This window comes from Kangiella spongicola (assembly GCF_003194565.2).
Classification (GTDB): domain Bacteria; phylum Pseudomonadota; class Gammaproteobacteria; order Enterobacterales; family Kangiellaceae; genus Kangiella; species Kangiella spongicola.
Map to the genome: position 1 here is coordinate 1 of NZ_QICH01000001.1, position 57,671 is coordinate 57,671.

39 protein-coding genes, 1 tRNA gene and 1 pseudogene (1 of these 41 running past the window's edge) are annotated in these 57,671 nt (G+C 43.9%); 14 read left to right on the forward strand and 27 right to left on the reverse strand.

All coding sequences use genetic code 11. The features are described from left to right. From DL796_RS00005 to thrS, 10 genes are all read right to left on the reverse strand, one after another. On the reverse strand, positions 1 to 12,941 hold a 12,941-nt coding region (locus DL796_RS00005), incomplete at its 3' end, for a Calx-beta domain-containing protein (protein WP_170114188.1). A gap of 761 nt (positions 12,942 to 13,702) precedes the next feature. Continuing rightward, positions 13,703 to 13,779 (reverse strand) — tRNA-Pro (locus tag DL796_RS00010). Between the two features lie 87 nt (positions 13,780 to 13,866). After that, complete coding sequence (locus DL796_RS00015) at positions 13,867 to 14,217, reverse strand: MerR family transcriptional regulator (RefSeq protein ID WP_110198849.1); 351 nt, start codon at positions 14,215 to 14,217, stop codon at positions 13,867 to 13,869. Then, positions 14,198 to 14,497 carry an integration host factor subunit alpha gene (locus DL796_RS00020; RefSeq protein ID WP_046560878.1) on the reverse strand — a complete coding sequence of 100 codons (300 nt, stop codon included), beginning with the start codon at positions 14,495 to 14,497 and terminating at the stop codon, positions 14,198 to 14,200. Before DL796_RS00020 ends, DL796_RS00015 begins: the two co-directional genes overlap by 20 nt. A gap of 54 nt (positions 14,498 to 14,551) precedes the next feature. After that, complete coding sequence (pheT, locus tag DL796_RS00025; RefSeq protein WP_110198850.1) at positions 14,552 to 16,930, reverse strand: phenylalanine--tRNA ligase subunit beta; 2,379 nt, start codon at positions 16,928 to 16,930, stop codon at positions 14,552 to 14,554. A 340-nt stretch (positions 16,931 to 17,270) separates the two neighbouring features. Further along, complete coding sequence (gene pheS / locus DL796_RS00030) at positions 17,271 to 18,287, reverse strand: phenylalanine--tRNA ligase subunit alpha (RefSeq protein WP_110198851.1); 1,017 nt, start codon at positions 18,285 to 18,287, stop codon at positions 17,271 to 17,273. A 212-nt stretch (positions 18,288 to 18,499) separates the two neighbouring features. Then, a complete protein-coding gene (gene rplT, locus DL796_RS00035) occupies positions 18,500 to 18,859 on the reverse strand; it encodes a 50S ribosomal protein L20 (protein ID WP_046560875.1) in 360 nt (119 codons plus the stop codon). A gap of 17 nt (positions 18,860 to 18,876) precedes the next feature. Continuing rightward, the gene (gene rpmI / locus DL796_RS00040; RefSeq protein WP_046560874.1) at positions 18,877 to 19,074 is read right to left on the reverse strand and encodes a 50S ribosomal protein L35; all 198 of its coding nucleotides are present in this window, start codon (positions 19,072 to 19,074) and stop codon (positions 18,877 to 18,879) included. 212 nt (positions 19,075 to 19,286) lie between these two features. Continuing rightward, positions 19,287 to 19,820 carry a translation initiation factor IF-3 gene (gene infC / locus DL796_RS00045; RefSeq protein WP_110198852.1) on the reverse strand — a complete coding sequence of 178 codons (534 nt, stop codon included), beginning with the start codon at positions 19,818 to 19,820 and terminating at the stop codon, positions 19,287 to 19,289. 36 nt (positions 19,821 to 19,856) lie between these two features. Continuing rightward, positions 19,857 to 21,788, reverse strand: a complete 1,932-nt coding sequence (gene thrS, locus DL796_RS00050; protein ID WP_110198853.1) for a threonine--tRNA ligase — start codon at positions 21,786 to 21,788, stop codon at positions 19,857 to 19,859. Positions 21,789 to 22,041: 253 nt separating this feature from the next. Between thrS and DL796_RS00055 the strand changes: the two genes are divergently transcribed. Further along, positions 22,042 to 22,464: a GFA family protein gene (locus tag DL796_RS00055; RefSeq protein WP_110200661.1), complete on the forward strand. Its 423-nt coding sequence runs from the start codon at positions 22,042 to 22,044 to the stop codon at positions 22,462 to 22,464. Positions 22,465 to 22,501: 37 nt separating this feature from the next. Here DL796_RS00055 and DL796_RS00060 read toward each other — a convergent pair whose 3' ends face one another. Both DL796_RS00060 and DL796_RS00065 read right to left on the reverse strand, forming a co-directional pair. Next, positions 22,502 to 23,077: a hypothetical protein gene (locus DL796_RS00060; protein WP_110198854.1), complete on the reverse strand. Its 576-nt coding sequence runs from the start codon at positions 23,075 to 23,077 to the stop codon at positions 22,502 to 22,504. 123 nt (positions 23,078 to 23,200) lie between these two features. After that, positions 23,201 to 23,386: a CPXCG motif-containing cysteine-rich protein gene (locus DL796_RS00065; protein ID WP_110198855.1), complete on the reverse strand. Its 186-nt coding sequence runs from the start codon at positions 23,384 to 23,386 to the stop codon at positions 23,201 to 23,203. 215 nt (positions 23,387 to 23,601) lie between these two features. On the opposite strand from DL796_RS00065, the gene DL796_RS00070 reads away from it, so the two are divergent. Continuing rightward, positions 23,602 to 26,463: a ligand-binding sensor domain-containing diguanylate cyclase gene (locus DL796_RS00070; RefSeq protein WP_110198856.1), complete on the forward strand. Its 2,862-nt coding sequence runs from the start codon at positions 23,602 to 23,604 to the stop codon at positions 26,461 to 26,463. Here DL796_RS00070 and DL796_RS00075 read toward each other — a convergent pair. From DL796_RS00075 to gloA, 5 genes are all read right to left on the reverse strand, one after another. Continuing rightward, complete coding sequence (locus DL796_RS00075; RefSeq protein WP_110198857.1) at positions 26,460 to 26,591, reverse strand: DUF2474 domain-containing protein; 132 nt, start codon at positions 26,589 to 26,591, stop codon at positions 26,460 to 26,462. The genes DL796_RS00070 and DL796_RS00075 overlap by 4 nt on opposite strands. Beyond that, positions 26,591 to 27,592: a cytochrome d ubiquinol oxidase subunit II gene (gene cydB / locus DL796_RS00080; protein WP_110198858.1), complete on the reverse strand. Its 1,002-nt coding sequence runs from the start codon at positions 27,590 to 27,592 to the stop codon at positions 26,591 to 26,593. The genes DL796_RS00075 and cydB overlap by 1 nt, the downstream gene beginning before the upstream one ends. 2 nt (positions 27,593 to 27,594) lie before the next feature. Then, positions 27,595 to 29,031 (reverse strand): cytochrome ubiquinol oxidase subunit I, encoded by a 1,437-nt coding sequence (locus DL796_RS00085; RefSeq protein ID WP_196597928.1) that lies wholly within the window; start codon positions 29,029 to 29,031, stop codon positions 27,595 to 27,597. A gap of 255 nt (positions 29,032 to 29,286) precedes the next feature. Next, positions 29,287 to 29,700: a hypothetical protein gene (locus DL796_RS00090; RefSeq protein ID WP_110198860.1), complete on the reverse strand. Its 414-nt coding sequence runs from the start codon at positions 29,698 to 29,700 to the stop codon at positions 29,287 to 29,289. 34 nt (positions 29,701 to 29,734) lie between these two features. Next, positions 29,735 to 30,127, reverse strand: a complete 393-nt coding sequence (gene gloA / locus DL796_RS00095) for a lactoylglutathione lyase (RefSeq protein ID WP_110198861.1) — start codon at positions 30,125 to 30,127, stop codon at positions 29,735 to 29,737. A 186-nt stretch (positions 30,128 to 30,313) separates the two neighbouring features. Between gloA and pyrC the strand changes: the two genes are divergently transcribed. Both pyrC and rnt read left to right on the forward strand, forming a co-directional pair. Next, positions 30,314 to 31,354: a dihydroorotase gene (gene pyrC / locus DL796_RS00100; RefSeq protein WP_110198862.1), complete on the forward strand. Its 1,041-nt coding sequence runs from the start codon at positions 30,314 to 30,316 to the stop codon at positions 31,352 to 31,354. A 14-nt stretch (positions 31,355 to 31,368) separates the two neighbouring features. Then, the gene (gene rnt, locus DL796_RS00105) at positions 31,369 to 32,016 is read left to right on the forward strand and encodes a ribonuclease T (protein WP_110198863.1); all 648 of its coding nucleotides are present in this window, start codon (positions 31,369 to 31,371) and stop codon (positions 32,014 to 32,016) included. Between the two features lie 25 nt (positions 32,017 to 32,041). Here the strand turns inward: rnt and DL796_RS00110 are convergent, their stop codons facing one another. Then, complete coding sequence (locus DL796_RS00110; protein ID WP_227592915.1) at positions 32,042 to 32,290, reverse strand: hypothetical protein; 249 nt, start codon at positions 32,288 to 32,290, stop codon at positions 32,042 to 32,044. A gap of 193 nt (positions 32,291 to 32,483) precedes the next feature. Here DL796_RS00110 and DL796_RS00115 point away from each other — a divergent pair, with 193 nt between their 5' ends. Together DL796_RS00115 and DL796_RS00120 are read left to right on the forward strand one after the other, a co-directional pair. Then, a complete protein-coding gene (locus DL796_RS00115) occupies positions 32,484 to 33,503 on the forward strand; it encodes an isoaspartyl peptidase/L-asparaginase family protein (RefSeq protein WP_110198864.1) in 1,020 nt (339 codons plus the stop codon). A gap of 13 nt (positions 33,504 to 33,516) precedes the next feature. Then, the gene (locus DL796_RS00120; protein WP_110198865.1) at positions 33,517 to 33,987 is read left to right on the forward strand and encodes a hypothetical protein; all 471 of its coding nucleotides are present in this window, start codon (positions 33,517 to 33,519) and stop codon (positions 33,985 to 33,987) included. Positions 33,988 to 34,182: 195 nt separating this feature from the next. Here the strand turns inward: DL796_RS00120 and DL796_RS00125 are convergent, their stop codons facing one another. Further along, complete coding sequence (locus tag DL796_RS00125) at positions 34,183 to 34,677, reverse strand: GNAT family N-acetyltransferase (protein ID WP_110198866.1); 495 nt, start codon at positions 34,675 to 34,677, stop codon at positions 34,183 to 34,185. A gap of 413 nt (positions 34,678 to 35,090) precedes the next feature. Between DL796_RS00125 and DL796_RS00130 the strand changes: the two genes are divergently transcribed. From DL796_RS00130 to DL796_RS00155, 6 genes are all read left to right on the forward strand, one after another. Then, positions 35,091 to 37,205: a type VI secretion system Vgr family protein gene (locus DL796_RS00130; RefSeq protein ID WP_110198868.1), complete on the forward strand. Its 2,115-nt coding sequence runs from the start codon at positions 35,091 to 35,093 to the stop codon at positions 37,203 to 37,205. A 3-nt stretch (positions 37,206 to 37,208) separates the two neighbouring features. Next, the gene (locus DL796_RS00135; protein ID WP_110198869.1) at positions 37,209 to 38,198 is read left to right on the forward strand and encodes a DUF4123 domain-containing protein; all 990 of its coding nucleotides are present in this window, start codon (positions 37,209 to 37,211) and stop codon (positions 38,196 to 38,198) included. Continuing rightward, a complete protein-coding gene (locus DL796_RS00140; RefSeq protein ID WP_110198870.1) occupies positions 38,195 to 41,287 on the forward strand; it encodes a T6SS effector BTH_I2691 family protein in 3,093 nt (1,030 codons plus the stop codon). Before DL796_RS00135 ends, DL796_RS00140 begins: the two co-directional genes overlap by 4 nt. Positions 41,288 to 41,343: 56 nt before the next feature. Next, positions 41,344 to 42,339 carry a hypothetical protein gene (locus DL796_RS00145; RefSeq protein WP_110198871.1) on the forward strand — a complete coding sequence of 332 codons (996 nt, stop codon included), beginning with the start codon at positions 41,344 to 41,346 and terminating at the stop codon, positions 42,337 to 42,339. A gap of 223 nt (positions 42,340 to 42,562) precedes the next feature. Beyond that, the gene (locus tag DL796_RS00150; protein ID WP_110198873.1) at positions 42,563 to 43,378 is read left to right on the forward strand and encodes a hypothetical protein; all 816 of its coding nucleotides are present in this window, start codon (positions 42,563 to 42,565) and stop codon (positions 43,376 to 43,378) included. 110 nt (positions 43,379 to 43,488) lie between these two features. Then, positions 43,489 to 44,085, forward strand: coding sequence for a hypothetical protein (locus DL796_RS00155; protein WP_110198874.1), 597 nt, complete (start codon positions 43,489 to 43,491; stop codon positions 44,083 to 44,085). Positions 44,086 to 44,237: 152 nt separating this feature from the next. Here the strand turns inward: DL796_RS00155 and DL796_RS00160 are convergent, their stop codons facing one another. The 7 genes from DL796_RS00160 to DL796_RS00190 all read right to left on the reverse strand — a co-directional run bounded on the left by DL796_RS00160 (position 44,238) and on the right by DL796_RS00190 (position 54,447). Beyond that, entirely contained in the window at positions 44,238 to 49,388 is a 5,151-nt protein-coding gene (locus tag DL796_RS00160; RefSeq protein ID WP_110198875.1) for a DNA repair ATPase, read from the reverse strand. Positions 49,389 to 49,455: 67 nt separating this feature from the next. Further along, complete coding sequence (locus DL796_RS00165) at positions 49,456 to 51,630, reverse strand: flotillin family protein (protein WP_196597929.1); 2,175 nt, start codon at positions 51,628 to 51,630, stop codon at positions 49,456 to 49,458. A gap of 98 nt (positions 51,631 to 51,728) precedes the next feature. After that, positions 51,729 to 52,388, reverse strand: a complete 660-nt coding sequence (locus DL796_RS00170) for an OB-fold-containig protein (RefSeq protein WP_110198876.1) — start codon at positions 52,386 to 52,388, stop codon at positions 51,729 to 51,731. Position 52,389: 1 nt separating this feature from the next. Then, positions 52,390 to 52,737: a hypothetical protein gene (locus tag DL796_RS00175; RefSeq protein ID WP_110198877.1), complete on the reverse strand. Its 348-nt coding sequence runs from the start codon at positions 52,735 to 52,737 to the stop codon at positions 52,390 to 52,392. Positions 52,738 to 52,772: 35 nt separating this feature from the next. After that, entirely contained in the window at positions 52,773 to 53,468 is a 696-nt protein-coding gene (locus tag DL796_RS00180) for a PspA/IM30 family protein (RefSeq protein ID WP_110198878.1), read from the reverse strand. Between the two features lie 25 nt (positions 53,469 to 53,493). After that, the gene (locus DL796_RS00185; protein ID WP_110198879.1) at positions 53,494 to 53,934 is read right to left on the reverse strand and encodes a DUF2170 family protein; all 441 of its coding nucleotides are present in this window, start codon (positions 53,932 to 53,934) and stop codon (positions 53,494 to 53,496) included. A 270-nt stretch (positions 53,935 to 54,204) separates the two neighbouring features. Further along, entirely contained in the window at positions 54,205 to 54,447 is a 243-nt protein-coding gene (locus DL796_RS00190) for a hypothetical protein (protein ID WP_110198880.1), read from the reverse strand. 478 nt (positions 54,448 to 54,925) lie between these two features. Between DL796_RS00190 and DL796_RS00195 the strand changes: the two are divergent. Together DL796_RS00195 and DL796_RS00200 are read left to right on the forward strand one after the other, a co-directional pair. Continuing rightward, positions 54,926 to 55,318: pseudogene (locus DL796_RS00195) on the forward strand (SOUL family heme-binding protein); the annotation flags it as partial. Between the two features lie 243 nt (positions 55,319 to 55,561). Further along, positions 55,562 to 56,734, forward strand: a complete 1,173-nt coding sequence (locus DL796_RS00200; RefSeq protein ID WP_110198882.1) for a hypothetical protein — start codon at positions 55,562 to 55,564, stop codon at positions 56,732 to 56,734. A gap of 298 nt (positions 56,735 to 57,032) precedes the next feature. On the opposite strand, the gene DL796_RS00205 is transcribed toward DL796_RS00200, so the two are convergent. After that, positions 57,033 to 57,671, reverse strand: the 3' end of a protein-coding gene (locus tag DL796_RS00205; RefSeq protein WP_110198883.1) for a hypothetical protein. The gene runs 1,044 nt beyond the window's last position; the window shows 639 of its 1,683 coding nt (coding positions 1,045-1,683); its start codon lies off the right edge, out of view; it ends in the stop codon at positions 57,033 to 57,035.

Here is a 57,671-nt window from a genome sequence, read left to right on the forward strand (position 1 = left end):
ACGTCCGTCACCGTCACCGTCGCCAGTTCATCGGCCGTGTTGTTGTCACTGTCCGTCGCCGTGATTTGCACTTCGTAGACGTTGTCCGCGTTCGCGTCCGCTGGCGCTTCAAAGTCTTGTGCCGGCAGCGTCAACTCACCCGTCGCCGAATCAATCGTGAACAAGGCCGCGTCCGCGCCACCCGTGATGGTGTAGGTCACCGTACCCACCGGGGCGTCGCCTGGGCTTAAGTCTGCCGGTGCCGTGGTGTGTGCCGCGTTCTCTGGCGTGCTTTCTGCGATTGGCGCAAGGTCCAAGTTCGCCGTTTCTGTCACGTCCGTCACCGTCACCGTCGCCAGTTCATCGGCCGTGTTGTTGTCACTGTCCGTCGCCGTGATTTGCACTTCGTAGACGTTGTCCGCGTTCGCGTCCGCTGGCGCTTCAAAGTCTTGTGCCGGCAAGGTCAACTCACCCGTCGCTGGGTCAATCGTGAACAAGGCTGCGTCCGCGCCACCCGTGATGGTGTAGGTCACCGTACCCACCGGGGCATCGCCTGGGCTTAAGTCTGCCGGTGCCGTGGTGTGTGCCGCGTTCTCTGGCGTGCTTTCTGCGATTGGCGCAAGGTCCAAGTTCGCCGTTTCTGTCACGTCCGTGACCGTCACCGTCGCCAACTCGTCTGCCGTGTTACCCGCTCCATCAGTAGCAGTGATCTGTACTTCGTAGACATTATTGCTATCAGCATCCGCTGGCGCTTCAAAGTCTTGTGCCGGTAAGGTCAACTCGCCTGTCGCTGGGTCAATCGTGAACAAGGCCGCGTCCGCGCCACCGCTGATAGAATAAAGAACTGTCCCAACTGGCGTATCCCCAGGACTAAGATCTGCAGGTGCCGTGGTGTGTGCCGTGTTCTCTGGCGTGCTTTCTGTGATCGGAGCAATATCAAGATTCCTATCATCATCAGAGATAGTTACAGTATCGCTAGCTGTGCTGATCGTTCCGTTTGAGACTGCTGAAATTGTACCAATAACCGTTTCATCACCTTCCACAGCAGAATCATCAATCACTTCAACGGCAACAGTAGCCGTTGTACTTCCGGCAGGAATAACCACCGTAGTTGTGCCGTTTGCACCAGTCAGATTGTAATCTGACGTTGCTGTTGCCGAACCAGTGTAATCGATCGTTACCGTAGTATCTGTTGCACTTGTTGTGTTTAGTGAGACAGTAAACTCGCCATCTGTCGCCGGTTCCGCGGCAGCCGCCAACGTTGCTGCAATCGATACTGACAATGTATCGTTGTCTACAATCGTGCCAATGGCAGTGTCGGTATCTATTACTAATGGGTTCACTGCGTCAATATTGACAGTAAATGTTTCGTTACCTTCAACGATGGTGTCGTTAGTAATTGGCACCAAGAAAGTTCTTTGTTCGCCATCGTTGCCCGTAAAGGTCACTGTGCCACCAGTACTGTCATAGTCAGTGTTACCACCAGTCGCTGAGCCGTCGGTAAAGCTGTAGTTGACGTCTGTGCCGCCAGCTAATGCACCATTTAATGTGATGGTGAAAGTTGCGTTGCCGTCAGCTTCATTAACTGAAACGTCTTCTATCGTGATTTCAGAGCTATCATTATCACTAATAGTCACGGTATCTGTGGCTGTGCCTATAGTACCGTTACTGACCGACGAAATCGTTGCGACAACGGTTTCATCGCCTTCAGTCATAAGATCGTCGATGACATCAACAGTCACTAATGCAGTTGTTGCACCCGCAGGAATAACAACAGAGGTTGTTCCATCGGCACCGGTTAAGGTGTAATCGCTGGTGTCCGTTGCGCTACCTGTGTAACCAATAGTTACAGTAGTTGCAGTTGAGCTTGTGGTATTTAGACTAACCGTAAACTCACCATCTACATTTGGCTCAGAGGCTGCTGCAGTTGTTGCCGCCACTGAAACAACCAGGTTGTCATTGTCAGTGATAGTTCCTAGGCCCGTATCAGTGTCGGTCACTAACGGATTCACAGCGTCGATATTAACGGTGAAGGTTTCAGTGCCCTCGACAATAGTGTCTTCAAAGATCGTAACATTGAACGTTTGAGTTTCGCCTGGTGTACCAACAAAGACCACGCTACCTGCAGTATTATCAAAGTCGTCACCGCCGGTAGCTGTACCGTTGGTGAAGCTATAATTCACGACTGTGCCGCCAACCACTTCATTATCTAAAGTAACGGTGAAAGTGGCTGTACCATCGCTTTCATCGACGGTCATATCATTTATAGTAACTGCGGCATTGTCATTATCAGTAATAGTGCCTAAACCTTGAGCATCGCTGAAGGTTACACCGCTATTGGTTAGAGCACTTAAATCTAAAGTGAAGTTCTCTGAACCTTCGACCAAAGTGTCTTCTAAAATCGGCACGCTAATAGTGATGCTCTCACCTAGATTGCCCACAAAAGTTTCCGTACCAGACACCGCCGTGTAGTCACTACCCGCTGTCGCTGTGCCATCGTTTGTCGTGTAGTTAAAGCTTACGCCACCCTGTACGTCGCCACTTAGTGTGACCGTGAAATCTGCCGTTGCTGTGCTTTCATCAACCGTGACATCATTAACCGACACTGTCGCGCTGTCGTTATCGGTAATCGTGCCCAAACCTTGCGCATCGCTGAAGGTCACGCTTGCGTTGCTCAATCCGCTTAGGTCAACGGTAAAGGTTTCGTCGCCTTCAACCGTGGTGTCATTCGTAATCGGTACCGTAATGGTGTGCGTTTCACCCGTTGTACCAGTGAAGCTTAAGCTACCGCTTGCTGTGGTGTAGTCGCTACCCGCGGTCGCTGAGCCATCGTTCGAGGTGTAGTTCAAGGTGAAACCATCTTGCACATCACCCGTCAAGGTCACCGTGAATACCGCATTGACGCCGTCTTCCGCAATCGTTACATCGTTAATCTCAACGCTCGCCGAGTCATTATCAGTAATGGTGCCTAAACCTTGGTCATCGCTGAAGCTGACGCTTGTGCTGGTAAGATTGCTTAGGTCCAGCGTGAAGGTTTCGTTGTCTTCTACGATGGTGTCGTTCGTAATCGGTACGCTGATGATAATGGTTTCGCCATCGTTACCTGTAAAGGTTTGCGTGCCTGACGTCGCGGTGTAGTCACTACCCGCTAAAGCTGTGCCATCGTTCGTGGTGTAATTAAAGCTTACGCCATCCTGTACGTCGCCCGTCAAGGTCACGACAAAGTCTGCATTAACGCCGTCTTCCGCTACCGTAACATCGCTAACCGCGACCGTCGCTGAATCATTGTCGGTAATCGTGCCTAAGCCTTGGGCATCGCTGAATGTAACGCCTGATTTGGTTAGGTTACTTAAGTCCAAGGTGAAGGTTTCGTTATCTTCTACCGTGGTGTCGTTGGTGATCGGTACGCTGATGGTAATGGTTTCGCCATTAGTACCTGCAAAGGTGCGCGTGCCAGACGTTGTAGTATAGTCACTACCCGCTGTCGCTGTGCCATCGTTTGTGGTGTAGTCAAAGCTCACGCCACCCACAACATCGCCATTTAACGTCACCGTGAAATCGATACTGCCCGCTGCTTCATTTTCCGTGACATCATTCACCGTAACTGTCGCAGCATCGTCATCGGTAATAGTGCCGATGGCGGTATCCGTATCAGTCACTAAAGCGTTTGAAGCGCTTAAGTTAATCGTGAAGGTTTCATCGCCTTCAACAATAGTGTCGTTGGTAATGGCAACGTTAAAGGTTTGAGTTTCGCCATCGGTTCCAGCAAAGGTCACTGTGCCCGAAGTGCTATCATAATCTGTGTTACCACCAGTCGCAGTACCGTCCGTGAAGCTATAGGTTACATCAGTACCACCGGCTACTGAGCCGTTAAGCGTGATAGTAAAGTTTGCATTTCCAGCAGCTTCGTTAACTGTGACATCTTCAATCGTGACGCTAGCTACATCATTATCTGTGATAGTCACCGTATCTGTTGCAGTTCCTATGGTGCCGTTACTGACCGATGAAATCGTTGCAATAACTGTCTCATCACCTTCGAGTAGGTTATCGTCGACCACACCCACATTAATAGTGGCACTCGTCGATCCCGCTGGGATAACAACGGTTGTTGTACCGTTTGCGCCAGTCAAGCTGTAGTCGCTAGGAGAAGTGGCACTACCTGTATAACCAATAGTCACTGTAGTATCAGTAGCACTGACTGTGTTCAAGCTAACGGTGAATTCACCATTAGCTCCACCTTCCGCAGCAGCCGCTGCGGTCGCAGCAACCGAAACCACTAAACTATCGTTATCGTTAATAGTACCAACCGCACCATCGCTATCATCAACCAATGAATTAGAGGCACTTAGTGCAACATTAAAGGTTTCAGTACCCTCTACAATCGTATCGTCGTTAATAGCTACGTTAAATTGTTGTGTTTCGCCTGCCGTACCTACAAAAGTAACTGTGCCAGATGTGCTGTCATAATCGACATTACCACCTGTTGCTGTCACATCCGTAAAGCTGTAAGTAACGTCAGTACCGCCGGCAACATCGTTATTTAAGGTGATTGTGAAGACTGCGTTGGTTGCATTTTCGTTAACGGTCACATCTTCAATAGTTACAGCGGCATTATCATTATCAGTAATGGTGCCTAAACCTTGATCATCGCTGAAGGTTACGCTGCTATTGGTTAGAGCACTTAAATCTAAAGTGAAGTTCTCTGAACCTTCGACCAAAGTGTCTTCTAAAATCGGCACGCTAATAGTGATGCTTTCACCTAGATTACCAACGAAAGTTTCCGTACCAGACACCGCCGTGTAGTCACTACCCGCTGTCGCTGTGCCATCGTTTGTGGTGTAGTTGAAGCTTACGCCACCTTGTACGTCGCCACTTAGTGTGACCGTGAAATCTGCCGTTGCTGTGCTTTCATCAACCGTGACATCATTAACCGACACTGTCGCGCTGTCGTTATCGGTAATCGTGCCCAAACCTTGCGCATCGCTGAAGGTCACGCTTGCGTTGCTCAATCCGCTTAGGTCAACGGTAAAGGTTTCGTCGCCTTCAACCGTGGTGTCATTCGTAATCGGTACCGTAATGGTGTGCGTTTCACCCGTTGTACCAGTGAAGCTTAAGCTACCGCTTGCTGTGGTGTAGTCGCTACCCGCGGTCGCTGAGCCATCGTTCGAGGTGTAGTTCAAGGTGAAACCATCTTGCACATCACCCGTCAAGGTCACCGTGAATACCGCATTGACGCCGTCTTCCGCAATCGTTACATCGTTAATCTCAACGCTCGCCGAGTCATTATCAGTAATGGTGCCTAAACCTTGGTCATCGCTGAAGCTGACGCTTGTGCTGGTAAGATTGCTTAGGTCCAGCGTGAAGGTTTCGTTGTCTTCTACGATGGTGTCGTTCGTAATCGGTACGCTGATGATAATGGTTTCGCCATCGTTACCTGTAAAGGTTTGCGTGCCTGACGTCGCGGTGTAGTCACTACCCGCTAAAGCTGTGCCATCGTTCGTGGTGTAATTAAAGCTTACGCCATCCTGTACGTCTCCGTTCAAGGTCACGACGAAGTCTGCATTAATGCCGTCTTCGGCTACCGTGACGTCGCTAACCGCGACCGTCGCTGAGTCATTGTCGGTAATCGTGCCTAAGCCTTGGTCATCGCTGAATGTAACGCCTGATTTGGTTAGGTTACTTAAGTCCAAGGTGAAGGTTTCGTTGTCTTCTACGATGGTGTCGTTGGTAATCGGTACGCTGATGGTAATGGTTTCACCATTAGTACCTGCAAAGGTGCGCGTACCAGACGTTGTAGTATAGTCACTACCCGCTGTCGCTGTGCCATCGTTTGTGGTGTAGTCAAAACTCACGCCACCCGCAACATCGCCATTTAAAGTCACCGTGAAATCGATACTGCCTGCTGCTTCATTTTCCGTGACATCATTCACCGTAACTGTCGCAGCGTCGTTGTCGGTAATATTAACCGTATCTGACGCATTACCAACAGTACCATTGGAAACTGCATCGATGGTCGCGACCACCGTTTCAGTTGGCTCAACAATAGAGTCATTGACAACATTGACCGCAACTGTGGCAGTCGTAGACCCTGCCGGAATCACTACGCTAGTAGTGCCGTCGGCGCCAGTTAAGGTATAGTCCGCAGTATCCGTCGCCGTACCAGCATAACTTAATGTTACTGTGGTATCGGTTGCGCTTACTGTGTTTAAACTGACTGTAAACTCACCGTTAGGTCCGCCTTCGCTTGCGGCAGCAACACTGGCGCTCACCGAAACCACCAAGTTGTCATTATCGGTAATTGTGCCTGTAGCTGTATCGCTATCAGTGACAAGAGGATTTACAGCATCTAAATTAACTGTGAAGGTCTCATTACCCTCGACAATACCATCATCGGTTATAGCTACAGTGAAGGTCTGCTGCTCACCAGCTGTTCCAGTGAATGTTACCGATCCTGAAGTGCTATCATAATCCGTGTTTCCACCCGTTGCAGTGCCATCAGTGAAGCTATAGTTCACCACAGTACCACCAGCAACTGCGTTATCTAAGGTAATGGTAAAGGTTGCAAAGCCAGCACCTTCGCTCTCTGTAACATCTGCAATGGTTACAGCTGCATTGTCGTCATCACTTATGGTGACCGTGTCAGAAGCGTTACCAATATAGCCATTACTCACGCTAGTAATGGTTGCAACAACGTTTTCATCACCTTCTAGAAGGTTGTCATCAACAACGCTGACATCAACTGTAGCAGACATGCTTCCAGCAGGAACCGTTACGGTAGTCGTACCCGAAGCGCCAGTAAGGTTATAGTCCGCAGGATCATTCGCCGTACCCGTATAATCAATGGTTACTACCGTATCTGTAGAGCTTTCAGCGCTTAAGCTAACAGTAAAGACACCATTCGTCGCTGGCTCAGAAGCATTCGGTGATGTTGCAGTAATAGACGTAACTAGCGGCGTATCGTCATCGGTAATAGTACCGACCGCTACATCACTAGCATCAACAAGTGTATTACTTGCTGACATGTTGAAAGTAAAAGTTTCATCAAATTCGACAATGGCATCTTGTAGGATGCTCACATCCACATCGACAAACTCACCATCGTTACCAGTAAAGCTTACAGTTCCCCCGGTGTTGTCATAATCGACACCACCAGTGGCTGAACCATCAGTGAAGCTATAGGTTACATCGGTACCGCCTGCGACTTCACCATTAAGAGTGACTCTAAAGGTCGCTGGACTACCAGCTTCCGAAACAGTGACATCTTCGACCGTTACAGAAGCTGTGTCTTCTGACTCTATAGTTACCGTGTCAGACGCATTACTGATCGTGCCCTGATCAGTATTGGTAATTGTTGCAACAACGGTTTCATCACCTTCTACAATGTTGTCGTCGATAACATCAACTGATATCACAGCATCGGTTGAACCAGCGGGGATAACCACTGTAGTAGTACCATTAGCACCCGTTAAGTTGTAATCGGTGCCACTAGTTGCAGTACCTGAATATGCCACAGTAACTGTTGTGTCAGAAGCACTTGTAGTACTTAAGCTAACTGTAAACTCACCATTGGTAGCAGGTTCTTGTGCTGTCGGCGTGGTAGCAACAACAGACACTGTCAGAGCATCATTATCTACGATAGTGCCTACAGCTGTATCTGTATCGATAACGTTAGGATTGCTTGCGCTAAGATTTACGGTGAAGGTTTCATCGCCTTCAACAATGGCATCATTAGTGATGGCAACGTTAAAAGTTCTTGTCTCACCAGCCGTACCTGTGAAATTGACGGTACCACCAGTATTATCATAATCCACACCACCTGTAGCTGTGCCGTCGGTGAAGCTATAGGTAACGTCGGTGCCACCAGCGATAGCTTCTTCTAGCGTGATGGTAAATGTCGCAAAACCATCAGATTCATTGACGCTAACATCTTCGACTGTGACGCGTGAATCATTGTCATTAATAGTCACAGTGCCAGTGGCTGTGCCTATATTTCCGTTACTAACGGCCGTTACAGTTGCATCAACTGTTTCACTGCCTTCGACCAAAGAGTCATCGAGAACTTCTACCGCGACTGTTGCTGTCGTGCTTCCAGCAGGAATAGTTACAGTTGTTGTGCCCGAAGTTCCTGTTAAATTGTAGTCTGCGCCATCAGTTGCTGTGCCTGCGTAGGAAACAAAGACATCAGTATCCGTAGCACTTGGGTTACTCATGGTGATGGTAAATTCACCATCTGTTGCAGGCTCTGAAGCTGTTGCCACACTTGCGGCAATATCAATAGTTAAGATATCGTTATCAACGATGGTTCCTGTCGCTGTATCGGTGTCCGTTACGGCTGCATTATCAGCGCTTAAGGACACTGCGAAAGTTTCATCCCCTTCCACAAGATTGTCATCATTATAAGTAACGCTGAAAGTTCGTGTTTCGCCTGCCGTACCTGTAAACGAAACTGAGCCTGCCGTGCTGTCGTAATCCGTACCACCGCCCGTCGCTGTGCCGTCTGTGAAGCTGTAGCTAACGTTAGTTCCACCAGCTACATCGTTATTCAAGGTAATGGTGAAGGTGGCTGAACCAACACCTTCGCTTTCAGAAACGTCTTCAATAGTAACTGCAGCTGTATCGTCATCAGCAATGTTTACTGTTGCCGTCGCGGTTGTGATATTACCTTGGCTTACGCTATCAATAGTGGCAACTACTGTTTCGGTTGGCTCAACAATGGTGTCATTCACCACCACAACATCAACGGTTGCACTTGATGAACCCGCTGGTATTACTACGGTAGTTGTACCTGTGCCACTGCTGCTTAAACCGTAATCCGCAGGATCGTTTGCAGTACCTGAGTAACTCAAGTTAATAGTGGTATCAGTCGCGCTCACTGAGCTCAAATTAATAGTGAACTCACCATCCGTTCCAGGCTCCGAAGCGTTGGCGATACTCGCTGAAATTGAAATATCTAATACTTCATCATCAATAATCGTAGTCGCTGAATCGGTGTCATTAATAACTGGGTTTACAGCATTGATGTTGACGGTAAAGGTTTCATCGCCCTCATAAATCGCATCATTAAAGATATCGACAGTGAAAGTCTGAGTTTCACCAGCAGTACCGGCGAAAGTCACACTACCCGTGGTATTGTCGTAATCAACGCCGCCAGTAGCGGTTCCATCAGTGAAGGAATAATTAACAACACTACCGCCTTGAACAGCGTTATCTAAGGTTACGCTGTACGTCGCAGAGCCACCATTTTCATTAATGGTGACGTTGTTGATGGTTAAGCTAGCCGTATCATTATCGGTAATAGTTCCAAGTCCCTGACTGTCACTTAAAGTGACTAGAGTGCTAGATACATTGGATAAGTTAACAAAGTAGGTTTCCGACGCTTCAGCAACGGCATCGTCGGTAATATCAATTTGAACTGTCTGAGTTTCGCCAGTAGTTCCGGCAAAATTCAAGGTGCCTGAGTTTGCTGTATAATCACTGCCAGCGTTTGCAGTGTCGTCAGCTGTTGCAAAATCAACAGAAACGCCGTCCTGCACATCACCAGTTAAGGTCACTGTGAATTCTGCAGTACCCGCAGCCTCGTTCACCGTTACATCATCAATTGCCAGACTAGCGCTATCGTTATCGGTAATGGTGCCAACGCCTTGGGCATCGCTAAGAGTAACTACAGCGTTATTAACATTGCTTAAGTTAACAAAGAAACTCTCAGTTGCTTCTACAAGCGAATCATTCGTTATATCAACGCTAATAGTCTGCGTTTCACCATTCGTTCCAGCGAATGTTAACGTGTTTGAGTTAGCCACATAGTCGCTACCCGCTAAAGCAGTATCGTCTGCCGTTGCAAAATCAACAGTTACACCACCCTGCACATCGCCAGTAAGAGTTACTGTAAACTCTGCAGTTCCTGCAGCCTCATTTACCGTTACATCATCAATCGCCAAACTAGCATTATCGTTGTCAGTAATAGAGCCAACACCCTGTGCGTCCGCTATAGTGACGAGCGTGTTCGAGATGTTAGATAGGTTTGCAAAGAAAGTCTCAGTCGCTTCTGCTAAACCATCATCAGTGATGGGTACTGAGAAGGTTTGAGTTTCTCCATTGTTGCCGGCGAAGGTTAAGGTATTTGAAGTCGCCGTGTAGTCACTACCCGCTGTCGCAGTATCGTCAGCAGTCGCATAATCTACCGTGAAGCCACCTTGAACATTGCCTGTAAGAGTCACTGTGAAAATAGCGTTAGGGCCAGACTCATCCACAGTAACATCATTAATAACTATGCTAGCTGCGTCATTATCGGTAATGGTACCAATACCTTGAGGCGTGTTAATTGATACCGCAGTATTAGAACTATTGCTTAAGTTGATTTCAAACGTTTCCGTCGCTTCTAGCAAACTATCGTCATTAATTGTCACATTAATAACTTCGACTTCACCAGCAGTTCCAGCAAAGGTTAGCGTTCCAGAAGTCGCCACATAATCTGAGCCTGCTTCTGCGGTAGCGTCATTGCTTGCAAAATCGACACTAAAGCCACCTTGCACTTCGCCAGTTAGAGTGACATTAAAGCTAGCGGTACCATCAGCTTCGTTAACGGTGACGCTGTTAATATCAATGCTAGCCGTGTCATCATCAGAAATGGTGACGGTTGCGTCATCATTAGCTGCATCAATGGTACCGGTACTTGTAGTGTCTAAAGTTACAACCACCGTTTCGTCAACTTCTACAAGGTTATCATCGACCACTAATACATCAACGGTCGCCGAAAGACTGCCAGCAGGCACAACTACTGTGCCAGAAAGTGGCGTGTAATCGTCTGTAGCGGTAGCTGTGCCAGCAACCACATAAGTCACCGTAGTGTCGGTTGAACTCGTATTCGTCAAGCTTACGGTGAACTGACCGTTATCGGCTGGCTCAGCCGCAGTAGGATCATTGGCAGAAATACTAACCACTAAATCATCATCATCCGCTATAGTAACCGTGGCTTGGTTATTACCTGCATCAATGGTGCCGTCACTCGTGGTGCTTAGCGTTAGAATAACCGTTTCATCATTTTCAACAATATTGTCGTCGACTACAGCGACATCTACCGTCGCTGTCGTATCGCCCGCAGGAATCGTGACCGTACCGGTTAAAGCCGTATAGTCGTCAGTTGCAGTTGCTGTACCAGAAACTGCATATGTAACCGTTGTATCAACCGAGTTAGGATTGCTCAGAGTGATAGTGAACTGACCATTATCAGCAGGTTCAGCCGCTGTCGCATCATTGGCTGCAACACTGACCGTAATTGGATCATTATCTTGAATAGTGTAAGTGTTGGTCGCTTGCGTATTACTATCTAAATCCGCATCGCCTAAGATTAAGCGAGGGTTAGCACTAGTTAGTTCAAACGTAATATTTTCATCAGACTCGAGGATGTTATCGTCAACAACCGTTAAATTAATTGGGATCGAAGTGCCCTGGCCACCATCATAAGTACCGGCAGGAATAGTGACTGAGACAACGTTGGTATAATCCGTGCCCGAGCCAGTGGCAGTGCCACCCGTAACATTGACATTGATTGTCGCATCGTTAGGCAATACACCTAAAATCAGTAAACGTGGCGCATCGGTGATTGATTCATCAGCGCTATCTGCCGCTGAGTCGAACTCAGCTAATACCACGCTATCATTATCCTGAATCGTCACTACGCCAGTTGCGTCGGCTATGGTTGCTAAGCCGCCAGTGATGTTAGATAAATTAATATCAAAAGTTTCGTCGCCTTCAATCGCAATATCATCATAAATGGTTACTGAAACTTGCTGAACTTCGCCATCGTTACCGGCAAAACTTAGAGTGCCAGATGCAGCTCCATAGTCACCGATTGCTGGTAAACCGGCTGTTGCAGAACCATCTGCTGTGGCAAAGTCGACATCGAATGCAGCAGAAGTGCTACCGGTCAATGTAACGTTAACAGTGATAGTACCGTCCGCTTCATTGACAGTGACGTCTTCAATGGCAATGCTAGCACTGTCATCATTTAAAATCGTAGCAGTATGAGTGCCAGGAGCAGCAACCGCGTTCGATGAAATATTACTTAAAGATAGATCAAATGTTTCATCCGGCTCGGTGACAGTGTCGCCGTAAACCGTGACGTTAAAGGTTGTACTTGAACTACCCGCAGGAATTATTCCTGAAACAGAACCATCAACAATCCCGATATAGTCCGTCCCAGCCTCTGCGGTGCCATCCGTAGTGAAGTAGTCGAATGTAATGTCTTCAGTCGTATTAATGCCGTTATTAATACTCACCGTGTAGGTGAAAGTGGTAGTTCCCGAGTTAGTTTCAGGTTGAGGTGTACCAGTGATTATTAATTCAGCAGGTGGATCGACGACGAGATCTGCAGATGCAGGAGAACTTGGCCCCATCCCTGTATCCAAAGCACCAGCAGGAAGTTGGTTTGTGTGGGTACCAGCTGAATTACTTGTAACTGTAGCAGTGATTGTGCAAGAACTATTTGCTGGAATCGTCGCGCCCGAACCTAAAGTGATTGAACTACCGCCATCTACAGCAGTTAAAACACCTGAGCCACCACAAGTTTTAGACGCGTTAGCGGGAGTAGCTAAGAAAACTCCAGCTGGTAAATTGTCGACAAAATCGGCTTGCAGTGTCGCAACAAAGTTATTGGTATTGGTAAGAGTAATAGTTAGGGTAGCAAATCCATTGAAATCAATGGGTACTGAAGGTGAAAATGACTTTGTTGGTTCAGGGGTAACGACGTTGAGAGAGTTCGTGTCAGTAGCACACGCAGCCACTGTAGGATCAGCTACAGAGCAACCACCATTTTGGTTATTTGCAGTGTTATTATCTATTACACCTGCTGGCAGGGTAACATTAACGGTATTATCTATCGTTGAAGGATAATCAACCGCATGGGCATTCACTGTCATCAGTAAGGCAAAAAGACCTAGAGCCGATTTACTTGCTAACTTCAATGACTTTGCCTTTTTATTTAAAAAAGATGCCCCAACAAACCCGCCAAAAACTTCTCTCATTAACACTACCCAGTAAATACTAAATAATAACTAAAACCCTGTCGCATCAATACCTTACTGCGCAAGCTCAAACTTAAGTTGCCCTTGCTTGAAATTATTTAGCTACACGACACAGTCAAGATAATTCTTCCCCAAACTCAGACTAACTCGAGATTAATCAAAAAGATGTGAATGCTTTTTAAAAAATATTTAAGTTAACCATCTCAAGTATTTGAGTACTATTACTTAACCTAATAATACTCTGTATTCATAACAATGCGCACAAGCTATGAACAAAATTAAAAATTCTTAATATTTGTGAACCAATGCACAGCGCTAGTGTTAACCAGTCCGTCGGAAATGAAAGTTGGGATTTTGATCAATTTTCTTGGAATTTTCACTGGTTCTGCCCATTTATTATGCAATTTTAGTGTAAATATGAAGTAAATCATACCTACTTTAAACTGGTTAATAATCAAACAATGCTGCTATAACATAATAAACAGTTTCATTTTAGCCTTTAAGCAATTGATTTAACGTACATTTTATTTATAAAAAACCAATAAAGGCATTTTCAGCACAATATACTTTAAATTTATGATAACTAGTAGGAAAAAAAGAAAAGTGTAAGCAAATTTTACAATTATTGATACTTTAATGTTGGCTGGTAACTTTGGTTTGAATAAAGATTATAAAACTAGAGATTATGAAATTGTAGAAATTGGTCGGAGCGAGAGGATTTGAACCTCCGACCCCTTGCACCCCATGCAAGTGCGCTACCAAGCTGCGCCACGCTCCGACAAAATAGATAGGTATGTTTAGAAAACGGCGTCATACTACCGTTTTCCAAATAAAATACAACAGGTAATTACTGAAAGGATTGCTCTTAGATCGATAGGAAACGTTTTATTTTTTCCAACTCTTCGATAATTTCATCGATTTGAGCTTTTTCGGCTTTAGGACTTTCTTCACCATCTTCTTCTAAGCACTGTCTTGCACCACCGATGGTGTATCCATGCTCATACAAAAGTGAACGAATTTGACGAACAATTAGAACGTCTTCTCGCTGATAATAGCGTCTGTTTCCGCGTCTAACGGGATCAAGTTGATCAAACTCTTGCTCCCAATAACGCAAGACATGAGGCTTAACGGCACACAAGTCACTTACTTCACCAATAGTGAAGTATCGTTTCCCAGGGATTGCTGGTAATTCGTTATTATTGCTCGGTTCCAACATAGTCCGCTACTTTCCCTCTAAGTTTTTGACCAGGTTTAAACGTAACCACACGACGCGCGCTGATCGGGACTTCTTCCCCAGTCTTTGGGTTACGTCCCGGGCGCTGTGCTTTATCACGCAGTTCAAAGTTACCGAAGCCTGAGAGCTTGACATTATACCCCTGCTCCAAGGAATCGCGGATTTGCTCGAAAAAAGCTTCCACTATTTCTTTCGACTCACGTTTATTTAAACCAAGCTCTTCGTATAAACGCTCTGCCATATCAGCTTTTGTTAATGCCATAATCAATCTCCGCTACTCAAAAGTAGACTTTTAGCTTGTAGGTTAGTTTCAGTATCAGCTACGCAATACGGCTTGGTACTGCTCTTCTAAACCAGCAACAACTTTGTCTACTACTTTATTAATCTCCGCATCTTCCAAAGTTTTCTCTGGATGACGTAAGGTCATAGCCAAAGCGACACTTTTCTTCCCTTGCTCAAGATGCTCACCTTTGTATATATCAAATATAAAGGCATCTGTCAGTAACTTACCGCCAATTTTTACAATAAAATCAATTAATTCCCCACCTTTTACGCTTTCATCGACGATCACAGCCAAATCACGTCGAATCGATGGGAATTTTAATAATGGGGTAAATTTCGGCAATTCTCGCTCAGATAATACGTCAATATCGATTTCGAACACGAAAGCATCTAGGTCAAGATCAACAGTCTGTTGCGTTTGAGGATGTAATTTACCGACATAACCAACGGTCTTACCCTGGTAGCGTATGTCTGCCGACTGGCCTGGGTGAAGAATCGACTTTTCGGATGGTACAAAGTCAAAACGACGCTTAGTTGTGCTTAGAAGTGCCTCGATATCCCCTTTTACATCATAAAAGTCGACCTTACGCGCATCATCTTCCCACGACTCTAAATGACGACGTCCGGCTAAAATACCGCCGATAGTCGGGATCTGCTCTAAGCTCTCACTAGCCGTGTCGAAACGTAAACCGATTTCAAAGAAACGAATACGACTTTGCTGACGATTAGTATTAAACTGCGCTGCCTGAACTAAGCCAGGTAGTAAGTTAGTACGCATAACCCCCATCTCACTGGAAATAGGGTTCATCAAAGCCAATGGCTCCATAGTAGGCTCTAACACTGCTTGTAGCTTAGGTTCAACAAAGCTATAAGTAATGACTTCTTGATAGCCACGATTGACTAATACGTCTCGCAACACATCCTTAAAGACACGACTTTCATTCTGCATGAACATCGCCATTTCACCCTGTGGCTTGCGAATGGGTAGCTTGTTATAACCATAGACGCGAACGAGCTCTTCAATAAGACTTTCTTCGTTATCGATGTCAAAACGGAAGCTTGGTACAGAAACATCCCAGCCCTTATCTGCAGGAGTTAGTCCTAAGCCAAGGCGCGTTAAAATGTCTTCAACCAGTGCGTCATCAAAACTTACCCCAACAACACGCTCAATACGCTCACGGCGAAGTGTTAGGTGGCGTTTTTGAGGCATAGCTGATTGATCCACAGCTTCAATGATTTTGCCCGGCTGACCACCCACTATTTCTAATAATAGTTCGGTCGCGCGTTCCATAGCGGTACGCTGTAATTCATAATCAACGCCACGTTCATAGCGATGCGAAGCGTCTGTATGCAAGCCATACTGGCGCGCCTTGCCCGCAACCGCGATAGCATCGAAATAAGCACTCTCAAGGAAGATATCCTTAGTCTCAGCGCTAACTCCTGAATGCTCACCACCCATAACGCCGGCAATCGCCAGTGCTTTGGAATCGTCGGCAATCATCAAGGTATCACTGCTTAGCTCAACTTCTTGCCCATCGAGCAAAGTAAGCTTTTCATTTTCTTTAGCCATGCGCACGTCAATGCCACCATCAATCTTAGCTAAATCGAAAGCGTGCATCGGATGTCCTAACTCAAGCAACACATAGTTAGTTACATCAACCACAGGGTCAATGGCGCGTACACCAGAGCGCTCAATTCGTTGCACCATCCATTGCGGAGTCTGCGCTTGAGGGTTGATGCCTTTAATGACGCGCCCTAAATAGCGTGGGCAAGCATTTGGCGCACTGAGTTTTATTTCCAGCTTATCGCTGACTTCAGCCGCTACCGCTTTAGGCGAAACTGGAGTTACATCTGTCTGCGTTAGAACGCCTACTTCGCGTGCGATACCGCTGATACCTAAACAGTCACCACGGTTTGGCGTCAAGTCCACATCGATCACATGATCGTTTAAGTCTAAAAATTCTTTTAAGTCTTGCCCTAAAGGAGCATCTAGCGGCAATTCCACGATGCCGTCGCTGCCGTCACCAAGGTTTAACTCAGTCTCGGAGCACAACATACCGAAGGATTGAACGCCACGAAGCTTGGCCTTTTTAATTTTAAAGTCGCCAGGCAATACCGCACCAATCATGGCTACAGCTACTTTGATGCCTTTTCGTGCGTTCGGTGCGCCACAAATGATTTGTAAATCTTCGTCGCTCGCATCGCCAACGTTAATGGTACAAACTTGTAGTTTGTCAGCATCTGGATGCTGTTCAGCGGCAACAATTTCACCGACAACCACGCCAGAGAAGCTATCGCCTAAATATTCAAAACCATCAACTTCTAAACCAGCCATGGTTAATTTGTCTACCAATTCTTGAGTGGAAATTTCAGGGTTTACCCACTCACGTAACCACTGTTCACTAAACTTCATAGTTATTATCCAAACTTAAAGTTAACTGTTAAAGGCCAAGCACAAAGCCTATCACTACTAAAATCCCCCTATATTGAGCTGAAAAGAGCTCGAGTAGTAGCAATTCAAATCTGTGACCAAAGCGAATACCTTTAGGTAGATGATTTGAATAGTGAAATTCAGGCCATGGAAGGACTGTATTTCACGATGCGTTAAGCTACTTGAGGTCTTGAAGGCAGTCATGCCTTGCATGGCCTCAATATCTGGGGTGGCCTTCTTTTGGTTCCTTTTCTTGGCCACGCAAGAAAAGGAACATTAAATATTACTCACTAATTATGATGTTATGCTTCCAACGATGAACTTAGTTGAATTGCTTAAGGAAGTTCAAGTCATTCTCAAAAAACAGACGCAAATCATTCACGCCATAGCGCAACATGGTTAAGCGTTCAACGCCCATACCAAAGGCAAATCCTGTGTACTTTTCACTATCGACACCGACTGACTCAAGTACTTTCGGGTGAACCATACCGCAACCAAGAATTTCCAACCAACCGGTGTGACTACACACACGACAACCTTTACCGCTACACATCACACACTCAATATCCACTTCCGCTGATGGTTCGGTAAACGGGAAGTATGACGGACGGAAGCGCACTCCTAAATCTTTTTCAAAGAAGTGGGTAACAAATTCATACAGAACCCCTTTAAGGTCAACAAAAGTGGTGCTTTCATCAATCAAAAGGCCTTCAACCTGATGGAACATCGGTGTATGTGTTAAGTCTGAGTCACAACGATAAACGCGGCCTGGCGCGATAATACGGTAAGGAGGCTCAGCATTTTCCATAACTCGCACTTGCACAGGCGATGTGTGAGTACGTAATAAACGACTAGCGTCAAAATAGAAAGTATCGTGCATCGCTCGTGCTGGGTGGTGCTCAGGAATATTTAAAGCCGTGAAGTTATGAAAATCATCTTCAACTTCTGGACCTTCTGCCACAGAAAAGCCCATCTGACCAAAATACGACTCAATTCGTCTCATGGTGCGGTTCACTGGGTGCACCCCACCAACCTCTGAGTTACGACCACTCAAAGTGACATCAATTGTTTCATTGGCAAGCTTTGCATTAATTTCAGCTGTTTTTATTGCCGTTTGTTTGGCTTCAATAATCGCGAAAACCTCTTTCTTCGCTTCGTTGACGCGCGCACCAAACTTTGGCTTTTCTTCTGGAGGTAGTGTTGCCATCTGCTTCATTTGAGCAGTGATCAATCCCTTTTTACCCACAAATCGCGCTTTGACCTGCTCTAGCTCGGGTAAGGATTCTACCTTGCTGATTTCTTGTTCAGCCTGTTGGATAATTTCTTGTAAATCAGCCATGATATTTACTCATTTTTGTCGTATTTACTCGTCGGACAACTTCTAAATAACAAATCTATGTTCATTACTAAAAGTGTGGCAAAAAAAAAGGAAGAGCATTGTTGCCCTTCCTTTTAAGACTTTAATCGTTTGCTATCTTAATCGTCGTAACAATCTTGATAACAAATGCTATTCTTTAATTCAGTATCAAACCAAAGAACAGAGTGCTTAGATTAAGCGTCTAGGGCAGATTTAGCTTGCTCTGCAAAAGCAGCAAAAGCTACTTTATCAAAAACTGCTAATTCTGCTAGCATTTTACGATCAACTTCAATGTTTGACTTCTTCAAACCATTGATAAAGCGACTGTAAGACAAACCGTGTGTACGTGCTTCAGCGTTGATACGTGCAATCCATAAAGAACGGAATTGACGTTTACGTTGACGACGGTCACGGTAAGCGTATTGACCTGCTTTAATAACAGCTTGCTTAGCTACACGATATACACGACTACGTGCACCGTAATAACCTTTAGCCTGCTTTAAAACTTTTTTGTGACGTGCGTGAGCTGTCACGCCGCGTTTTACTCTTGCCATCTCTTAATCCTCACCCATTAACCGTTTGGAAGCATACGATCGATTTGCTTTGTATCCGCGGCATCAACTAACTTGCCGTGGCGCAAATGACGCTTACGCTTAGTGGATTTCTTGGTCAAGATGTGACGCAAGTGTGATTGTTTGTGCTTATAACGACCCGAAGCAGTCTTTTTGAAACGCTTCGAAGCACCGCGGTCAGTTTTCATCTTTGGCATAGTATAATACTCGCATTGATTACTGTCATGGCCACTGCTTAGACATGATTTAAAGTATTCTTTAAAACAATCAGCAGTCGTCTGGAGCTCATGATGAGTTAATAAAAACGGATAAGTCAGCCGTTAAGCCGATTTATCCAACCTTTTGAAGTAAAGTAAGCGCCTTGCGGACTTCTGTTCAGTTTAACCTTAAAGCTAAACCAAAAGCTCAATTACTTCTTTTTGTTGGGGGCAATCACCATCGTCATTTGACGACCTTCCATTGATGGACGTTGCTCAACCGAACCGTATTCTTCCAGGTCTTTTTCGACACGCTTCAATAACTCCATTCCGAGTTCTTGGTGCGCCATCTCACGACCACGGAAGCGGACAGTGATCTTCGTCTTGTCCCCATCTTCCAAGAAACGTATAAGGTTGCGTAGTTTTACCTTATAGTCCCCTATATCCGTCCCTGGGCGAAACTTAATTTCTTTGACCTGGGTAACTTTTTGTTTCTTTTTAGCAGCAGCTTTCGCTTTTTTCTGCTCAAACAAATATTTACCAAAGTCCATAATCTTACAGACTGGAGGATTCGCATCTGGCGATACTTCCACTAAGTCCAACTTAGCTTCTTGAGCTTGCTCTAAGGCATCTCTTGTATCTACCACGCCGACGTTCTCACCGTCAGCTCGAATTAAGCGAACTTCCTTCGCTCGTATATTCTCGTTTATGCGCTGTCTATCGTCGCGCTTTTGACCTTTTTTAATGTGTCTAATCCTCTAATTGGTTAAAATCAAGTCAAATTATTCAGCCTCAGCTTCAGTTTTCCTTGCTCGCTTCGCTATTTCAGCATCAAGCAATTCTGCAAAGGCTTCAACAGTCATGGTTCCTAAGTCCTCACCCTCTCGTGTACGAACTGCGACCTGACCATTTTCAACTTCACGGTCTCCGACTACTAGTAAAAACGGAACACGTGCTAATGTCTGCTCGCGAATTTTAAAGCCGATCTTCTCATTTCTCAAGTCCGAATTGACTCTAAACCCTTTATTTTTCAAATAACCGACTGTTTTTGTACAAAAATCGGCCTGTTTGTCCGTAATATTCATAATTACGGCCTGAGTTGGCGCTAACCACGCAGGGAACTTTCCAGCGTATTCTTCGATTAAAATACCGATAAAACGCTCTAATGAACCCAAAATTGCACGGTGTAACATCACAGGAACTTCACGTTCACCGCTTTCAGCAACATATTCTGCACCCAAGCGACCCGGCATCGAGAAGTCTACTTGAATGGTACCACATTGCCAATGACGCTCTAGGCAGTCCTTTAGTGTGAATTCAAGTTTAGGGCCGTAGAAGGCACCTTCTCCCGGCTGATACTCAAACTCGATATTGTTCGCTTTTAAAGCGTCAGCCAAAGCAGTCTCGGCTTTATCCCACACTTCATCAGAGCCTACGCGTTGCTCTGGGCGTGTTGATAATTTAACAATAACGTCAGTAAATCCAAAGTCACGGTAAACGTCATAAAGCATTTCGATAAACATCGATACTTCGTCTTGGATCTGATCTTCGGTACAGAAGATGTGCGCATCATCCTGCACAAAGTTACGCAAACGCATAATACCGTGTAAGGCGCCCGATGGTTCATTACGGTGACATGAGCCAAACTCCGCCATGCGAAGTGGTAAATCACGGTAACTTTTCAGGCCGGCATTATAAATTTGTACGTGACACGGGCAGTTCATAGGCTTAATCGCATAATCGCGCTGTTCCGATTCTAGCGTGAACATATCATCGCCAAACTTATCCCAGTGACCCGATTTTTCCCACAAACTGCGATCAACAATCTGTGGTGTTTTCACTTCTTCATAGTTATGTTCTTTCAAACGCTCACGAATATACTGCTCAAGCGTTTTATAAATCGTCCAGCCTTTGTCGTGCCAGAAAATCATACCTGGCGCTTCTTCTTGTAGGTGGAATAGGTCCAGAGCCTTACCGATTTTACGGTGATCGCGCTTTTCTGCTTCTTCTAGACGTTTTAAATAACCCTTTAGCTCTTTCTTACTAGCCCAAGCGGTTCCATAAACGCGTTGCAACATCTCATTGTTTGAATCACCACGCCAATAAGCGCCAGCCAACTTCATTAGCTTGAAATAGCGTAAAAAGCGCGTGTTTGGTACGTGTGGACCACGGCACATATCAACATATTCTTCATGATGATAAAGACCCATCGCCTTTTCATCGGGCATATCTTCGACCAAGCGAATTTTGTAATCTTCACCACGCTCAGCAAATACTTTTAGGACTTCTTCGCGGGGAGTCATTTTTTTGATAACGTCATAATCTTTTTTCGCCAGTTCCGTCATTCGCTTTTCAAGCGCCTGCATATCTTCTGGCGTTAAAGATTTATCCAAAGAAATGTCGTAATAGAAACCGTTATCGATAACAGGGCCAATCGCCATCTTCGCATCAGGGTATAGTTGCTTTAACGCGTGCCCTAACAAGTGTGCAAAAGAGTGGCGTATAATTTCAATACCTTCGTCGGTGGTCGGCGTGATGATCTCAATATTAGCGTCATGTTCGATAATATCGGTGGCATCCACCAACTTACCGTCAACTTTGCCAGCCACAGTGTTTTTAAAAAGACCAGGTCCGATATCAGCCGCGATATCTAAAGTAGATACAGGTTGAGCAAACTCTCGCTTGCTACCGTCAGGTAAAGTAATTACAGGCATTGAAACTCTCTCTAATTAGAATATAAGCCCTACGAATGGCCTATTATTCAATGAATGATTAAATGAAGTCGTATTCTATCGCCAAAAGCCTCTAAACCCAATGCATCACAGGGTTTTTATCAAAAAACTCAGGCAAGTGGTCGATTATGGTGGAATTAGCAAAATATGCAAGGGTTTCGCGCCTAAAAAGCTTGATTTTGAAGGTGCTAGGTGTAACTTTAAGATTCTGCACAACTCTAAAAAGGAATCTGGCATGGAAACAAAAACCTTAAACGCAAAATGTCTCTGTCAAAAGGTCAGTGTTATAGCAACCGATGTTAAGGCGCACGTAGACTCCTGCCACTGCTCTATGTGCCGTAAATGGTCTGGCGGCCCGCTATTGGCTCTCGATTGTGGAACACAAGTAGAATTCGATGGCCAACAACACATTTCCACATTCAGCTCATCCGACTGGGCGGAGCGAGGCTTTTGTAATAATTGTGGTACGCATCTTTTCTACCGACTGAAAGAAGCCAATCAATACATCATGCCTGCCGGCTTATTTGATAATTTAGAGGACGCTGAATTCACCACCCAAATATTCATCGATGAAAAGCCTCGCTACTACGACTTCGCCAATCAAACCAAAATGATGACCGGCGAAGAAGTGTTTGCGGTTTTTAATGACGAAGCTTGAGCTGCATTCAAAACATGTCTCTTTAAGCTAATAAGCATTAGTTCAACGTTTCAGAAGAGACATTTTGATTGTGTAGCATTTGAACTTGTGCAATTTTATTACCTACCTCTTCTTTTGAGAGAGCGCCCTGTTGCCCTAACCACTCAAATTTGCCAATTTCGGTCTCAAGATCATTTTCAGGATTAATATCAGCATACCAACTTCTAAGCTGATTTAGTCGACGCTCTTTTAGCTCATTCACTAAATAACCATGTTTGTCATCCTGAATAATAAAGATACTTCCTTTTTCAGTCTTAAAAACGGTGTACTTAATTTTTGAATAAGTGGCGAAAAGAACACATCCAAGTCCTATCCAAAACCAAAATGATCCTGCAAAAACGTTACCCGTGAAATATTTATAAATTGAACTACCTAGCCCAAGCACCATCCACAAGTAGCCCACATTTCGTAACCACTCATTTTCCTCAATTTGGATAGAGCTTTTCTTAGGTAGATCGGCATAATTAATATCGACATCGTCAGAACCAGACTTGTCTTTAAATGCAAAGTTGAAGTAGTTATCGTGCAAAGTAAAGGTATGCTTCACGCTTCCCTTCTTTTGTACTATTTCCATGAAATTTCCCCTTAGTTTTATTTTCCAATAAGAGATTTTGAAGTATTATTTAAATCGAATCAACTTTCTACACGACTGATTAGCTACCTTGGATACTTTGCGCGTCTTTCCTTAGCTTCTTAGTTAGCGATCTGTGCTAATCTCAACCTTAACCTCTCTATCCATAATAAAAACAACGAATTCAATCGGGCGACAGCAGACCTGACAGTCTTCAATGTACTCCTGATGTGGCACTGAGCCATCGATCAATACAGTGATGTTTTCCCCACAATAAGGGCAGGAAATGTCTTTTTCGATGAGCTGATTCATTTTGTCGCCCCCAAGCTTTTAAATGTTTGTGTCATGCTTCACCTAGATGTTTCCTTTGTATCATAAGTAGTAAACCAATCCTAACTCACCGTTATTCACAAACTTTATCACAACTAGGGCGCTCCCCTCCCAATTTTTGTGGAACTAGTCAAAACCAAATTATTCGGTTAAGTTATTCATTACTTTATAATTATAACAGTAGCAAAGGTGGTTAGTTGAACCCAAGCAATCGCAAAAATCAGTTTTTAACTCTACAGCCTATTCCTTTGGTGGAATATTTCGGTCGTGCCGAAAACTTTCCAACCAATCAGCTACACCACATAACCATCACCAATAATATAATTTTTATATCCTCACCCAATGGATTGATTATTTTCTATGGCGAGAACTTCAGGGTTCTTGACCGCTCGTCTGGGCTTTTGACGCATGGTTTACGAAGCACTTCGCGCTCTAGTTATGGTGGCTTGGTTGCCTCCGACAAAGGTGTTAATCATATTACCCCCGAAGGAAAAGAAATTTTCACCATTGACACCACAGAGCTTGGCTTTGGCTGGTGTCAAAAAGCTGTCGAGTTTAAAAAAGAGCTTTACTTATTAGCTACCGCTAAAGGTCTACTGCACTACTCCTTCTTAGATAATGAACTAAAACTCGAACAACAATTTTTAAATGGCGAGGTTATCAACCACGTCATTAGCAATCACTCTGGTGACTGCCTAATACACAGCAATGCCTCTGGCTTGTGGTTATTTTCTAATGGCAATCTTACTCCTTACCTCACTAGCGCGACGTTAGATGAAGAAGGCATCATCAAGCTAGGTAGAAGCTTGTTAAGCTCATGGGTGCTTCTGAAAACGAAGGTTCTTTTGCTTGACGAAGACTTTAACTTAACCAATGTGATAGAGCTTCCCTCTGAACTACATTCTCCAGTTACAGCCTGTATTTTTGAAAATGCTTTTTATCTTGCAACTTCGAATCGCCTAGTGAAAATCACTCTTAAGGACAACGCTGTCAGCAACATTGAAACGGTGCTTGATAACGTCGCAATTAACGATCTAAAGCTTGATAACGATGGAAACTTGTGGCTTGCCAGTGAGCGCAAGGGGTTGATAAAGATTAGTGGATTACGAGAACACCTCAGCATACTGTCACATAATCAATCGAACTCCGTATTATCGCTTAGAGTCGATGAAGAAAATCCGGACACTTGCATTGTTGGAGGCTCCGAGCAGAGCTATCTTTTCGATATTAATACCCAATCGATAGTCGCAACAATACCTGAACTAAAGTCTCACCCAGCATGGGATATACAAAAGCATAAAGGCGACTTATGGTGCGCCACGCAACACGGGCTCATGAGAATTTCCGCCAATAGCTTCCAAACATTACACTATAAAACAACGGGCCCCTGTCGTTGTCTTCAGTTTAGCAATGATAACACCTTATTAGGCTCTATATCAGGCCTTTATTGGTTTGATAGTGACGCTGAAACTATCAAACCAATCCTTGACCAAAAACAGCGGCCACTCGGATACGTTTATACCATCTATAAAGTTACATCGAATCACTACTTAATAGGCACTCTCGGCAGAGGCTTATGGTCACTAGAAACTACGAGCGCCAAATCTCCATCTTTTAAGTTGAATCAAATCTCTCTCAGCGAGAGAGTCGCTAATGTTTATGGCATTGATATTAATAAACAAGGTCAGATCGCCATCACGGCTGATAGCTTTGTCTTTGTGGTGGATAGCAGTCATCAACCCATTGCTACGATTGAAGGTGAAAACTCTGTCGCCGGCTGGGCTTGTGTCTGGTATAGCGATAAGGAGTTAATTATTGGTGCTTCAGATGGCTTGAAAATTTATAATATTGATAAGCAAGAGCTCTCTTTTCGCTTAGATAACTTCCCAAGCGAAACATACTGGGAGTTCACCACTAGCCGCAGTTTACTCAAAGTATCCTCAGACAAGTTACTTTGTGGGCTTAATGATTTTATCGCATCGGTAGACTATTCAGACTTAAAAGCCCGCGTAGTAGCGCCAATCCCAAACGTATTCACTATATCTAGTTCGACCTCATATAAGCACGATAACAATATATTGGAATTAAAGACTGGGCGTTGGGAGTTGCGGATTTGGTTAGCAAGCTTTTGGTATTGGGCTAAGGACTCTTGTCATTATCAGTACCGTTTATTAGGTTTAACCGAAGACTTCTTGCCCGTTAGTGGCAATTTAATTCACTTTAACTCCTTACCGCCCGGCAATTACATCTTGGAAGTTAAAGTTAGCAACAACTTTGATAATAATAATAGAGTTTACCAATTACTATTAATCAATGTTTCTAGCCAAGGGATCTTCTCAACTATTTACAATAAGCTTTACAGCTTATGGGTTAACAAATACCGAAATAACTTCCGCTCAAGAGAGTTTATTAAATTACATAGCCGTTATTTAGAGCTCGAAGCCGAAGTCGAAGAGCGCACCGACAAGATTCACCAACGTGGAAAAGAGCTCGAAGAAAAGAACAAACAGTTGAAGAAGCTTTCTGGGCTAGATGCACTAACCCAGATAGCGAATAGAAGCCGTTTCGATGAAGTTTTTGAAAAAGAAGTTTATCGCGCCCTTAGAAATCAAGACAATGTAGCCTTGATAATGCTCGATATAGATCATTTTAAAGCTTATAACGATACCTACGGTCACCTCGAAGGCGATTACTGTATTAAAAAAGTAGCTAACTGCATTAAAGAAAGTTTTGCTCGTAAAACGGATTTAGTTGCACGCTACGGTGGAGAAGAGTTTGCAGTATTGGCGCCTGGCTGTAACCAAAAAGAAATCATGATGGCTGCTGAAAGAGTTAATCAAGCCATTGTGGACTTGCAGCTACCGCACAAAAGCTCTGAAACAAGCAATGTTGTCACCGTTAGTGTGGGCGCAACCAGTGTTTTTATCGATGAAAGTTACTTATCTTTGAATATCGAGGATATTATCAAGGCTATAATAAAAAACGCCGACGAAGCTCTGTACCATTCCAAAAACAAGGGTCGAAATCAAGCGTCTTATCAAGCAGCTGACTTAAACTAACCTAAGACTGATTTGACGATCAACCCAATTATGCTGATCGTCAAAACTCCTGCTAACCATAAGCCGACAAACCACAAAGCCTTTTGCCAACCGGGCTTGTCGTCTGCTTTAGATGATTTTTTGTCCATTAATGATACGCCTCACCTTCTTTTACCTTGCCTCTAAACACCCAGTAGGCATAGGTGGTGTAAGCCAGAATAATCGGCAACAAGAATGCGGCGCCGACTAATAAAAACTTTAAGCTAGAGTCTGGAGCTGCGGCTTGCCACAAGCTAATCGACGGTGGAACTAGATTTGGGAAAAAGCTAACCGCTAACCCGATATAGCTGAGCAAGAATAGCGAAATGGATAATAAGAAAGGGCTAACCTCACGCTTTTTCTTTAACGTCAAGAATAAGCTCACACCCACAATAAGCACCAGAATTGGAATGACTGACAAATAATAAATATTCGGCGTATCAAACCAACGGTGTAAGTATTGCTGCTCGATGAAAACCATCCATAGGCTGATCAGTCCGATAAATCCGAAGGTGGCTACTCCTGCAATTTTAGCGATGCTCAATGATTGCTTTTGCAGGCTGCCAGTGGTTTTCATGTTGAGCCATGTGGCGCCTAATAAAACATAACCCACCGCAAGCGCGATCCCTGTAGTAAGACTGAAAGGCGTTAACCAGTCCCACCAGCCACCGGCATAGTCTCGGCCATCGACCGCGATACCTTGTACCAAGGCGCCTAGCGCAATGCCTTGACATAGGGCGGCGACTAACGAACCGATAGCAAAGCCTTTATCCCAAAGGTGTTGTGACTTCGTAGCACGCCAATGGAACTCAAAAGCGACGCCACGAAAGATAAGCCCTAATAGCATCAGAATTATAGGCATATAGAGCGCCGGCAAAATAATGGAGTAAGCTAATGGAAAGACAGCAAACAGCCCACCACCACCAAGTACGAGCCAGGTTTCATTACCGTCCCAAATAGGCGCGATAGTATTCATTGCGGTTTCGCGATCTTCTTTCTCTTTGATAAAGGGTGACATAATGCCAATCCCCAAATCGAAACCATCGAGGATAATGTAAGCAAGTACAGCGAAAGCAATCAAGCCAGCCCAAATCAATGCATAATCAACCATGATTACTCTCCCCCTTCTTTATTTAACGCTTCTTTATTCGACTCGTGTGGCAAACGGTTTGAAAGCGTTACCGAAGACTTCACCTTACTTTCTTCATCCGCTAACTTGCCTCGCTCGCCTGGGCGCACCTTCATTAAACGCAAGGTATAGACGATACCCGTACCAAACACCAGGAAGTAAACAATGATAAATAGCACCAATGAAGTCGCCACTGCCGGCGCATCAAGTGGTGAATGTGAATCGTAGGTTCGAAGCAAGCCATACACCGTGTAAGGCTGGCGCCCCACTTCGGTCACAATCCAGCCCGCGATAGTGGCGACGATTCCCGAAGGGGCAAACCAAACAGCGATTTTGTGGATAAAGCGATTATCGTAAAGCCTTCCGCGCCAACGCAAAAAGAGGCTGAATAAACCAATAGCAATCATGCCCATTCCAATCGCAACCATCACGCGGAAACTATAAAACACCCACTTAGTATTTGGCCTATCTTCCTTAGCAAACTGATCTAAGCCAACCAATTCGCCATCGAAGTCATGAGTCAAAATATAACTCGCCATTTTAGGAATCCCAATCGCATAATCAACGCGCTCTTCCTCATCGTTGGGTACGCCAAACAGTAACAACGGCGCCCCTTTTTGAGTTTGGTAATTACCTTCCATAGCAGCCACTTTTGCCGGCTGATGCTCTAATGTATTTAAACCATGGAAGTCACCAATAATAAGCTGAATTGGCGCCACGATAGCTGCCATCCACATGGCCATCGAGAACATCAAGCGCGCAGTTTCGTTTTTAGTCTTTTCTTTGCGCTCTTTCAATAAATGCCACGCTGAAACACCACCAACAAGGAAAGCGGTACTAAGGAAAGCCGCAGTTACCATGTGAGCAAGGCGGTACGGGAATGATGGATTAAAGATGACTTCAAACCAGTCATCAGCCACAAACTGTCCAACCTCGTTATAGCTATAACCTGTAGGCGTTTGCATCCAGCTGTTCGCGCTTAATATCCAAAAGGCCGACATCAAAGTGCCGAGAGCCACCATTAAGGTTGCGAAAAAGTGGAGTTTTTTTCCGACTTTATTCATGCCGAACAGCATTACGCCTAAAAAGCCAGCTTCGAGGAAGAATGCAGAGAGGACTTCATAGCCCATTAAAGGACCTAAAATGGGACCGGTTTTATCTGAAAACACACTCCAGTTAGTGCCTATCTGGTAACTCATCACCACGCCCGAAACGACGCCCATTCCGAATATGATGGAAAATATTTTCAACCAATATTTAAAGGCACTCAGATAGATTTTTTTATTCGTTTTAAGCCAGAGACCTTCTAATACTGCAAGGTAGGCAGCGAGGCCAATGGACAGGCCGGGAAAGACAATATGAAATGCAATAGTGAATGCAAACTGTATCCTTGCCAGTAGCACAGGATCGAGAAATTCCATCAACCATCTCCTTTAAAATCAGTCACTCTACGTCAAGCTAAACCATATTTGGTTTAATAGAAGTAGTAAATTGAGCTCATATCAAGCCCACCCAAAGGTGTTACTTAATACTACTCCGACCAAGTGTTTTATCAAGAGGGATTTGCAGGATATTTAGTATGGAAAGGGCAGAAATGGATAAGTTATTTTTATCAAAAAGACGAGGTTACTGGGTAATTGGTAACCTCGGCCTAGTGTTTAAATACGCTTAAAGAATCATTGCAGTTTTAAAAGCCACTGCTTAAAGCCATCGCTATTTAAGTAGCCACGAAGTCCTATTAAATAGATCACAACAAATAGTGAGCCGAAAAAGATTAGTGCGCCCCACAGTGAGAAGAAATCTTTTGTCAGTACCATCGTTGTTAAAGCTTGCAGCAATGCCACCACATAAATCAGGGCTCTTAACATGCCCCAAGCTTTACGCATTCTGCTGAGTAATACGACTTGAGCGAAGGCCAAAGTGCCAAACAAAGACCAGGTAGCAAAGGCGATTAGTACTTCTGCCCCAGTTTCTGTGTACATATTAAAAAGTGCCCAGCCAGACACCAACATTATGAGTAAGTTAATAATTAATACGTTTTTCACACCTGTCGGCATAGATACCTTTATATTTTCAATCTCAGAACTCATAGTTTTATTCTCAAATAATGCTAACTTCTATGCATTAAGCATTATGTTTATCTTCCAGTAATTCAATCTTGTAACCATCTGGATCTTCGACAAAAGCCAATACCGTCGTGCCATGCTTCATCGGGCCAGGCTCACGAACGATAGTGCCGCCAGCCTCACGAATCTTTTCACAAGCAGCATAAACGTCATCCACCGCAATTGCTATATGACCGAACCCTTCGCCTTTCTCGTAGCTGTCGGTATCCCAGTTATGAGTCAACTCTAGCACAGTGTTGTCTTTTTCCTCACCGTAACCCAAGAAAGCTAGCGTAAAACGACCAGACTCATAGTCATGCTGACGCAATAGCTTCATGCCCATGATGTCGCGGTAAAACTTAATTGACTCGTCTAAGTTGCCAACTCGTAGCATGGTATGTAGTAATCTCATGATGTCTCCAGAAATGTTCTCTTACTAAACAGGGTTTAGTTACTGTATGGACTTGCGTATAATGTCGCGCCATTAAACTAAATTAATAGTTTTAGGTAAACCCGTATTATCGGGCCATCTAACAAACACCTCAAATACATTGTGTTTTCGAGGTTTTACTGCTTAAAAGCATCGGCAGAGATATTTATGCAAACATTGACCATAACTCGTCCAGACGACTGGCACATCCACCTTCGTTCTGGCGCAGCCCTGCAGCACACGGTAAAAGACGCTGCTAAGCAATTCGCCCGCGCTATCGTTATGCCAAACTTGGTTCCACCGGTGACTAACGTGGAGCAAGCGGACGAATACCGCCAGGCCATTATGCGCCACACCACTGAGAGCATGGACTTTGAGCCATTAATGACCTTGTATTTAACCGACAATACAAGTCCAGAAGACATTATAGTCGCAGTCGACAGTGGCTTTGTTAAAGCATGCAAGCTCTACCCAGCAGGCGCTACCACGAATTCAGACTCTGGCTTAACCGATATTGAAAACGCTTACCCAGTCTTCGAAAAAATGGCTGAGCTTGGTATGCCACTATTGGTGCATGGCGAAGTTACCGACGCCGAGATTGATATTTTCGACCGCGAAAAAGTGTTTATCGAGACAAAACTCGCCCCCGTGGTCAAGCAATTTCCAAATCTTAAAGTCGTTTTAGAGCACATCACGACTCGAGACGCCGTCGAATTCGTTAACGAGCAAGGCCCAAACGTCGCGGCCACCATCACTGCTCACCATTTATTGCGCAATCGTAATGACATGTTAGTTGGCGGTATCCGCCCACACCTATACTGTCTGCCGATTTTAAAGCGCCAAGAACACCAAGCCGCGCTTCTAGTGGCAGCGACCTCTGGTTCACCTAAATTCTTTTTAGGAACTGATAGCGCGCCACACGCCAAGAGTAAAAAAGAAGCCGCTTGTGGCTGTGCCGGTGTTTATACCGCTAATGCCGCCATTGAGCTTTACGCTGAAGCATTTGAAATGATGGACAAACTTGATCGACTCGAAGGCTTTGCAAGTTTTCATGGCCCAGATTTCTACGGTTTACCGCGCAACGAACAAAAAATCACCCTAGTTAAAGAAGAATGGCAAATGCCGAAACACTTAACCCTGGGCAATGATAAGCTGGTTCCGTTTTGCGCCGAAGATATGATTCAGTGGAAGCTAAAAGCTGACCAATAAGCTAAGGAATATTCATGCTCAATTTGCCCCTTAACGCTCGATTCCGTGGCTTTTACCCTGTTGTGGTCGACGTCGAAACAGGCGGTTTTAACGCCCAAACTGACGCCTTACTCGAAATAGCAGCCGTCACGACTCGTTACAACGACGAAGGCTTACTCGAAGTCTATAAAAGCTATCACTATAACGTCGAGCCGTTTGAAGGGGCGAACATCGAGCAACGAGCCTTGGAGTTTACCGGTATCGATCCCGAAAACCCGCTACGCAACGCAGTTGATGAAGGCGAAGCGCTAAAGTCTATTTTTAAAGAATTACGCAATGAACAAAAGGAAGCCGAATGCAACCGCTGTGTCTTAGTTGGCCATAACGCTTGGTTTGATCAAAGCTTTCTTAACGCCGCCGTCGAACGCGCCAATATTAAGCGCAACCCATTCCACCCTTTCACCAGTTTCGACACGGCATCACTTTCAGCCTTAATGTTGGGACACACAGTCCTTGCCCAAGCCTGTAAGCGCGCTGAGATTACTTTCAGCCAGAAAGAAGCTCACTCAGCACTATATGACGCCACTAAGACCGCAGAATTATTTTGCCATCTAGTTAACCGCGCCAACCTCGCGCAAGCGGATGAAAACTTCGTCGCAGAGCTTGAGGTCAAAGACGATTAAAAATGTCGTGTGTAGAGGTCCTGTGTTAGCGCTGGTATAAACAGCGCCCACACAACTCCTCACACGTTACCTCCAAGATCAAAGTCTTTACCAACTTTTTGAGCTGAGTTTGGCTACTAGTCTGCAACTCTTGATAGCTAATCAAGCCAGAATTGAACAATTCCTGTAAGCGACGGCCTTGCCAGCGTCGAACGACCTGCCCACTGCCCTGCTCGACCAACTCTAAATACGGCTGCCTTTTATCGAGCCAAGCATTAATGAGATAATTAATCATCTTACCTTTCCTTCAATCTATTATTGTTCGTATTGTATGAATTACACCCTTAAATGAGAATAGTTCTCATGCGCATTAAAATCAAGAGTAATATCCTACAAATTTGTCAGTCGTCACAGATCAGAGTTAACAAGCCGCCTGCCATGTGATAGAACGTTAAAACTTCAATAATAAAATGGTTTAAAAAAACGCAATGATGACCAAATTCCTTAAAGCTTTAGCATTAACGACTTTATTGACCGTCAGTTTCAGCAGCTTAGCCATGACTAAGACAGAGCGCCCATACGGGCTGGTAATTCATGGTGGCGCAGGAACCATCCTGAAAAAGAACATGACGCCAGAAACTGAAAAAGCCTACCGTGAAAAGCTCGATGAAGCCCTAGAAGCAGGCTACTCGGTATTAGAAAAAGGTGGCACCAGCGTCGAAGCAGTCAAAGCCGCAATCGTCATCATGGAAGACTCTCCTCTTTTTAACGCAGGTAAAGGTGCGGTTTTTACGCATGAAGGCCTCAATGAACTCGACGCATCCATTATGTATAGCGATGACTTATCCGCAGGAGCGGTTGCGGGCGTGAGCCACATCAAAAACCCTATACTGCTCGCCGATAAAGTCAGAACCGACTCGGTCCATGTCATGATGGCACGCGAAGGTGCTGAAGCATTTGCCAAAGAGCAAGGCTTTGAGCTAGTCGATACGAAATACTTCTTCACGCAACGCCGCTGGGATCAACTACAAAAAGTCCTAAAACACACTCCTGAAAAACCTGAGCTCTCTGAAGACGAAGCTAAAAACTCCAAGTTCGGCACAGTCGGCGCGGTCGCTTTGGACAAAAACGGTAATATTGCCGCCGCAACCTCAACAGGAGGCATGACCAATAAACGCTACGGCAGAGTCGGCGACACCCCGATAATTGGCGCAGGAACCTACGCCGACAAAAACTGTGGCGTCTCAGCCACTGGCCACGGTGAATACTTCATTCGTGCAGCTGTAACTCACGACATTTGTGCTCGCGTAAAATACAAGCGCCAAGGGATTCAGCAGTCCGCAGACGAAGTGATTCATCAAAAACTTGTCGAAATGGGCGGTGACGGCGGCGTTATTGGTTTAGACGCAGGCGCCAATATTATGGCCAGTTTTAACACCGAAGGCATGTACCACGGCTGGAAAACCAGCAACGGACAATCGGCAGTAAAAATATACAAAGGTGAATAACGGGTAATTAACTATGACAACAGTAAAGCACCTTTTAAAAGTATCTCTAGTAGCGGTAGCGCTTAGCGCGCTATTCGCCTGCTCCGATGATACAGCTCCTAAAAAGACAAACCAGACACAGCCTCAAGAAACGAAAACCCAGCAACAAACCGAAGATTCACAAGAGATCTTTAATAGCCCGACAGACGCCCAACAGCCTGAAACTCAAGATTCGCCAGAAATAAAGAAAGGGCTTTACGTGTATTATCAAGACAAAGCCACCTTCACCGACTGTAGCAACAACCTAAGCTACCCCGTCGCTAAAGAGGGCAACTTCTACGAACTTGAAGCGACCTATATCGCCCTAAAAGATCAGCCTCAGCAGAAACTCTTGTTTGAAGTAAAAGGCGACTACGCCATGCGTCCTCCGGAGCAAGGCGACGACGTTGATATGTTAATCCCAACAGAACTATTAGGCGTTGTGCACAAAGAAAACTGCCCTTAAATGTGGAGACACCTCAACTCAGTGAAGAGTTGGGGTGCACTTGCGATCTCCAATAATGATAAATTATGCAGAACATCGTACTGCACAACCCGCCTACCCTTCTTTGTGCTTGTAATACATTACCTTTCAAGGTTTCAGATGAAGCTCTAAATTCCTTTCAATATTAACAAGCTAAATTGCGCACCTACACATCCCTTATATATTCTCAACAATAAACTCATGAAACCCTTCTGTCTCGGGTGGCTCGAGCTTTTTACACTGCTTTATATTTAAGCGACGAAACAACCCTTCCCAAAAACTTAACGCTTGTGAGTCTTTCTCATAAACAGCCACATGCCACTCTCCTTGCTGAGCTAACATAAGTTTTTCAATTACCTCTTGAGCTACACCACAGTTTCTATACTTAGGTAATATAAAGACATCGGATAACTCAGGCATTTCCTTCCCCTCTATCTCCGTTGGCTCAACAGTTGCAAAACCAGCAATAGCATCATTGGACAAAACCATGTAAGCAGCGCATGAGTCATGGCCGCTAAGCACTTCTTCAAGGTAATCCTCATCAATGTCAAAACGCCCGTTCTCATTCACATCGTCAAAATCAAACGAACTTTGATGATACTGATAGAATTGCCAAAGCATACTAAATGCGGTTAGATCGTGCTTATTTGCTTTACACACAGAGATATTCAAACCTTTTCCTGACTTTTTATTTATTAAGTTTATTAAGATACTTTAAATAACATAAATTGAAGTTTCCTTACGCCCCAAGTATAGATAGCCTCAAAGTATGGAAGCACAAGACTAACAAGGATAAAAACCAAAATAGGCACAGCAATGTGAAACACCTTGCCAGATATTACAGCTATTTTGTCCTTGATAACTAACTTATAGTCAGCCTTTGTATATTTGATAGTCAACTCGATAATGATAGCCTTCCTTAAGTAACTAACATTGCAGCTCTTCCATTGTGACCTTGATCACAAAACATAAAAACATCTGATATTTTTTGCAGATTATTCTAAACATCTATTAGAATAGCGCATATCAAGATCTATAGCATTTAAAATACAAATAAAAAAAGCTAAGCACGGAAGGAACGCGCGATGGGAATATTTGAGACATACACACAAGGAAACCGTTTACTGCAAATCGACAGCCCGTTGGGTGGCAATACGCTGTTGCTGACCAAGATTGAGGGCAGCGATTCGTTATCGAGTCCGTTTGAGTTTACCCTCACCTGTCTGTCTGAAGAGCCGAGTTTGCCAGCCCAAGAGTTGGTGGGTCAGGCGCTTGATTTTGGCTTTGAGCTGAACAATGGCGCGACGCGCTATTTCAACGGTTATGTCAGTCGTCTCGTCAGCCTCGGAACCGCCTCAGAGTTTCTTTATCGCTATCAGCTCACCATCGTGCCAAAGCTGTGGTTCTTAAGTCGTAAAGTCAATTTACGCATCTTTCAGCACCAAACCTTGCCACAAATCGTTGAGCAGTTATTGGGTGAGCACGAGGTGGTGTTCGAAAACCGCCTCACAGCTACCTACAACCGCCACGATTATTGCGTGCAATACCGCGAAAGCGACCTCGCTTTCATCAGTCGCTTGCTGGAAGAAAGCGGTATCTTCTATTACTTCGAGCACAACCAAGGTGAGCACAAGCTTATCTTAGCCGACAATAAATCGAGTTATCCTGCCTGCGCCCAGCCATTGGTGGCACAAAGCTACGGCAGTTTGGATGACGAGCATATTCACGACTGGCAGAAGGAAGTGGTCTTCCCGCACGGCCAGTACAGCGCACGCAGCTACAACTTCGAAAGCCCTAACGATGACCTTGGCACCAACAGTCAGGCGCAAAGTGGCTTCCCCAACATTGAGCCCTATGAAATCTACGACTACCCGGGCGAGTATTACGATTCCGGTACCGGTGAGCCTGAAGCACAGGTCAGAATGCAGGAGACCGAGCAGTATCATGAAGTAGTCAAGGCCAGCAGTAGTTGTCGCGGCTTATCCGTCGGTGGCACTTTCACCGTCAGTATCCATGACGACCGCGCCGAGATGGGGCAAAGCTACCTCATCACCGCGATGAACTATACGGCTGAGGACGACACTTATCTCAACAACGATGACCCTAAACAGGAAATCAGCAACCGCTTCACCTGCATCCCTAAAGCGGTACAGTTCCGCCCCACACGTCGCCATCAAAAGCCGAGCGTCAAAGGGGTGCAAAGCGCCATCGTGACGGGCCCTAAAGGCGAAGAGATTTACACCGACGAGTACGGACGAGTCAAAGTCCAGTTCCACTGGGACCGCGAAGGTCAGCATGATGAAAATAGCTCCTGCTGGGTACGCGTCTCACAGCAATGGGCAGGTGCCGGTTTTGGTGGCATCAATATCCCGCGTATTGGCCACGAAGTGCTTATCGAGTTTGAGGACGGAGACCCCGACCGTCCCATCATCACGGGGCGCGTCTACAACGGCAATAACCCCGTGCCCTATAACCTGCCGAGCAACAAAACCCAAAGCGGTTGGATGTCGCGCTCGACGCCCGAAGGCAGTGTCGACAACTGCAACCAAATCCGCTTTGAAGACCGCAAAGGGGCCGAGCAGTTATTGATTCATGCGGAGAAGAATCAGGACATCGAAGTTGAAAATGACGAAAGCCACTGGGTGGGTAACAACCGTAGCAAAGTCATCGACAATGACGAAACCAGCCACATCAAGCATGACCGCAAGAAAACGGTCAGCAACGATGAAACGGTTGAGATAGGCAACGACCGTAAGACCAAAATTGGCAACGACGTCGAACTCAAGGTCGGTCGCAACTCACAGGTGGAAATCACCAAAGACCTGCTCGAAAACGTCAACAACCACCGCAAGGAATACACCTATGCTAACCACTGGGAAGAAGTCGGTGGGCATTATGAACACAAAGTTAAAGGCAAGTATGACCTTGAAGTAGTCGAGAAAATCACTACTAAAACTGGCGTACATAAAATCGAAGTCAAAGACAAAATCACCATCGCCGTCAACGGTGGCCATATTATCTTAGACGATAAAGGCATCACCATCGAAGGCAAAAACGTCGACTTAAAAGGCGCTAAAATCGACTTCTCTAAAGCTAATCCATCGAATAGTCTGAATCTTTCTGGTGACTTTAACGAAGGACATCCTTTCACCGAAGAGTGTATGGGCGGTAACTGCCCTATTTGTGCCAAAAAAGGGTAAACCATGAGTTACTTAGAAATAGAGCTCTTGGAGAGCCAAGACATCAGCGATGTGCTGGATGAAAAATCTAAGACTTACTTGCTGTTAGACGCACTAGCTGTTGAGCGTTGGGCATTTGTACCCTTATCGCCAGACAGCTTGGAGATCCCTGAAAATAAAGAGTTCAGCGATATCTTAAAAGAGCAGGACTCTTTTATAAAGCTCAACTGGTTATGGGAGGATACTGAATGGAACTCTCACTATCGACATGGTCCTTGTTTAGTTGAACTAGACGCGAACTCTCCTTTAATCGAGTATTACAAAAACACCTTAGCTCAACACGAATTTGGGATCTTAATCCAAAGCCAGCATTCAACAGACAACTTAATAAAACACCTGCAAAGTATACTTAGAGTTTCTATCGAGGGGCGTGGTGTCGTCTACTTTCAGTTACATACACCGAAAAGCCTAGCCAGTTTATTTGATGCTTTTGAGGCTGAGAAAATGCAACAGCTTCTTGGCCCAATCGAATGCTTAGTATGGCGCCAAAACACCGGCAAAGCCCATCAATGGTTTAGCTACCACCAAACATCGGATGATATCAAACCAGCTCAAGAGCTTGGATGGTTTAAAATTACGTCAGATGAAATGCAAAGCATCGACCACGACGCCCTGCTTCACTTTAGAAAAAGTCTTATCAACGATGCCCTATATTATCGAGAGCAAGGTTATTTTGAACGTCAACCAACGATGCACTTACAAAAACAATCCGACAAAGACATTCGTGAAACCGTTTATCGGTTGCTAGACGAGGCAGAGCGCTACCAAGTAACTGATATCAAACTAAAGCAACGCTGGGTTGAGTTACATCTTTATTATCAAGACTTTGTACAAAAACCTGATATTCAAGAGTTATTACAAGATGTAGAGCAACATCAAAATAAACGCATAAAAAGAGTCAACTACTTAATTACAGAAGCATTGGAAAAAGACACCGCAGGAGAAGCACCATGACCACAGGAACGGATACAACTAAAGCCCAACAAGAAGGCAGCAGCGTCGCCGATGCACAATGCGCAGGCACCATCCCAATCATCCCAGTCCGCTACGCCATTGTGCCTCGGAAAGATGACTCCCAACCAGATTACCTCTACGCCGATAAAGACTGTGGTGCGCATTTAGAGCAAGGGTTTGAAAAGCTTAGCAGATCGATTTATACCGTGCGAGCACTTCGTCCGGGCTATATTTACCTTTACGATGAGACCAAAGGAACTTTATTTATCTGGGAAGCAGACGGTAAAGGTAACTACACCGAAATGCGTTATACATCGCTTGAGAATTACCAAAAGCCAGACAACCTATCAGCAGGAAGAACCCTTAAAAACGTGTGGGCTTTCGAAGATAGCGACACAGTACATATAGGTTTTACCACGAACCTATTAACTCAGAAAATGGTTCTAAAAGTCGAGCAAGATTCTGCCTTTAGAAGTAAGTTTATGCACCCGGTAAAAGTCAAAGAACTTAATGATTGGAGTGAGCAACCCACGACTCAAAAGCATATGTTCGGTCTTGCTGATGCTCCGAATATTATTGAGGAATATAAAGGGAAAGTCACAGACTTTGGCTGGAGCAACTATGAAGAACAAGAGCAAACATCAATATCACAATACGAAAACCTAGCGCTAGACTACCATGTGAAGTCTCGCTCTAAAGTTCCGGCGTTTATAACCCTATATGACAATGAGGCCATGACACAGGATGTTGGCAATATCGCAGCACAGCATATTCATGAAATAGCGGATGCACTACAACGTGTTAAAACTGGCGAAGGTGGCGAACTACCGGATACAGCCTTACTAGACACCTCAGATATTTCAGCGGCGTCGGCTAATTTATACCGTAAGAAAATGGTTTATGAGAGCTTGAAGCAGACTTTAATGGGAGGCTATCAAAAAGATAAAGTAGAAGATATCCCTAAATTATCTAAGCTAGCAAAAGAAACATTACAGTACTACAAGGGTGGAAGTCGTAACAGCCCTAGAAAAGTTACAGATAGCGAGGCCGAGCTCTATACACTTTCAAATAAGAATTATAATGAACAAGCTGAAGAAATCCTGGAGCATCTTGATGAAAAGAAAATGGACAAGTTCCACTCCGATTGGAACGACCTAGAAGAAAAAATAGCCTTGCTTAAGCCAAAAGCACGAAATGCTTTAGCTGATCATGCAATCTGGTTGAAAACTTCAGAAGCAGGCAATGAATCGAAGGCTACCGCACTTGGGGCGCCCCTCTCTACTTACGATAAAACCAACGTACACAGTGCCCTCTGGTTTGAGATGACCACAGCCCTATGTATCGACGGCATGGGTGCGGTGATTCCTAACGACCTAGAGTATAAAGATGAAAGAGATAAACTACTAGATAAATGGATTAAGGATCAAAACAGTTTAATTTATCAATCCATCGCGCCTTTTGATCCCTTTAAAGAAGAATTTTGGGTGTTTAAAGACAAGCTCGATAGCGCAGGCGATATTTTGGGCGGCGCCACCGCAGGTCTAGAAAGCTTGCACAAGATGTTTCCCTATACCCGAGCTACAGAAATCACTACCAAAGCCATCGTATCCTACGGCATGAGAAAACTCGATACGTCAGTCAAATGGAGCGAAAACTTTTTCGACACGCTTGGAAAACAACTTAATGCCAACAAAACACAAGTTGCCATGCAAATGCTCGCAGCCAGATACAATCTGAGCAAAAGCAGTGTGTTGAACCACGCTATAACAAAGAAAACAAACCTTTGGATTAATCAAGCACTACGCCAAGCCCCTACTGCAAATTCGAATATCAAAACAAAGCTAGTCAATACAAATGGTGTGTTCAACTTGAAACAGGTAAACACTACGACTCAAGTGGCTCCTAAGATGTCAGCCAACCTATTAAGGGAAATTGGCAAACTACCTTTGGGTGCAATCGTTTCATACTTTCACTACATTAATCTTTCTGGTGCCATGAGCTCGTTCAGCGAGAACAAAAGTGGGTTAAACGCTGCCAACATGCTTTCCGCCATGATGGGCGCCGCCGGTGCTTTTGGTGAAACGGCTCTAGGTCTAAGGGCTATCGCCACTAAAACTATGCCAACTAATCATATTGTTGCCCGCTCAACACAGCATATCGTCTTTAAAGCCCTTGCCAGTAAAGCCTTTATACGAATAACGGGGTACGGTGGAGCACTGGTAGAGGCTGGCATACACGTATGGGATGGGATGACGTTAAAAAGTAACGGTGATAAGGATGCCGCTAACTGGTCTTATGCGGCTGGAGCAACTCTAGGTGTAGGTGGCTTCATTATGACAGCCGGTACTATTACCGGAATTAAGGCAGCTGCGGCTGGAGCATCTTTAGTGCCAGGAGTTGGTTGGATTGTAGCGGGGATTTTGCTGATTGGAATCGGAATTTTGTGTGTTATACAGAAAGTCAAAAGCACTAATACGCCATTTCAAATTTGGCTAAATCGAAGCTGCCTTGGGGTTAACAATACTAAGGTCGGCCTACCTTATTTATCCGTTGCTCAAGAAACTCAGGGCTATGCCGTAGTCTGTTACTCAGCCCGTAAACTGGAAGAGCTACCCAGCAACTTACAAGATGCTGAACATGGGTTAGACTGGAAATATAACTCTATAGCTCCTACAGTAAGTGTTAGCACTATGCTGACCTATCAGCTATTTCATGAGTGCCCACCAGATAAAGGTATTGCCGACTATGCAGAAACCGACTGGAACGATAATATGTTCAGCGATGATGTGGTCAGCTTTTTAATCTTTTTACCAGGATATGACATCAATAACAGCCAACATAGAATAAAAATGTTTGCCTACGACGAATGGTCTGTAGATGGCGATGACTATAAAGAAGCAACACCGCTGAATGTTAATACGTCAGTCAATATTATCAGTCATCAATACACAGAGTCAGGCTTGTTAATTCATCTTGATAAAAAAATGAAAGATTGGTCCGCCGACTCGGTACGTTTAGAGATTGATTACTGGCCTAATAAAGCCAGCCTGAACACAAAAGTCACCAGCAACCTATTTTTGGACGGTTAAGGTGATATGAAAACAAGCATTAACAATATTAGAAATTAGACCGAGAAAAGTGAGATATGCTACAAACTAAACTGAACAGAAGCACTCGTTTTAATGTGCCTAAACGACTCGATCAGCAGCTACAAAGCCTTAATGACAATCAACTTCAAATTAGAAGTTTTGCTAGCGATGCGCAAGCACCCATGGGCTTTGCAGGGTGGTGGTTCTACTATGTCTTAGGAATTCCTTTTTTTATAGCAATAGCTGATACTTTCGTTTTCATTGATAATGGTATTGATGACGAAATGATAACTATGTTCGTATTAACAGTAATTTTTTTCACCTTTATGGGCCCAGGCTTCTCATACGTTATGGCTCGAATGATAAAAAACGACTCTCCGACTATATTTGACCGTGAATCACAGAAAGTCTCTATGGTGGCTTCTGGCGTGGTCTTTGAGGGGGAATGGCACAATATCAGAGGGCGAATCAAGAACCTCACTACCTTATCGGGCGCGGTTCCGCTACAAGACACCATTATCGCTTTAGACCTAAAGCCTGTGCGAAATATTAATGGCAAACCTCTAACGCCTCAGCAGAAAAAGATGAAACGAGCAGCAGTGATTGAAGGTTCCTTTACCGCCGATGGTTATGACGGTTGCGAGATGGCGTGGGAGTTTATTCGTGAGTTTATGGAGAATGGTCCCGAAGGTTTGGACGTACCGAAGCGCCTCTATTACCCCCTATCGAGCAAAACCACTCGAACCTCGATTAGCTTCCGTGAAGCCGTGAGCTATCACTGGCCATTCCCACCATACCGCGAGAACGAACCGACGACACTGCAAGTGATTAAAACCATTCTGGTTCCAGTGCGATTAGCTTTTTATATCCCCAATGTTTTAGCCGACGGTTGCTGGAATTGGATGATGAACTGGGGCAAACCCAAAATGCTGCTTCCCGAGCAAGAAAAAGCTCAGCAGCAAGCCATCACCCCCGATATGGTGTTCGACATACTCGGCAAAGACAAAGAGTTTATGCCCTACCCCGAAGCCAAAGCAAAGTTGTATCCATAATTTATTGATAATAATCATTCCAACAAGGATGCTGAATAATACCTATGCTACAAACTAAACTAAACAGAAGCACATCTTTTGATGCTCCTAAGCGACTTGATCAACAGCTACAAAGCCTTAATGACAATCAACTTCAAATTAGAAGTTTTGACAGCGATGCACAAGCACCTCTAGGTTTCGCGGGTTGGTGGTGCTTTCTTTTATTTGGCTTACCGCTATATATATGACAATAGGAATTCTTACCCCACTTGAAGATAGTTTAGACGGATACGAGCTGTTTTTCTTATTATCAATTTTTATTATATTCTTTGGGGGTGGCCCCGGATTTTCTTACATCATGGCTCGCATGATAAAAAAAGACTCTCCCACCATCTTTGACCGTGAAGACCAGAAAGTCTCGATGGTGGCTTCTGGCGTGGTCTTTGAGGGGGAATGGCGCAATATCAGAGGGCGTATAAAGAACCTCACCACCTTATCGGGCGCTGTACCGCTACAAGACACCATTATCGCTTTAGATTTAAAGCCTGTACGAAATCTCAATGGCAAGCCGCTGACACCACAGCAGAAAAAGATGAAACGAGCAGCAGTGATTGAAGGTTCCTTTACCGCCGATGGTTACGACGGTTGCGAGATGGCGTGGGAGTTTATTCGTGAGTTTATGGAAAATGGGCCTGAAGGTTTGGACGTACCGAAGCGCCTCTATTACCCACTATCGAGCAAAACCACTCGAACCTCGATTAGCTTCCGCGAAGCAGTAAGCTATCATTGGCCGTTTCCACCATACCGCGAGAACGAACCGACGACACTGCAAGTCATTAAAACCATTCTGGTTCCAGTGCGATTAGCTTTTTATATCCCCAACGTCTTAGCCGACGGCTGTTGGCATTGGATGATGAACTGGGGCAAGCCAAAAATGCTCCTACCTGAACAAGAAAAGGCCCAACAACAAGCCATCACCCCCGATATGGTGTTCGACATACTCGGCAAAGACAAAGAGTTTATGCCCTACCCCGAAGCCAAAGCAAAGCTATATCCATAGAAAGTTTATAGGTGACGATGGGCATAGACCAACTAGAAACTAGATTAAGAGTTCCGAAATCACTGTGTGAATAACCAACAACCCTCTAATCAAACACAAAAGGAAACAATATGTTTGAACAATATAAAATGGATCAATTTCCAGCAGAGCAATTAAATAAACTTACTAACGAGCTTAGAGTCCAAGGCTTTGAGATCGAAACAAAGTGGAAAAAAGGTTCTAAAGCCACTGATGATATTAGCGAGGCTAACCTTTTTGAGTTAAAGGTTAGCGGTAAGTGGGTCTTAAGGCAGCAACAAAAAGCTGGGACAGTACGCTTAAGTAGACTCAATAAAGAGCAGAAGAATCTTTTCTTAAGTGCACTAAAAAAGCATGGACTTTATACAAAGCCAGATTGGACGCTGGGATTAGTTTTAACCTCTATATATTTTATCTTGTTATTTGTCGCTTTGGCTGACGCTCCGTCAAAACTGTATAAGATTGGTTTGCCAATTGCGATGGTGGCAATGCTTTGCTTTATTGGTATTGCCTTAATTAGAGCTAAGCAAATTATACCTGATGGGACAAACTTTCTAGTTTGGATTATTGGAATACTTGCAGTCTTGATCTCGGCTCCTTTATCGGTAATCAATATTCCTCTGATTCATACAATCTATAGGTACGGTCTTTACAGACGCGTCAATACCGTTGAGAAAGTAACAGTTTAAAGTCTTATAGATTTATAATATCTTCAACGCCATACAAAAAAGCCCTAAGCTATACACTTAGGGCTTTTATTATGGTCATTTAACAAGCTTCGTTACTGCCTGCTTGATATTGGAATGCCAATTAGCACTCACTTACTTTGATCATTAACGGTTTAGTTTTGAAGCTTATCGATAATATTCATTAACTTTTTTGCATTGATGGAGTTCAACGTCGATTTTTTATTAAGCATAATTAAAGATGGTAAGAATATCTCAGTCATTTTATCAATCATCTCAGTAATTGAGTTTTCAAGCTCTGGATTAGAGTGATTCTTAATAATGACTTCTTTAGCGCCTAGCGCTTCGACTGCTGCGGTTAACTTTTCCAATAATGCATCGTTCTCGGAGCTATCGTTAGACTTATAGCTTAGGAGAGCATTCTCTAGCTTTTCTCCAAGATTCAATAACTCTGATGAAATCTTGGTCCCAGCGTCGTCATCTCCACCAAGAGAGTTTCTCTTTTTGAATTCACTCTTGATATCAATCCAACGAGCTTGCTCTTCTTCGGTTAAGAGACCTCTTAACTCTTTAAGCTTTAGCAGGTTTTCTTCTGCGCCACCTGTTAGTAACTGAGACTCGCCTAAGTAGTGGTCACTCAGCAACTGCGTTAGCTCGGTATCATCCATTGCAGGTACAATTTTTTCTGCAATTTTATTCATATTACGATAACTGCCTTGAAGCTTAAACGGTGGCTCTTCACGGTAGTTATTATCCATAGCGGCAGAACGAATATATTCCTGGTTTACTGACAGCAATAACTCTTGTGCTTTGATCATCTTCTTTAAAACACTGATGATCTCACTCGACTCACTGGCACTATAGCTGTAACTAAAGTCGCCTTCTGGAACTTCTTTACCCTTAGCTTTATCAATGAATAAATACAAATCATTAATATCTCGCAAGGCTAACGGAGCTAAATATGGGTTAGAGGTTAATGAGTTCTCGATATAACTCAGCGTGAAGTTTTCATACTGACCACCTAGGATATCGCCCAAGTTGTAAACATCAGCACGGTTCGCCAACATGTCTGGAATTTTGAAAACCTCACCAGATTCAGTGTAAGGGTTACCCGCCATGACGACACAAAACCTCTTACCTCGAAGGTCAAATGTTTGGCTATCACCCTCCCAAACACCTTCAATGCGACGAGTACCATCGCACAGCGAAATAAACTTTTGCAGAAACTCCGGATGGGTATGCTGAATATCATCCAGGTAAAGCATAACGTTGTTGCCCATCTTCAATGCTAGATTAAGCTTTTCGAGCTCTTGGCGCGCTGTGGAGTTTGGAGCAGTTTCTGGATCTAACGACTTCACATCATGGCCAATCGACGGGCAGTTAATTTTCATGAAGTTTAAGCCCAAACGGCTCGCTGTGTACTCCATCAAAGTCGTCTTACCGTAACCTGGAGGGGAAATTAAAAGAAGCATTCCCATTAAATCTGTTCTTTTATCAACACCTGCCGCGCCGATTTGTTTAGCGAAGTTATCACCAATAATGGGCAAGTATGAGTTATTAATTAGCTTATTACGAACGAAGGAAGTCAGTGGTCTAGCTTTATAAGTTTCAACATCAAACTTAGCTTTTTCAGCCTGAATAACATTTCGTCGAACTTCTTGGAAAGTTTCATACTGTGGAACTACAACACTAGAGTAATACCCTACTCGACTAAACAGCTCATTAGCAGAAACAGTCAGTTTTCGTCCAGTAATCTTCGGGTGGTCACTTAACAAACCTTCGACTTCAATCGGCTCGGCTACGCCAGAAGCTTTAGACTCAAGCCCTTCTAAAACCAGCGTGGCCGCCGCTTCAAAACAAATATCTTCACTAGCAGCTGGATCAAAAGCCGACAACCAGTTCTTACCGAGTAGTAATCTATTAAGCGAGTTGCTCGAAGACTCTAATCCGGCATCAAACTCTTGCTGTATATTATCTTTTTTCAGTTTTTCAGTAAAAGACTCAGCTAGCTTCTCCGCAGCATTAGATACTTCAAAAGTCACATCATTCGTAGTCACTGTGGCCAATACATCCGCTAGGTATTGTGCGGACAAATCATACTCGAACTGACTGGCGTTAATAGAACTCGCATCAATCGTAGTTTTAATCAACTCAAGGATATCAGCATTAAGTTGGTGGCTTTGATTTGAGTTCTGAAAGTTGTCTTTTAGTGACTTAGCACCTTTTGCTTGCTGGATTAAGGCCCCTCGTTGAGATTCGTCATCAATGCTAGCCCAAAACCACATCGCAATGACTTTACTTTTCGCCGGGTATACGACCCATGGTGAATCGATGTACTGCACCATTAGAGCAGATAAGATTTTATCGGCATCTAAATCATGTACACCTTTTTCATAGCCGTCATTAGGGTGTTGCTTTATGTAATCATCAATAATAGAGGCATAAGAACCTTTTGCCACATGGACTTTTTTCAAGGATTCTAACTGCTGGTCTTTAGCCGAGCTTATAGCGTCATTGAGTAGGTTATAAGCTAAATATTCACCACGGTATACAGAGTTATTCTCAGACGTATAATGCTGATCCCAGAACTCCTGATTATTATTTAGCGATTCATTCGAGATCGGTTGGTAAAAATCAGTACCAGTAAGATGAATGTATTGCTTGTCACCCTTAGGTAAAATGGTTAAATCGAGATTTTGTTGATTAACACTAAACCTGTGGCGACCCAACTTAATCAGCTTTCCGCCATCTTCGAAAATATCGGTCTTATCACGCATGGCGCGGATAGCGTTGTCTTTCGCGGCAATTTTCTTTGAGCTAATATCATCAGCTTTAACGCTATCGCCTAACTCCCTGAGCTGCTCTACCATTGAGTCAATTTTCAATGATAAATGGTCACTGGAGAAGTAGGTATTTAAAGCATCGAGGTTATCCATTTTGGAAGCTCTACGACTGATATTTTCTAGAACACGTTCGCAGGAGGCATGAATACTTTGAGCTTTTCGTTGGCGCGCATCGACCAGTTTCTGTTTCTTTGATTCAAAAGATGTATGTATTTCGTCCCTCTTTTCAAGAATTACCTCTAGGAACTCATCGTCATCACCAAAAGCTCCCTCGATACCCTCAACGGTAATCAAGATCTTGGCAAGCTCATCATCGCACTCTTCAGGAGTATCGGCAGCAGCAAGCCCGTTTGAAATAGCCTGTGACAATACCGCGATACGTGCACCAAACTCAGCTTTACTTTCCCCGCCAGAAACTTCTTTCAGCGTTAGTCTGGCATGAGCTTTGGTTTGATTTACCTTACTGTATACGGTGGAGATCGATTCTAGAATAGACGTTTTGATGGTAATATCATCAATCGTTAATCCATTAATCACATCGGTTAATGAATCTAACCCCTCACTAATTGCTGTCAGCTTTGTTTCTTCTTGGTTAATATCCTTGGATGTTTTAAGCTCAGAGATCCTGCTGTAGACCTCATCGATTTCCTCGGCGTACTCATCAAGAGCCGTTCCCGAGGACATAAATGTTACAGCTTTTTTTCCTAACGCCTCGACCTCTTCTGCAATAGTTTTTTCTAGCTCAGTAAGTTCATCAAGATTGATATAGCGCTTATCGCGCAGAGAAATAAGTTCGCCTTGCTTGTTATTTAATTTAAGTATGAACTCAACGAAATCTTCAGTTTTATCAAAAGATTGAACCCGTAAGTCAGTAACCAAGCTACTAACAGACTCTTTCGCTTCATTTAGGGAGCTCTCAGATTGTTTCGAAATACTGACGACCTTCTCATACTCGTCGAGTACCAACTCCGAAGTATCAATAATTCGTTTAAGTGTATCGCCCAATTCAGATAGCTCTTTCGAATCCATCCAAAAGTATGAGTCCTTGACTACTTTTGAGTGCTTAATTATTTCTTCGTAGAGTGCTGAGCTAACCTTATCAGAGTCTACTAAACGCTCTATCGATTTCAACTCAGAGATTCCGCGGACTAATTCTGCATTGCCGATCGATGCCAGAAACGTTGTCTCTACCGGCTGATTCGATGCATATAGATCACTTTGGTAGGAAGTTTCCCAAATCTGGATTTGGTGGACTCGTGATGGCTCGCCCCTTTCCTCTCTAAAGATAACGAGAGTACCATTTTCGTATAGGCTGTAGCCGTTACAATAGAGTGGATTCTGTAGTTCTTTCGTAATTATATTGTAAGAATATAGGGCAAATAAGCCATTTTCTGGCTCAAAGAAAACATATAAAACATCTTCACCGTTAGGAGACGCAATCTTGCTTTTAAATTTCAATCCAGATTTAGCATCAGGTAACCGTCTATTTTCGCCATTAGAAAGCATATAGCCCGATGGGTGAATGATACCGTGCTCTTCCGGTAAATTAACACAAGCGTCACCTATTTCGTCGGCCCGGATAACCTCTTGAGTTAATGGACTGTAAGCAAAGTAACGATAGTTTTCTTCGTTATAAGGCAATACTTTTATCAGTATTAGGCCACCAGAGCGCGCATAATATATACGTGCATCACCTAAGTCTTGAGATGGGTCGTCAACAGGCTCGGCGTAAATCCCTTCACCAGACTCAGTATTATCTTCGACCTTGATGGTTAGATCGCCACCTACAGTTTCAATAAATACTTCATCGTAAATTGAGGCATGAGGATGCTCGCCATCAATAAAGTCTTCACGCACGACCTCGGTCCATTCAAAATCGTGGGACGGTGGCATAACCATGTCCTCACCGCCACGATCATCAATATAGGTTATGTCATCTTTTACCACAGACCAGCGGAACACTTTAACATCGGTAACTTTTCGACCGACCCTAAACTCAGCTAATAGTTTATTGTGAGTGACTCTAAGGTGGCTGAATGATGCATCTTTATAGTAGCTATACAGGCTACTGAAATCTTTCAGGAAGGCAGGATCGTCCAAGAATGTATTCTCTAAAGGAACTTCCTCGACCTCATACTCACCATCGCTTTCTTTAAGCTTGCATAAGGTCAGCACATCCTTGACAGAAACAGTAGATTTCAAGCCAATAAAAACATTATAGGCGAACAATAAGTAATCACCCACACGAACAATATCACGGGGGATACAGTTATTCTCTGTTCGAATCCGGGCTCGCCCCTTAAGCTCAAGAATCGTTTTGCCAAACTCTTCTTCACGCTTAGTATTAAGGTTTGTTACCGACGCACTCAACTCATTCGCCAGATTGTCTAATCGAGCCCGAATAACGGCATACGAGCCACCATCTTCGACGGCTCTTTCTAGCTGTTCAATATCTGTAGTCACTGTATTTATTACCTATCAAGATTATCTAGAGAAAAAGCTAAGTGTTTCCACTTAGCTTTTTAATGGCTTACGACTCCTTGTCGACAGACTCAAGCATCGCAATGACTTGTTCTGTATCATAAACCTGACCTGCAATTTCAATCGAGCCTTTCTCCTGTAACTGCTTTAGATAACCTGCAACAGTATCAGTATCAACGCTCATGCCAGCAATATTAATCTTGCCATCCTTCAAGCTTCCAGAAACCTTAGATAAGATGGAAACAATTTTGTCCATAGGTATTGACTTGCCTGAGCCTAAAGACAGCGCTCTACCAGCTAATAACTTCATCAAATCACTTTTACCTACAGCACCATCTACCGCCTTACCAATAGACAAACCACTTGCTAATTTTTCGAAGTAATCACCCTCGCCACCAATAACTTCAATATTAGCGTCTTGTAGTGCTTTAGCCAGTACTTCAGCCTGCTCACCAGCAATATCTTTATTCGCATCAATAGCTTTAACATTTTCAGCATGTGACGCTTCTAATGTCATACGGAACTCTTCATGACTCATGACATGGTTATCCATTGTGGCCATTGCAGCGGCTTTCTTCTCGATACCTTCTGCTTCAGCTTCATAACGCTTAGACAGTGCGTAAGCCTCTGCTTCACCGTGTGCGATAACCGCTTCAGCTTCCTTCGTCTTAACAAGGATAGGAACCATAGCTTGCTTCTCTTCACCAGCAGAATCAGCCTCTTTTACAGCAACTTCAGCAAGACCTTTTTTCTCGATAGCAATGGCATCCGCTTCACCTTGCATACGAATAACCTCTGCGGTGGCCTCACCATCAACTTTCTTAGACTCTGCTTTAGCTTTTTCAACTTCGGCTTCAGCCAAGCCATGCGCAGCATATTTTGCACGCTCACCGTCAGCAATTACTTTATCAGACTCAGCTCGCTTGTTCGCTTCAGCTAAACGAGCATCCGCTAGGTTAACAATTCGAACAGCTTCATGTTTAGACGCTGCTTCCTCAGCCTTCGCATGAGTGGTCTTCTTAACCAACTCTTCTTCAGCATTCGCTTGAGCTGCAATTACCTGGGCATCTTTTAAGCGTTTAGACTCTTCCACAACACGAAGCGTCTTAATGTGCTCTTCTTCTACCGCAACGGTTTTCTCAACAGCCACACGTTCACGCTCAATGTCTGCAATTTCTTTTTTCTGCTTCTCAATGCGCTTTTCTTTCTCGATTTCAGCAACTTCAACCGACGCATTTTTATCGACAATCTTAAGCTCTTTCGCCTTATCAACTTCGATAGTTTCAGTTTCTACCGCTTTACGTCTCTTTTCAGCCTCGACTTCGACATCACGTTTATTGGTTTCTTCCTGGATGGCAATTTCTCGATCCGTTTCTAGGCGCGCAGCTTCAGAAACCTTACGCTGCTCTTCCTCTACCTTGCGAGTCTCAGCAGCTTCACGAGCTTTCGCAGTTGCGATCTCTCTTTCTTGCTTAGCTTTTGCTTCTGCATCCGCAAACTCAAGCGTATAAATATGTTCATTGGCTTCAACATTACGCTTTGTGATTTCAGTCTTTTCTCTTTGCTCGAAATCATTTGTTGCAATGTGCTCATGAGCTGTTAACTCAGTGATTTTTCGAATACCTTGAGCATCGAGGATGTTTTTTCCATCCAACTGATGAAGTGGCGTTTGCTCTAAATAGTCAATAGCCGCATCTTCTAATGTATAACCATTTAAATCGGTACCGATTGAACGAATAATGGCATCACGGAATTTATCACGAGATTGATACAACTCAACGAAGTCCATTTGCTTACCGGCTGTTTTCAATGCTTCCGAAAACTTAGCAGCAAATAATTCTTCAATGGTCGACTGCTCAGAAGCACGTCTACAACCGATTGATTGAGCAACCTTCAGTACATCTTCAACAGTTTTATTAACCTTGATGTAGAAGTCCACTCGTATATCGGCACGGATATTGTCCTGACAGATAAGGCCATCACTACCACTACGATCGATATTGATCGTTTTTAAGGATATGTCCATCATTTCTCGTTTGTGAATGATTGGCCATACGATACGCCCAGTAAACGTTACGTCAGGAATATTTTTTGTGGTGTTTACAATCATCGCCCAGCCTTGCTCAACCTTGTGGTAGAAGCGAGTGATGATAAAGGCTAGGCCTACAATACCGACGAGAATTGCCCCCGCCCAAATAATTATTGCCATTAAAGAATCAGTCATTACTATCTCCGAAAAACTTAATTTCCATTAAAAATTGTATGTTTATTGTGTTTAAAAGGATCTGTGCAAATATTGTGAGGTGTTTTATTGTTCGTTATTCATGAAGTTTTTCCTTCCTTGTGTTTTTGTACTTGGTATATTTCCTGCTCAACATCATAGGCAATAAGTATTACAGACTCACCCTTCACAGGGCTGTCCGCCGAATCACATCGAGCATTAAATATTAAACCCGCTTGGCCATCGTTATACTCGACTCTACCAGCAGTTTTATTAACGATAGAACTGATGACCGTTGCTTCATGGCCAACGAAAGATGATGATTTTGGCGCAACATGATTAACGAACCAACCTTTCAGCGGTTTAATGATCTTAGCCGTCGCAACTACAGACACCACAAAACTTAATAACAGTGCCGCTGTTCCCAAAATAATTTTTACGAAGAGTCCATCATAAATGCCATAGACCAAGCTTGTTCCAATAAAACAAACTAACCACCAGGTGGACACTAGAATAGTCAGCATGACAGAAACCGGCACACCCGTTAGCCCCCAACTCGTCATCCAACCTGCGATCCCAGTTAGGCCATCGCCTGTATGAGTATCCGGTATCGCGTCCCCGTCCACGCCAAAAGGCACATCAAAAATCTCTATATCCAGTGCTCCGATAAGAGCAAGTAACCAATAAAATATGATGAAGACCATTAAGAAAGCCAAGATCACATTGGGATAACTCGTTAGGTGCGTTATAAATGAATCCATACTACTTGTTACCCTTCTTTAGCTCGTTACTGGCGTATTCAACAATATCCTTATAGGCTCGGCTTTTAATGGCATTTCTGTCATTCGGATCCAAAGAATACTTTTTACCTAAAAACTCAAAATCAACTTCAGAGAATGAAATAGAAATTCTTTGCCTTACCGGCTTATTAGGAACTTCTAAACCCAATATAGAGCGTATGTAATCAGATGGCGTTACATCGTTATGAATAGCTTCAAGCTTAATGTGTTTCTGAATCGAACTATCAAACTCAAAGGCTAATTGAACGGCTTTAACTGCCTTAGCTTCGCCTTTCCATTTACTCTTTATATCTTTAGGTGATTTAGCCATTTTGACTCTATAGGGGCCTAAGCCCCTAGTTAAACTTAACTTCTAGAAGCAATTTCTTTCTTAGCATCTTCTAAGAATTTATTGCCGCCCTTTGCGTCAGAAATGCCTTTTTCAGCAAGCCTTTCATCAAGCCCTTTATCCGACATTTCTTCATCCAGTCTTTGTGATGCCAGATACTCATCATCAAAATCCTGTTGCTTTTGCTTGATTCGCTCTAGCGTTTCTTTGGCATCAAATAAAGTGCCATCAGCTGACTGGTAATTTGTAGCAATAGCTTTAGTAGCTTTTTGCACGTTTTCTGTCGTTTTCACCAAGCTTACCTGACGCTCAAACTCTTCAATGTCCGCATTGCCTTTCTCGATCATCGACTTCAATTTAGCAATATGCTGGGTATAAGTATTTTTCGCTTTTTGAGTTTCTGCTAGCTCGCTATCGATAACTGATGCAGCCTGCGCCACTTCCTCCGCCAAAGAGTCTTCGCCCTTTTCTAACGCTGCGGTAATTTGTAGCTTTCTCTCGTCTAACTTTTGCGCAAGCTCTGCAATCTTTCTTTCAGCCTGCATTTCTTTCGCCATGATTTCAGTTAAATCTTTACGAGCTGCCTTTATTTTAGTTTTGGCGTCTTCAATTTCTTGAGCGAAAATAGTGGTGGAATTAGCATCCACAACATTTTCACCCATTTCGCGAAAACTACCCTTAACTAAGGAGATTAACTTCTTAATGATATTCATATACCTACCTATGTTTTATTAAGTCTCAAACTGTGTATTCCGCAAATGCTTCCACCGAATCGTCGGCATGCTGCGTCAAAGTAATAATTTCTTCCGCTAACTGCTCTACTGTAGAGGTGCGTGAGAGTGCTCCAAACAGGACATAACGCCCACCAGCAATACCAAATGACGACAGCGGCATGCTTACGCTTAACTCCAGCATGAAATTCTGCACCTCAATCAATCTCGCCGGATCGATCTCTTCGGTTTTCCATAAGTTCACCATGCACAAAATTTGGTTTTCCGTCATCGTGATGAACACTGGCAACCGATCTTTGTTAGCGATAGACACTCGAATAACATCCACATCAATATCGCTATCAATCATTTCGCAGTTAAATAAAACCCCCGAAGCAGTGGAATGAGATTGGAGCATCTCCAGAATAGTATTTATTTGCATCTTATCTCCTATTGTTATCAATGACATATTATGTCCTTTAAAACTACAATACGTTATATCGACATATTATGTCAATAATATTTTGTACTATTTCTGTATTGCTAAATAGATAGCTAGGTAAGGAATGATGGGTCGACTAAGCATTGCCGCGCGTTTAAGCTCGAACACGGATGTCAGCAGATAAAGCGGAAATATCAAAGAGTATGATTATGGCTTTTATATGCCATTTTTGATTTAACTGCTCATTCCCTGAACTATTTATACAACTAACAGCGTACTAACACAGTAAAATCAAACTCAGCTTAACTGGTCGATTTTAACACGCACCTCTTCCAGCTTGGCTTTCATCGTCGTATCGACTTCACTGGGTTTTATTCTAGAGATGATGTTGCGTAATACTCGGATTTCATTTTGATCAATCTCGCCATCTCTTTCTGCAATGGCAAGAATCTTTCCAAGCTCTTGTGCGTCTAACTTACCGTCATTACTAAAGCAGTTGATACTCTTGAATGACATTTCTAGGTAATCCCTTGATTCCATTAAATTATTACTCCTAAACTAAATCCATTAACTAAACCCAATAAACTAAGCCAATAATTAACTGTGGCCGGCATCCTGTTGATACAAAATGATACATTATCTGCGCTACAGATAAGCTTCGCAAAGTATACCACCACGGTAGGATTTTAAAACCAATTACGAAGATAAAGTGACGCAGATATCAAAAATACATACATCGCTAGAAATATCTAATTTGTAATAAACTGGACATCTGATACAAAGCGACCTAAGGCGTTTGCTTAAAAACCCACAATTGCATAAAGACTAAAAACTCAAGATGTTAATGTAAACTGACACCATTAATATCCCTTTAATTTTCAAGGCAATCAGCACCCCCAAAAAAAGCCCAAGCTTCAACTTGGGGCTTGCATACTCACAAAATTCTGTAATCTAAAAATAAGTGTACTATGCCCCTGCTTACTCTTCCTAGCAGCTCTACGCTCACAAAGGGAATGTCGGTTTCAAACCTCTAGCAAACTATATTTTTGGTGGTAATGCCAACAATAAAGAAATGAGCATGACGGTTCCAGTGCTTGAGAGCAACATGAACAAAAGTTTCCATAAAGTGAGCTTTGTCATGCCTAAAGTTGTGAGTAAGAGCAATCTACCTAAGCCTAATGACGAACGTGTCCTCCTCGAACAAATAGAGAAAGAGACATTTTTAGCAATATCATTTTCAGGCCGTTGGACTGAGAGTAACTGGCAAAACTATCAAGAAAAGCTATCCGCGTACGCAAACAAAGAAAAGATTAGTATCGCCCCACCCTTTATAAGAGCCAAGTACAATACCCCTTGGTCCATACCGTTTATGCGTAAAAACGAAGTGCTAGTAAAGATTGCCAGTCAATAAATGTTCTATTAGCCCTTAATAAATTAACATCAACGCGGCAGATGAGAATAAAACGATAGCGTGATAACAAATTTAACTTATTTAACAAAAATTGTGATGGTGAGTGTTGATACCGTTGGGTAAATCACGCAACCTTACCTGTATTCGAAACATCTTTACCTTAAATCGCTACATACGGAGCTATTTATGCATCTGCTATTCCGCTCAGGGCTGTTATTAATCTCATTGTGCCTGCTAACTGTAATGAGCGCCAAGGCCAAGCAAACTAGAACGTATCAGTTGCAATACCACGCCACCATTAATCCCGACACCGAGCAGGCAGAGGTTCAAATTAGCCTGCCCGATGCTAAGCTTGTCAATAGTATTGATTTCCGTCTCGACGAGAACTTCCATAGCAACGTTCAGGGCAATGGCGAGCTAGAGCTAAAAGATGGCCGAGCTATTTGGCAGCCACCGGAAAAAAACGCTCGCCTGAGTTACACAGTGGAACTTAATCATGAACGTAGCCCCGGCGAGTATGACTCTATCTATCAAAAAGATTTTGCCATATTCCGTGGCGACGATCTTATTCCGCCCGCCAAGGTACGCACCAAACTAGGTGCCCACAGTAAAGCGACTCTCACCTTTGAACTGCCTCAACATTGGAACAGCGTAAACAGTGGCTGGCCTAAAAAAGACGATAGACACTTTATTATTGATAACCCCGAACGCCGCTTTGATCGCCCAACCGGCTGGTTTATCGCCGGTAAACTTGGCACCCGCCGAGAGAGATTAAATGGTACTCACATCGCAGTCAGCGCGCCTCAAAACATGGGTGTGAAACGTATGGATTTAGTCAGTTTTATACTGATGAATTGGCCACAGTTTCGTGAATTGGTGGGTGAGTTACCCCCTAAAATACTCATTGTTTCCGCACCAGATCCTCTGTGGCGAGGTGGATTATCTGGCCCCAACTCACTATTTTTCCATGCCGACCGCCCCATGGTGAGTGAAAACGGTACTAGCACCTTACTACACGAACTGTTCCACACCATAACCGGTATTACCGATAAAGGTAACGACGACTGGATAGTGGAAGGCCTAGCTGAATACTACGCCATTGAAATCCTTTACCGTAGCGGTGGCTTGAGTGAAAAAAGGCGCGAACGTGTTTTCAACTGGTTAGCAGACTGGAGTAAAGATATCACCAAACTACGCGGTCGCTCCTCAACTAGGCAACAAACCGCCCGCGCAGTCATTTTGCTAGAGGCATTAGCGCAAGAAATAAACGAAAAGACCAAGGGCGAAAAATCTCTGGATGACCTTACCCGAGCACTCATTAAAGAAAAGCACATCGACCTCGCCATGATAAAAGACATTGTAGAAGACCTTATCGGCACACCCGCCGACACCCTAGATTCACCACTATTGAAGTAACAAGTGTGTATTTCTTACAGCTAAAGCCGGATTGTGGGGTTTTGAATTATTTTTAGTGTTGAACGTATAAAAACAACAAGCGTAGGGTGCGTTATAACGCACCTCATGGTTAATTGTAGAAAATAAGGTGCGTCACGACGCACCCTACGTTTACTTTTACAGCAAAGCCGCATTATGCGGCTTTCAATTGTTGGCTTGAATTAATGCATTTCCTTATTTAATGTACTCTGACCCTGACGAATCCCCCATTAATTTCGTTCTTTCGAGGCTACGCTAGCTCTGCCCCCATTGTTTCAGATTAATTCCTGTTAAGCTTTTTCTGAACATTAAATAGCAACCCTACAGGAGATTTTTGTAGTTTTTTATTCTCGTCAACAAGATCCTGTATTGAGCTCGGTATATCTCTAAGCTTTGGTGCATCTAACATTTGGTCTGCAGCTAAAGCTGCTAGTGCCCAAACAGGTGTTCCAGTTGCAATTGAGGTAATTCCAAGAGTTCCAGTTACTAACCAAGAGCCAATATCAGAGCCTGCAAATTTCCACTGCTTTTCACGTAGTTTTTTTATATTGGCTTTATGAGAATCAAATGCCTGATCAATATTTTTAAATATCTGATCTCTAGTTCTATGAAAGTTCTCAGGGTTACTTTCTGAAAGGCCATCAATACCTTGCCCTAGCATCGCTCGGATCTCTTCCATGGCACCTTGCTTTCTAACTTCAATTAATGCTTCGGGCGGCACATTACCAAGCCACTCCATTTGCCCATCAGCTAGACCTTGTAAGCCTCTTGTAATATGTAGGTCTTTAAGATTTGTAACCTGCTCAGCTGACTCAGCATCATATTCCATTTTCCATTCTAGATATTGCCATGAGGTAGGAGCATCGATTATAGGTGTTCCTCTGAGTCTGCGAGATTTGATAAGTAGTTCGTTACTTGT

Bases quoted from the DNA above. Each gene is read 5' to 3' on its own strand.
- DL796_RS00015 (WP_110198849.1), bottom strand. From the start codon at position 14,217: ATGTTGGAACCGAGCAATAATAACGAATTACCAGCAATCCCTGGGAAA.
- DL796_RS00020 (WP_046560878.1), bottom strand. From the start codon at position 14,497: ATGGCATTAACAAAAGCTGATATGGCAGAGCGTTTATACGAAGAGCTT.
- pheT (WP_110198850.1), bottom strand. From the start codon at position 16,930: ATGAAGTTTAGTGAACAGTGGTTACGTGAGTGGGTAAACCCTGAAATT.
- pheS (WP_110198851.1), bottom strand. From the start codon at position 18,287: ATGGCTGATTTACAAGAAATTATCCAACAGGCTGAACAAGAAATCAGC.
- rplT (WP_046560875.1), bottom strand. From the start codon at position 18,859: ATGGCAAGAGTAAAACGCGGCGTGACAGCTCACGCACGTCACAAAAAA.
- rpmI (WP_046560874.1), bottom strand. From the start codon at position 19,074: ATGCCAAAGATGAAAACTGACCGCGGTGCTTCGAAGCGTTTCAAAAAG.
- thrS (WP_110198853.1), bottom strand. From the start codon at position 21,788: ATGCCTGTAATTACTTTACCTGACGGTAGCAAGCGAGAGTTTGCTCAA.
- DL796_RS00055 (WP_110200661.1), top strand. From the start codon at position 22,042: ATGGAAACAAAAACCTTAAACGCAAAATGTCTCTGTCAAAAGGTCAGT.
- DL796_RS00060 (WP_110198854.1), bottom strand. From the start codon at position 23,077: ATGGAAATAGTACAAAAGAAGGGAAGCGTGAAGCATACCTTTACTTTG.
- DL796_RS00065 (WP_110198855.1), bottom strand. From the start codon at position 23,386: ATGAATCAGCTCATCGAAAAAGACATTTCCTGCCCTTATTGTGGGGAA.
- DL796_RS00075 (WP_110198857.1), bottom strand. From the start codon at position 26,591: ATGGACAAAAAATCATCTAAAGCAGACGACAAGCCCGGTTGGCAAAAG.
- cydB (WP_110198858.1), bottom strand. From the start codon at position 27,592: ATGGTTGATTATGCATTGATTTGGGCTGGCTTGATTGCTTTCGCTGTA.
- DL796_RS00085 (WP_196597928.1), bottom strand. From the start codon at position 29,031: ATGGAATTTCTCGATCCTGTGCTACTGGCAAGGATACAGTTTGCATTC.
- DL796_RS00090 (WP_110198860.1), bottom strand. From the start codon at position 29,700: ATGAGTTCTGAGATTGAAAATATAAAGGTATCTATGCCGACAGGTGTG.
- gloA (WP_110198861.1), bottom strand. From the start codon at position 30,127: ATGAGATTACTACATACCATGCTACGAGTTGGCAACTTAGACGAGTCA.
- pyrC (WP_110198862.1), top strand. From the start codon at position 30,314: ATGCAAACATTGACCATAACTCGTCCAGACGACTGGCACATCCACCTT.
- rnt (WP_110198863.1), top strand. From the start codon at position 31,369: ATGCTCAATTTGCCCCTTAACGCTCGATTCCGTGGCTTTTACCCTGTT.
- DL796_RS00110 (WP_227592915.1), bottom strand. From the start codon at position 32,290: ATGATTAATTATCTCATTAATGCTTGGCTCGATAAAAGGCAGCCGTAT.
- DL796_RS00115 (WP_110198864.1), top strand. From the start codon at position 32,484: ATGATGACCAAATTCCTTAAAGCTTTAGCATTAACGACTTTATTGACC.
- DL796_RS00120 (WP_110198865.1), top strand. From the start codon at position 33,517: ATGACAACAGTAAAGCACCTTTTAAAAGTATCTCTAGTAGCGGTAGCG.
- DL796_RS00130 (WP_110198868.1), top strand. From the start codon at position 35,091: ATGGGAATATTTGAGACATACACACAAGGAAACCGTTTACTGCAAATC.
- DL796_RS00135 (WP_110198869.1), top strand. From the start codon at position 37,209: ATGAGTTACTTAGAAATAGAGCTCTTGGAGAGCCAAGACATCAGCGAT.
- DL796_RS00140 (WP_110198870.1), top strand. From the start codon at position 38,195: ATGACCACAGGAACGGATACAACTAAAGCCCAACAAGAAGGCAGCAGC.
- DL796_RS00145 (WP_110198871.1), top strand. From the start codon at position 41,344: ATGCTACAAACTAAACTGAACAGAAGCACTCGTTTTAATGTGCCTAAA.
- DL796_RS00150 (WP_110198873.1), top strand. From the start codon at position 42,563: ATGACAATAGGAATTCTTACCCCACTTGAAGATAGTTTAGACGGATAC.
- DL796_RS00155 (WP_110198874.1), top strand. From the start codon at position 43,489: ATGTTTGAACAATATAAAATGGATCAATTTCCAGCAGAGCAATTAAAT.
- DL796_RS00165 (WP_196597929.1), bottom strand. From the start codon at position 51,630: ATGACTGATTCTTTAATGGCAATAATTATTTGGGCGGGGGCAATTCTC.
- DL796_RS00170 (WP_110198876.1), bottom strand. From the start codon at position 52,388: ATGGATTCATTTATAACGCACCTAACGAGTTATCCCAATGTGATCTTG.
- DL796_RS00175 (WP_110198877.1), bottom strand. From the start codon at position 52,737: ATGGCTAAATCACCTAAAGATATAAAGAGTAAATGGAAAGGCGAAGCT.
- DL796_RS00180 (WP_110198878.1), bottom strand. From the start codon at position 53,468: ATGAATATCATTAAGAAGTTAATCTCCTTAGTTAAGGGTAGTTTTCGC.
- DL796_RS00185 (WP_110198879.1), bottom strand. From the start codon at position 53,934: ATGTCATTGATAACAATAGGAGATAAGATGCAAATAAATACTATTCTG.
- DL796_RS00190 (WP_110198880.1), bottom strand. From the start codon at position 54,447: ATGGAATCAAGGGATTACCTAGAAATGTCATTCAAGAGTATCAACTGC.
- DL796_RS00200 (WP_110198882.1), top strand. From the start codon at position 55,562: ATGAGCGCCAAGGCCAAGCAAACTAGAACGTATCAGTTGCAATACCAC.